We start from the raw sequence: 56648 nt of genomic DNA, 5'->3' as shown, positions 1-56648 counted from the left end.
TCCCTGCGCTTTCGAGCCGCGTCGAGCGGATCGCCGGCGGTTTGTTTTCCTGAAAGGCTTCCACCATGGACCTGACCGATTCCCAGCGCCTGCAGGCCGGCGCCATCCGCACCGATGCCGACTGGCTGGCCGCGCACTGGATGCCGTTCACCGGCAACCGCAACTTCAAGGCCGCGCCGCGCCTGATGACGGGCGCCCAGGGCGCCTACTACACCGACGCCGACGGCCGTCGCCTGTTCGACGGCCTCTCGGGCCTGTGGTGCACCGGCCTGGGCCACGGCCGGCGCGAAATCGCCGAGGCGGTGGGCCGCCAGGCGGCGCAGCTGGACTACTCGCCCGCCTTCCAGTTCGGCCACCCGCTGTCGTTCGAGCTGGCCAACCGCATCGTTGAACGCATGCCCGCCGGGCTGAACCGGGTGTTCTTCACCGGCTCGGGCTCCGAGTCGGCCGACACCGCGCTGAAGATGGCGCGTGCCTACTGGCGCACCAAGGGCCAGGCCAGCAAGACGCGCCTGATTGGCCGCGAAAAGGGCTACCACGGCGTGAACTTCGGCGGCATCTCGGTGGGCGGCATCGTCGGCAACCGCAAGACCTTCGGCCAGGGGGTCGAAGCCGATCACCTGCCCCACACCCAGCCGCCGGCAGGCAGCTTCTTCCGCGGCCAGCCGCCGGCCGAGGCTCAGGGCGCCTACCCCGGCGCCGCGCTGGCCGACCGCCTGCTGGACCTGATCACGCTGCACGATGCGTCAAACATCGCCGCCGTCATCGTCGAGCCGTTCTCCGGCTCGGCCGGGGTGGTGATTCCGCCGCTGGGCTACCTGCAGCGCCTGCGCGAGATCTGCACCCAGAACAACATCCTGCTGATTTTTGACGAGGTCATCACCGGCTTCGGCCGCGCCGGCGCCTGGACCGGCGCCGAGGCCTTCGGTGTCACGCCCGACATCCTGAACATCGCCAAGCAGGTGACCAACGGCGCCCAGCCGCTGGGCGCGGTGATTGCGAAGCAGGAGATCTACGACACCTTCATGGACGCGGGCGGGCCGGACTACATGCTGGAATTTGCCCACGGCTACACCTACTCGGCCCATCCGGTGGCCTGCGCCGCCGGCATTGCCGCGCTGGATCTGCTGGCCAGCGAAGACGCCATCGGCCGCGTGCGTGCGCTGGCGCCCCGCTTCGAAGCCGCCGTGCATGGCCTCAAGGGCGCGAAACACGTGCTGGACATCCGCAACTACGGCCTGGCGGCGGGTTTCACCATCGCACCGCTGCCCGGCGAGCCGGCCCGGCGCCCCTACGAGATCGCGATGGCCATGCTGGCCAAGGGCTTTTACGTGCGCTACGGCGGCGACACCATCCAGCTGGCGCCGCCCTTCATCAGCACCGAGGCGGAGATCGACCGGCTGCTCGACGCGCTGGGCGAAACCTTGAACGCCACGGTCTGACGCCCGCCCGATGTCCCAGTACCAGCCTGCCCACTTCGTCGAAGCCGACCCCGTCCGTCAGCATGCGTTGATCCGTGCCTGTCCGTTGGGCACGCTGATCACGCGCGGCGCCGACGGTGAGCCGGTGGCGGATCGGGCGCCCTTCTGGCTCGATACCCCCGAGGGCGCGCCCGTGCGCCTGCGCGCCCATGTGGCGCGGGCCAATCCGCTGTGGCGCGTCCACCCGGCCGAGCGCGACGTGCTGGTCGTGTTCCACGGGCCTGACGCCTACATCTCGCCCAACTGGTACCCCGGCAAGGCCGAGCACGGCAAGGCGGTGCCCACCTGGAACTATGCGATGGTGCAAGCCCGCGGCAGCTTGCGGGTGGTGGATGGCGATACCGACTGGCTGCGTGCGCTGCTGGAACCACTGACCGACCATCACGAAGCCGACCAGCCCCGCCCCTGGCGCATGGCCGACGCGCCACCGGACTACCTGGCGGCGATGTTGCGTGCCGTGGTGGGGCTGGAAATCAGCGTCACGCAGCTCAGCGGCAAATTCAAGCTCAGCCAGAACCAGCCGCCGGCCAACCGCGAGGGTGTGCGTGCCGGGCTGGCCGCCAGCGCAAAACCACTGGCCGCCAGCACCCTGCACTGGATGCCACCGGACTGACGCTGACGATTTGGCGCGGCCACCCCCTTTCTATTCCGATCGTTGACATTTTTCTGATTCCTCATGACCACCATCCTCCACCTCATCAACGGCCAGCTGGTGCCCGGCGGCAGCCGCAGCCAGCCGGTCTACAACCCCGCCACCGGCGCCGCCATCCACGAGGTGTCGCTGGCCGACACCGCCACGGTGCAGCGCGCCATTGCCAGCGCCGAAGCCGCGTTCCCGGCCTGGCGCAACACGCCGCCGCTCAAGCGCGCGCGGGTGATGAGCCAGCTGAAGGTGCTGCTGGAGCAGAACGCTGAACGCATCTGCGCGCTGATCACCGAAGAACACGGCAAGGTGCTGGCGGACGCGCTGGGTGAGCTGCAGCGCGGCATCGAAAACGTCGAATACGCCAGCTACGCCCCGGAGCTGCTCAAGGGCGAACACAGCCGCAACGTCGGCCCCGGCGTCGACTCCTGGAGCGAGCTGCAGGCGCTGGGCGTCACCGCCGGCATCACGCCGTTCAACTTCCCGGCCATGGTGCCGCTGTGGATGTGGCCCATGGCGGTGGCCTGCGGCAACACCTTTGTGCTCAAGCCCTCCGAGCGTGACCCGTCGTCCGCGCTGCTGATCGCCGAGCTGGCGCTGCAGGCCGGACTGCCGCCCGGGGTGCTGAACGTGGTCCACGGCGACAAGGAAGCGGTGGATGTGCTGCTGACCGACCCGCGTGTCAAGGCCGTCAGCTTTGTCGGCTCCACGCCGATCGCTGAAACCATCTATTCGGTGGGCTGCGCGCACGGCAAACGGGTGCAGGCGCTGGGCGGCGCCAAGAACCACGCGGTGGTCATGCCCGACGCCGACATCGGCAACGCGGTCAGCGCGCTCATGGGCGCGGCCTATGGTTCGTGTGGTGAGCGCTGCATGGCCATTCCGCTGGTGGTGGCGGTGGGCGATGCCACCGCTGACGCGGTCATCGCCGGCCTGAAGGCCGAGATCGCGAAGATGAAGGTCGGCCCCGGCACCGCGCCCGGCATGGACATGGGCCCGCTGGTCACGAAGCCGCATTTCGAGAAGGTGAAATCCTATGTGGACCAGGGCGTGGCCGAGGGCGCCACGCTGGTGGTGGACGGCCGCGGCCTGACGGTGCCCGGCCATGAAAACGGCTACTTCCTCGGCCCCTGCCTGTTCGACCAGGTCAAACCCGGCATGGTGATCTACCGCGAGGAAATCTTCGGCCCGGTGCTTGGGGTGGTGCGGGTGGCCAGCCTGCAGGACGCGATGGCGCTGATCGACGCCCACGAATACGGCAACGGCACCTGCATCTTCACCCGCGACGGCGAGGCTGCCCGCTTCTTCACCGACCACATCCAGGTCGGCATGGTGGGCGTGAACGTGCCGCTGCCGGTGCCGGTGGCGTACCACTCGTTCGGCGGCTGGAAACGCAGCCTGTTCGGCGACCTGCACGCCTACGGCCCCGACGCCGTGCGCTTCTACACCAAACGCAAGACCATCACCCAGCGCTGGCCCAGCGCCGGCGTGCGCGAGGGGACGGTGTTCAGCTTCCCGAGCAGCCGCTGAGCCCGGACGGCCCGCAGTCGGCGGCCGGACTGCCGTAGGGCCGGTTTTTCACCTTTTGTGCGGAAAAACCGCCAATACCCAGCGTAAAAAGGTCGTTTGTTGCTATAAAAACAGGATGATTCCGGCGCGCTTGGCGCCTCAGTCCGCCACCGGCGCCTGCCCCAGCACCTCCCGCGCATACGCAAACAGCGACGGCAGGCCGCCGGTGTGCAGGAACAGCACCTTCTCGCCCGGTTGGAAGTGCCCCTGGCGCGCCAGGCCGATCAGGCCGGCCATGATCTTGCCGGTGTAGACCGGGTCCAGCGGAATCGCCTCGGTGCGGGCCAGCAGTTGCACCGCCTCCACCATCTTCGCGTTCGGCACCGAGTATTTGGGCTGCCAGAAGCCGCCGACACAGGTCACGTCGTCCGGTGTGACGCTCAGGCCCAGCCCCAGCAGGTCGACCACCGCCTGGGCTTCCTTGATCACCAGCGGCTGCTGGTCGGCCGGGTCGCGGCTGACGCCGATGCCCACGATGGGCACGTCGATGTGGTTGCCCAGAAACCCCGCCACCAGCCCGCCGTGGGTGCCGGAGCTGCCGCTGCCCACCACCAGCCGGTCGAAGCGCAGGCCCTGGTCGAAAAACTGCTGCTGCATCTCCTGCGCACAGGCCACATAGCCCAGCCCGCCGACCGCGTTCGAGCCGCCGCCCGGAATGATGTAGCCCTTGCGGCCCTGCGCGGCCAGTTCGTCGGCCACCTGCTGCATCGCGGGCGCCATCGGGCTGCCGCCCGGCACCACGGTGATCGCCTCCACCCCCAGCAGTCGGAACATGAAGTGGTTGCCGCTGCCGTGTTCGTCGTAGCTGCCGGCCACGCGCTCTTCGATGACAAAGCGGCACTGCAGCCCTTCCTTCACGGCCGCCGCCAGTGTGATGCGGCAGTGGTTGGACTGCGGTGCGCCGCAGGTGATCAGCGTGTCCGCGCCCTGCGCCAGCGCGTCGGCCACCAGAAATTCAAGCTTGCGGGTCTTGTTGCCGCCGGGGAACAGCCCCAGCATGTCGTCACGCTTGATCCACACCTCCGGTCCGACGCCGCCGGGGCAGCTGGCCGCCAGCGCGGCGGAAAAACGCGGCATCGGCTCGATGGGCGTGGCAAACGGGGTGTAGTGGCGGCGGGGAAAACGGGAAAGGTCCATGGCGGCAAGGTCTCCAGAAAAAGGGTTGTGTAGCCTGACAGAAATCGGACCTGTTTGCAGACACGGCCATGTCAGGGCGTGGCGCCAGACCAGGTGGCGTCGGGGTCGACCGGGAACACCGGGCGCGGCAGGCGGGTCCACGGCAGGATGGCCAGGTTGGGAGTGGTCAGGCCGGGCGCGTCCACTTCCACGATGCGCCCGGGTGGTGCGAACTGGTCAAAGCCGGCGCGGAAATGGCCCCGGCTTTTGGCGACCAGGATCCGTGCCTGAGACAGGTCCTCGCCGAGGGTCTTGAGCTGGGCGGGATCGAGCAGCTGCTGGCGCAGGCTGACCACCGCGACACGCACCCCGCCCAGATCCAGCAAGGCAGAGGGGCCCATGCGCTGGGCGATGCCGCGCAGCATCCCGCGCTCGCCAGTGAAGCGGCCATCGCTCACGGCCAGCACCGTGGCCGGGTGGTCGAAGGGCTCTGCAAAGGCGCCATTCGCCCGTCGGTTGAAGCGGGCCGTGAAGCGGGCTCCGGGGGCCAGCGCGCACGCCTCGGCGGCCAGTGCCGCGTCGGTGAACACCCCCAGCACCACGCCCTGTGCGTTGGCCTGCAGCAGCGCGCGCAGAAGTGTCACGGTGTTGCCGCCGCCGCCGCCGCCGGGGTTGTCGCCCACATCGGCCAGGATCAGGGGTGGTCCGTCCCGTCCGGCGGCGACGGCCATCGCCACGGCCTCGGCCAGTGGCGTCAGGCGGGCAGTGAACTCGGCGCGGGCCGCCCACACGGCTTCCGCCAGTCGTCGGGCGGTCTGGCGTCCGGCACCGGACGCTCCCTGGCGTGTGGTGACGACCACCGCGAATCCGCACTTGGGGCAATCGGCCAGTGCAAAGCCACCGCACAGCGAGACATTGAGGATGTCGTCGTCAATCGCTTCCTGGCCCAGTGCAAGCAGCCGGTCGTAGACCGTGCCGGGTGCGATCAATTGCGCTGGTGCGGGCGCCACCAGCGGCAGGCGTTCCAGCACGACGGTGCCCGGACCATTTCGCCAGAACTGGTGCATCAGCCCTGCTGCTTCGGCGCCGCGCTCGCGCAGATCGACGTGCGGGTTGGTGCGGTAGGCCACGAAGCCGCTCAGCGCGTCAGTCATGCGGCGGGACACGTTGGTGTGCAGATCCAGCACCGCCACGACCGGCACCGCCGGGCCGACCAACGCCCGAATCTGCGCGAACAGAACACCATCGGGGTCGTCGTTTCCGGTGGTCAGGGCCGCGCCATGCGACGAGATGAACACGCCGTCCAGGGGGCCGGCCGCGCGCAGTCTGGTCGAGATGTCGTCCAGCAGCGCTTCGAACCAGCCCTGCTCGGCCGGTCCACCCGGACAGGCCGCAGCCAGACGCAGTGGAACCGGCTCCCAGGGCCCCAGCGCATCCATGGCGGCAACGAATCCCACCGTATCGCCCAGCAGCCGGGGGGGGTCCTGGCGCAGGGCGTCTCCCAGCGCAGTGCCGGCAAGGTCGCAGGTACCGTTGAAGTCTTCGCCGGTGGTCACCGGCGCCCAGCGGTTGCATTCCAGAAAAAAGCCACACAGGGCCACGCGAGGTGGGGCGGGATTCATGGCGCCAAGGCCTCCTGCTGCAGCCCGGCCAGGGTGGCGGCGTACAGATCCATTGCACGGTCGAAACAGCGCCGCCGCCAGGCTGGCGTGTCGACATAGAAGGCGTCGCGCACCAGAGCCCGGACGGCATCCCCCTGTGCCGAAAGCGGCTCGCCGCGCTGGTGCAACCAGTTGTCGGCCACCAGCGCCTGCAGCACCACGTCACCTGGTCGTGTACCCACCTCCAGCGCCGCCGCCACCACCAGGGCACGCGGGCACCAGCGCTGAAAGGCCATGCGCACGTTGCCGTCGATCACCTCGGATTCGGACTCGCCCAGAGCGGTGGCGGTCACGTCGGCACCCCACCAGGCGCGGGCGCGCGCCAATGCGGGTGTCGCCGGCTCATGGCGGCAGATGATTTCGGTGTGTCCCTGCGGGCCCAGGCCGGTGTGGTGGTCGAGCACCGCGATCACCCGCGCGAAGCCGAGATGGGCCTCGACCAGCGCCTGCAGGGTTTGGCAGGACCAGCTGGCCGCGGCACCTCCGTAGAAAACGCCATCCGGGTACTCATACTGGCCGCCGGTGATCGCGCGTGTGACCCGTCGTGGGCCCAGCTCGCCCATCAGGCGGGCGAGTTCACCCTTCAGGACGTCGGCCGTCCGGGCGTCCCAGACGGCCGGCAGCGACAGGTCGTGGACCCGCCGGTAGTCGTGGTTTTGCGGCGGGGGCGTGGTGTGGTCAATGGCGTTTCGGTTGATGTCGATGTTGTCGGCATCCACCCGCCGCACCCAGGAAAAGCCCCAGGGGTTGACCGCGTGGACCAGTGCGACGGCGGTGTCCGGCGGCAGGGGCTCAAGCCCTGGCCCTTTGAGCCAGCCGCTCTGGCAGCCACTGCCATACAGACCTTCGACACCGTGGGTGCCCGACAGGCTCAGCAGCACACGGCGGGCGTCCCGCGGGCCCAGCCAGGCCAAATCGGAGGCGAGTCTTTCGCCCAACAGGCCGGGCAGGGGGTGGGGGTAAGCGGTCAGCGTGGCACCGGCGCTTCGGGCCGCGTCCAGAAAACGCTGGCGCGCCAGTGGGTAGTCCGGCGCAAAATCCACAGCGCCTTCCTCGGCGGGAGCGACTGCTTGGGGCAGTGTCACGTCGCTGCCTATTCGGGCTTGATGCGGGCCGTGACGGGGCGGTAGCGGGCCTGTTCCGCCGCCAGGAACGCGCTGGCCTGGGCGGGGTTCATCAGGCCTGGCAGGTCGGAAGCCAGCCGGACTCGGGCGGCCTTCATCGCCGGCAACATCAGTGCAGTGTTGATGGCGCCAGACACTTGCTCCTGTACCGCCACCGGCGTGCCCTTGGGCGCCAGAACCAGCGCCCAGACGCTCATCTCCATGCCCTTGAGTGCGGCGGATTCGGAAAAAGTGGGCACCTCCTTCATGGCCTCGACGCGGGCCGGCGCCGAAATCCCCAGCGCCTTGACCCGCCGCGCCGCCACCATGCCCGCGACGTTGGCAGCCGTGGTGATGCCCATGTCGATCTGCCCGCCGATCACGTCACCCAAAATCTGCTGTCCGCCCCGATACGGGATGTGGACGATGAACAGTCCAGCCTTGTCCTTGATCGCCTCGCCCATGACGTGGGCAAACGAGCCGATGCCCGCCGAGCCGAAGCTGTACTTGCCCGGCTGGCGACGTATGAGTGCCACCAGCTCTTCCATGGTATTGGCCGGGAAATCCGGACGCACGACGACCACGATGGGCGAGCTGCCAGCCAGCGCGATGGGTTGCAAGTCCTCGGGCCGGTAGCCCACCGCCGGGTTGATCATGGGCACCAGCAGGGTCTCGCTCATGCCGCCGTAAAGCAGGGTGTGACCGTCGGCGGGTGAGCGGATCAACTTCTGCATCGCCAGTGCGCCCCCGGCGCCGGGCAGGTTTTCGACCACCACCGTTTGCCCGAGCAGCTTGCCGATTTCCGGCGCCAGCATGCGCGCCCCCACATCGGACGAGCCCCCGGCGGTGAAGGGCACGATCAAGGTCAGCGTGCGGCTTGGAAAAGCCGTTTGGGCCAGCGTCGGCGTGGCCATCAGGGCCGAGACTGCGCCGACCCATTGACGGCGCGTCAGCAAACGGGAGGGCGGGAGCAGCGGTTCGGTCATGGGGTCTCCTGAGGATGAGCGGTTTCAACGTGTCACGATGGCGCCAGCGTAGGCAATCCGGTCAGTTTTCGAAAGTGCAAATAATGTCAAGATGCGTGCGATGGATGCCAACACGACTCCGGTCCGGATTGAACTGCTGGGTGGCCCGGGCAGTGCGACCGGTGTACTCGCTACGGTGCTGGATCTTCTCAACACCGTCCAGGCGCTGGCATCGATGCGGCAGCCCGTCGCCGGCCCGGTGATGCGCTGGCGTTGTATCGGCCCGGATGGCGCACGCGCCGATCCGGGGCTGGCCGTTCGGTCCTGGCCCTTGTTGCCCCGGCCGGGGTTTTCCGGGCGGCCCGATCTGGTGGTGCTGCCCGGCTGGCATGTTTACAGCGGGCCGGCGCTTGACGAGCGTGTCGGTGCCTATGGTGCGGTCGGGCCGCGCCTGCGCGACGTCCATGCGCGCAGCGGGCAGCTGGTGGGCATCGGCAACGGTGTGGCACTGCTGGCCGCCGTGGGCTTGCTCGATGGCCGTGAAGCCGTGGCGCCGTGGGCGTTCGTGCCGCTGGCGGCCCGTCATGCGCCAGACGCGCGCTGGCAGCCCGACCGGCCATGGGTCGGCAGCGACCGGGTCTGGACCTGCGATTCCCCCGTTCTGGCGACCGAGCTGGTCCTGCAGGCCCTCGGTTGTACGCCTGTGGCTGACCTGGCCGCCACGGCGGCCGACGCGCTGCTGCACCGGCCGGACCGCCAGCAGGTGGCCGCTGGCCTGGTGTCCGAGCCCACGCCGCGGCGGGTGCCGGCTGGTGCGGTGGAGCGGGCGCGTCGCTGGCTGGAGGCCCATCCGGCCGCGCCGTATGACGTCACGGCCCTCGCGGCCGAGGCCGCCACCAGCCCGCGTACCCTGTTGCGCCATTTCGAGTTGGCCCATGGCCAGTCACCACACGCCTACCAGCGGGGCCTTCGGCTGGCGCGCGCCCGGGTGTTGCTGGAGACGACCTACCTCACGGTCGAGCAGGTGGCGCAGGCCTGCGGATATGGCGACGTGGGCACCTTTCGCCGCCTTTTTCGTGCCGAATCGGGGGTGTTGCCCGCGGACTGGCGCGAGCAGCATCGGCTGCGCACCAACCACCGGCGCTGGAGCGGGCCGTTGACACCGACCTGAGGAAACGAGCCTCACGCCCCCAGCGAAAAGAAATGCCGGATGCGTTGCAGCAGGTCGCTGGCGCCGGTGTGGCCGGCTTCGGGAGAGGGTGTGGCGGATTCGGCCTGGCGCCGGCGCATGATGTCCGACACCTCCTGCGCGATGTCCGGGCGGCTTTGCAGCACCATCGCAAAGCCCGCTTTGTCCAGCCGGTAGCAGTCCACCGCCGTGGTGGCCACCACCGTGGCCTGTCGGGGCTCGCCGGTCAGCATGCCCATTTCGCCGAAACAGTCGCCGGCGCGCAGCACCGCCAGCGGCTGGCGGCCGGCGGCGGATTCGTGCAGAACCTGCGCTTCACCTTTGACAATCAGGTACAGCCAGTGGGCCACCGCGCCCTGGCGCGTCATGGTGTCGCCGGCGGCAAACGGCGCGTGCACCAGATGGGCCGCCAGCGCCTGCTGCTCGGCGGTCGACAGGCCGGCAAACAGCGCGGTCTGGGCAATGGCGGCCAGGCGGCGCTGCAGCTCGCGCGCTTCCTGCGCGGCGTGCCAGCTTTCGTTCTCCTTGATCATGCGCTGCTCCTGCTGCGGCACGCCCAGGCGGATGCCCGCACGCGCCAGTGCCGCCAGCGCATGTTGGCGCACCGCCGAATCGGTGGGATCGTCCCGGGCCGGGTCGTCCAGCCAGTAGCGCAGGCTGTATCGGGCCCAGCCGTAGCCGAGCGCCAGCAGCACCACGGTGGGCGCCGGCTGCCGGCGCACATGGGCGATGTCGGCGTCCGCCAGCACCTGTTGCAGCACGGCGATTACCTCCGCCGGGTCGGCCTGCAATTCCAGATCGAACTCGACCGAGCGCCGCCAGGCCGGCTGGCCGTCTTCGGCCGGGCGCACGATGGCAAAGCGGTTCTTCATCAGCCAGGCGTTGGGTACCATGATTGACTCGCCGCGCGGCGTGGCCAGCTCGGTCACCCGCCAGCGCACGTCCACCACACGTCCGCTCACGCCATCGTCCACCCGCACCCAGTCGCCCACCCGCAGCGAGTTGTCCAGCTGCAGTGACACGCCGCCCAGCACATTGCCCAGCGTGTCCTGCATCGCAAAAGCCAGCACCGCGGTGATCAGCGCCGAGGTGGTGAACAGCTGCGAGGCCTCCAGCCCCGACGCGCGCAGCCACAGCAGCAGCACCAGCACGGACAGCCCGGCCACCGTGAGGTCCTGCGCAATGCGGGGCGCCGGCAAGCGCAGCAGCGGCAATATGCCGCCGAACAGCACCGTGCCGGCGATCTGCACCGCCGCCATGCCCAAGGCCAGCGTTGCAACCGTGCGCAGCGCCGGGGCCGTGGTGGTGGCCTCGCCCCACCAGGCGAGTGCGGCGAGCGCCAGCACCGCCAGTACCAGCAGGCCCCAGGCGACGCCCAGTACCCGCCGCGGGCCTCGGCGCGCCAGCCGGAAGCCCAGCGCGACCGCCGCCAGCGCCAGGGCGATGTGGGCCAGCGTCGCCAGCGGCAGCGTCAGCAGTGAGGCCGCCGGATTCACCGTTTGGCCTTGCGGGGCGGAGCAGCCACACCCTCCAGCGCGGCCTCCAGCCGCTCGCACAGGTGGGTCAGCACCTCGATGCGGGAGAACAGCTTGTCGTTGCTGGCCACAATGTGCCAGGGAGCGACGTCGGTGGAAGTGCGGTCCACCATGTCGCCCACGGCGCGTTCGTACTGCGGCCATTTTTCGCGGTTGCGCCAGTCTTCGTCGGTGATCTTGAAGTTCTTGTGGGGTGTGTCCTTGCGTTCCTGGAAGCGGCGCAATTGCTCTTCGGGTGATATGGCCATCCAGAACTTCACCACCACCGCGCCGGCCTGGGCGAGCTGTTCCTCGAAGGCGTTGATCTCGTCGTAGGCGCGCATCCAGTCGGCTTCACCGCAAAAGCCCTCGACCCGCTCGACCAGCACACGGCCGTACCAGGAGCGGTCGAAGATCACCGCGTGGCCGTGACGCGGAATGTGCCGCCAGAAGCGCCACAGGTAGGGTTGGGCGCGCTCTTCCTCGCTGGGCGCCGCCACCGGCACCACCCGATAAAAGCGCGAGTCGAGTGCATGGGTGATGCGGCGGATGGTGCTGCCCTTGCCGGCCGCGTCCATGCCTTCGAACACCAGCACCACCGAGCGGTCGCGCATGCGCGGGTCACGGGTCAGACCGTTCAGCCGCGCCTGCAGTGTCTCCAGCTGCCGGTCATAGGTCTTCTCCTTGAGCGCGCGGCTGTAGTCGAAGGACGACAGCAGCGAACGGTTGTCCAGTGGCGGTGGCGACAACGCAGCCACACCGGTACGCGCCGGGGCCAGTCCGCCCAGACGCTGCGTGATGCCGTCCAGAATGTATTGCCCCACCGTCAGCGACCGGTAGGCGGCGTCCGCACCTTCCACCACCAGCCAGGGCGCGTCGCCGGTGCTGGTTCGGCGCAACGCCTGCTCGCACACCTTGACGAAGCCGTCATAGTGCTTGAGGCGTTCCCAGTCGCCAGGGGTGACCCGCCAGGCGGTCTTGGGGTCGGACTCCAGCGTCTTGAAGCGTTGCTTCGCTGCCTTCTTGGACAGGTGAAACCACAGCTTGATGACCAGCGCCCCTTCGGCCACCAGCATGCGCTCGAACTGGCGGATGGCGCCGAGGCGGCGATCGAAGGTCGCCTTCTTTTCGGTCCCCATCACATGGGCCAGGATGGGGTCGGTATACCAGGACCCGAACAGGATGCCGATCTTGCCTTTGGGCGGCAACACTTGCCAGAAGCGCCACATGTCCGGGCGCTGGTGCTCTTCCGGCCCCATCGGGCCGAACGCTTCGGTGCGGATGTGGCGGGGGTCCATCCATTCATTGAGCAGGTTGACCGTCTCGCCCTTGCCGGCGCCATCCACGCCATTGACCAGGATGATCACCGGAAAGCTCGCGTTTTCCAGCAGCGCGTACTGCGCCTTGAGCAGGGCCTCGCGCAGCAGGGGTTCGCGGGCCTTGTATTCCTTGCGGGCGATGGTGTGACCGATTTCGGCGGATTCGAACATGACAGCAATCTCCTGACTCCGTGGGGATCAGTCCATCTTAGAACGGTGACACACCGCTGGCTAGACGCAGGTCAAGCCGTGTGCGCCCCATGGCCGGCCCCGTCCTGCCGCCCTCCGAGGGCCCGGCGACTGTGGCTTTCCTGCAACGGCTTGTCGACTTTCGCCCCACCCGGACGAACAGGGGATTGCGTATTGCGTAGCGATTGTGTTTGGGGTCACGCAACGAATCACAATCATCGGTCTATACTTCATTAAAGAAGTACAAAGTACTAAAAATAATTCATGGTGAAATTTCACGGTCGAAACTCGCTGCTGCGGTGGCTGGGCATGTTCACGGCCGCGCTGGTGCTGGGAGGCCTGGGCTGGACCATGATGGCCGGATCGGGCGCCATGGGTCAGCACGGCCGACTGGCTTTCATTGTGGACAGCCGTGGCGCCATGGACCGCCCCCCGGCGGTCGACTCGCCCCAATGGCAGACGGCCGGTGTCATGGTGCCGGTGCCCACGGCACCGGGGCAGCTGTGGCTGCGCTGGAGCCCTCCGCCCGCGCCGGACGCGGGCGTTGACTACGCCTTCAGTCTCGATTTCGCCGGGATTTCCCGCTTGCAGGTGTGGGAGGCGTCACCCCAGGGCCTGGTGCCCACCGAGCGGGCGGGCGCCAGCTATCCGCGTCGACCAACGGATTTGCCCGGGCGCATTCCCGTCGTGCGGATATCGGCCGAGGCCGCCCCGACCGTGGTGGTTCTCAGTGCCCAATCCAAACTGCCGCTGGAGCTGCGCTGGCGTGCCGAGCCGGTGGTGGACTACCAGCGCTGGCTGCAAAGTGATGCGTACGCCATGGGCCTGCTGGTCGGGCTCAGCCTGCTGTCCTTGTGGCTGGTGGCCTTGCTCGGCGATATCCGTTGGGATCGGGTGCTGGCGTCGGCCCTGGCGTTGACCTCGGCGGCGTTCTGTTTCCAGCTGGTCACCCTCGGCCTGGCCCAAGAACTTCTGTGGCCCCAACACCCGGGGCTGACCGACCTGGCGCAGACCGTGTCGGTCGCGGCGCTGTATCTGGCGCTGCTGTGGCTGCTGGTGACCGTGACGGATGAGCACCCCCGCAGCCGGGCCAATTCGCTGGCGCTGTGGGCGATGATGGTGGCGTCGGTGATCGGTCTGGGCGTCGCCCATCTGTTTGGCGCGGAAGCGGCCAGTCGCACCGGCGATGGCCTGTTTGCCGTGATTATGGCCCTGGCCATCTGGACGCTGGTGGCATCGGCCCGCCGCGGCAACCGCCACAGCGCGGCGGTGGGCTGGTCGCTGGTGCCCGCCTTGGTCGGCGGCACCATCCAGGTGCTACGGGAAAGTGGTGTGGTCGTCCACGCCCACTGGATCATGGCGTATGCCACCCAGATCGGCGCGATCGTTACCGTGCCGCTGATGTGGACCGTCATCGCCCGCCGCGCCCGCGACCTGCGCGATGTCGCCATGCAGGCTGCCGGGGGCCAGCAGACCGACCCGCTGACCGGCCTGGTCCATGAGCGGGTCGCCCGCCTGCGCCTGGATCGCCTGGTCAGCCGCTGCAAACGCTTCAATCACCAGGGTGGACTGCTGATGATCAGCCTGCACAACCTGGACGACATCCAGGCCGAGCGCGGCCGGCAGGTGGCCGAAACCGCGCTGCTGCTGGCGGCGTCGCGGGTGCGATCCATTGTCGATTCCTGCGACACGGCCGCGCGCTGGGCGGGCACCCGTTTTGTGGTGCTGATCGAAGGCCCGATCAACGAAGACAAGCTCATCGAGATCGCCACCCGGGTCATCGCCCACGGTCTGCGCCGCGGCAACGAAATGACCATCGGCTCGCTGCTGCGTTTTCAGGTGGCCGGCTCGCTGGTCACCGGCACGGAAACCGATACCGCCCTGTTGCTGCGCCGTGCCGGCGAGGCACTGGATTACATGCACGCCCACCCCGAGCGCAAGGCCATCCGCATCCTCAAGACCACAGCGGATCTCGCATCGCAGACCGGGCCTTTCGACCCGGTCGCCACCAACTACTGAACCGCTGGGGCACGCGCCCCGACACCGCGCGCGCGGCGCTCGGCACGGCCTCTTTTCGGCACCACAGCGGTGACAGCCGCCGGCGCCTGCCGCGGCGATACTTGCCCGCATGACTTCTGTTGCTCCCACCCCGCCGCTGCCGCCGGGCATGACGGTGTTCCAGCGCGGCTGGCTGTCGTCCAACAACATCCTGTTCCAGGGGCCGGAAGGCGCCGCGCTGGTCGACAGCGGCTACGCCAGCCATGCCGGCCAGACCGTGGCCCTGGTGGGCCAGGCGCTGGGCGCTCAGCCGCTGCGGCGCCTGATCAACACCCACCTGCACAGCGACCATGTCGGCGGAAACGCCGCGCTGCAGGCCGCCTGGCCGGGGCTGCACACCGCCATTCCGCCCGGGCTGGCGCCCCAGGTGCGCGCCTGGGATCCGGTGGCGCTGACCTACGAACCCACCGGCCAGGTCTGCCCGCGCTTTGCGATCGACGACGTGCTCACCCCGGGGCAGACGCTGCTGCTTGCCGGGCGCGACTGGCAGGTTCACGCCGCGCCAGGGCACGACCCGCACTCGGTGGTGCTGTTCGAGCCGCTCTCGCGCACGCTGATCTCCGCCGATGCGCTGTGGGAGCGCGGCTTTGGCGTGGTCTTTCCGGAACTGGAAGGCGAGCAGGCCTTCGACGAGGTCGGCCAGACCCTGGACCTGATCGAAACCCTGGCCCCCGCCGTCATCGTGCCCGGCCATGGCGCGGTTTTCACCGACCTGGCGGGTGCGCTGGCCATTGCCCGCGAGCGCCTGCGCGCTTACCGCGCCGACCCGCCCCGCCACAGCCGCCATGCCGCCAAGGTGCTGCTGAAATTCAAGCTGCTGGAGTGGCAGACCCGCCCCGAAGCCGAGGTGCTGGCCTGGGCCCTCGCCACGCCGTATTTCCGCCTGATCCACAGCCGCCTGCCCGACGCCCCCCCGCTGCCGGCCTGGACCACCGGCCTGCTCGACGACCTGGTCCGCGCCGGCGCCGCCGAACGCCAGGCCGACCTGCTGCACAACCGCGACTGAGCCGGCCCCAGAAAGCACCACGGCGCCCGCAGGCGCCGTTTTTCTCGAATTCTGGACTGTTTCTAGCCCCTACCCAGCGTCAAAAGGTCATATTTTGCTATCAGAAAAGGACTATCCGGTCGCCGGGGTCGCAACCGTTCAGGCGGCCCCGGCCTTCACCTTCAACCGCCACGCATGCTTTGTCGCAGTCCGAGCCTGGGCCCACAAAAGGTCATCCAAAGCGAGGGTACCCAAAAACCCGCAATAACGATGGCACCCGTAAAATGCGCTCCGAAAGGCAATCCATGACATACCAGGCATCGTCCAATATTCTGGAAGTTCTCCAGAAGATCGAGTACGAAGAGGCGTTGCCCCCCGGTGACCCCCGGTTTGTCGACACCACTTCGGCGCGCGGGAGCCAGCAGACCTTTTCCCGTCTGGCACGCAAGTTTGGCTGGGATCCCGCCAGCAAGGCTTTTTTTGCGCCCAACGAAAAGCACGTGCTTTTTTTCGGCCACATCGGCAGTGGCAAGACCACCGAACTGCGGCGCTACGCCCAGTGGTTGAACGAGTCCAACCGCTATTACGTGGTGGAAGTCGACGTTCTGGCCAAACTCGATCGCAACAATCTGCAGTACACCGAAGCCTTGATGGCCATGGCCGAGTCCTTGCTGGAACGCATGGTGGGCGATGGCTACGCGCTGAACGATGGCGACCTCCAGCCGATGCGGGACTGGTTTGCCAAAGTCACCCGCACTCGGACCGAATCCCGTGAGTCGAACGCTGAAGTCAAGACCGGCATGGAAGCTGGCGGTGGTCTTCCGGGGCTGGTCAGGCTGTTCGCGAAATTCACCGCTGCCTTCAAGACGGGCTCCAGCCAGAAAAACGAGTGGCGACAAGACATCCGCAACCACTTCACCACGCTTGCCGCAGCCTTCAATCAGTTCATTCGCTCGATCGAGGGGATGCTGAAAGAGCAAGGCCGGGCCGAGCGCGTTCTCTTCCTGGTGGATGGCACCGACAAGATGCGGGGAGAAGACACGCAGCAGTTCTTTGTGCAGGACGCCGAGCAACTGCTGGCGATCCAGACGCTGGCGATCTACACCGCCCCGCTGGAACTCAAATACGACGGGCGCATGGGGGGCAAACTCGACGCCGACATTGTGCTGCCGATGGTCAAACTCCATGAACGGGATGGGTCTCGGTGCGAGCCGGGCTGGACGGCGCTGACCCAATTGCTGCTGTTGCGTGCCGATCGCAGCCTGTTTTCCTCCGATGAGGTCGTCGCCAGTCTGGTCGAACACTCCGGCGGTCATCCGCGTGAGCTGCTGCGCCTGCTCAAGCTGTGCTGCGAGTTTGCCGACGCCCGCATTGATGAGGCCGTTGTGCGCCGATCCATTGCACAACTGGCGGCCGATTACCGCTATTTCCTCAAGCCGGCTGACTACGAGCTGCTGGCCGGTATCGACAGCACGCCCGAACAGGGTGGCAATGATGAAGCCGCGCAGCACCTGCTGCATCGGCTGGCGCTGTTGCAATACAACGATGGCGCCTGGCGACGCAGCCATCCCGTGATTCGCACGCTCGAAGGCTACGCGCTGGCGAAAGCGGCGCAGCCAGCGAAGACGGCACCACCCGCCACGGCCTGACGCATTGCCGGGCACGTGACGCGATGGCCCAAGCCGGTTTTGAACTTGAGCGTCTTCGGCTGGAGGAGGCGCATGCGTTGCCGGCCTCGTGTTTCGACGACTTTCAGCGACTCGTCCGTACGCTGGTTCACGGCCCGGCGTTCCAATGGTTGCTGGTCGACGCTGCCGACGAGCGGCTGCGCCAGCAGGTCCTGGCGGCGCTCGACAAGGTCTTGATCGGGGCAGGGCTGCGGACCAGCCGATTGCCGTTGGGGCGAAAGATTGTGGACATCGCGACGCTGGAGCAGCGGCTGATCCGGCAGGCCACTACGGCTGACGTGGTGCATGTCTTCGGTCCGCACGGCTGGTTTGATGCGAAGCGCTGGGATGAATTCAACGTGCGCCGAGAGCGTCTGGCCTCCCGCGCGCCGGCACGTCTGGTGTTCTGGCTCGATGCCGAAGCCATCGCGCTGGCGTCCCGAGGGGCGCCCGACCTCTGGGCCTGGCGCAGCGGGGTCTATGTTTTTTCCCAAGGCGGCGCGGCGGGTTCCATGGAGCCGGTTCTGACCCTGCAAAGCGGCCCACACACGCACCCGCCCTCCGGCGTGGACGGACGCAGCATGGCGGAACGCCATCGGCGCATCGCCGAAATCCGGGGGTGGTTGGCGGCACACCCGCATGCCCCGGCCGATCTGATGGTGGCGCCGCTGGATGAACTGGGCCGCCTGTTGTTTGACCTCGGGGACTATGACGGTGCCCTGTTGCATTGGCAGCAGCTGGAGTTGCCTTTCCACCGGCGGCGTGGCGCCGAACGAGAGGTCGCCATCACCATGGGCAAGATCGCCGACATCCTGCAGGCGCGCGGACAACTCGATGAGGCCCTGCGCATCCGCAAGGAAGAGGAACTTCCCGTCTATGAGCGCCTGGGCGACGTGCGCTCCAAGGCCATCACCATGGGCCAGATCGCCGACATCCTGCAGGCGCGCGGCCAACTCGAAGAGGCCCTGCGCATCCGCAAGGAAGAACAACTTCCCGTCTACGAGCGCCTGGGCGACGTGCGCTCCAAGGCCGTCACCATGGGCAAGATCGCCGACATCCTGCAGGCGCGCGGCCAACTCGAAGAGGCCCTGCGCATCCGCAAGGAAGATGAACTGCCCGTCTACGAGCGCCTGGGCGACGTGCGCTCCAAGGCCGTCACCATGGGCAAGATCGCCGACATCCTGCAGGCGCGCGGCCAACTCGATGAGGCCCTGCGCATTCTTCAGCGAGAAGTTCAGCCTGCCTTCCAGCGCCTGGGCGACGTGCGCTCCAAGGCCGTCACCATGGGCAAGATCGCCGACATCCTGCAGGCGCGCGGCCAACTCGATGAGGCCCTGCGCATCCACAAGGAAGATGAACTTCCCGTCTACGAGCGGCTGGGCGACGTGCGCGAGAAGGCCGTCACCATGGGCCAGATCGCCGACATCCTGCAGGCGCGCGGCCAACTCGATGAGGCCCTGCGCATCCGCAAGGAAGAGGAACTTCCCGTCTACGAGCGCCTGGGCGACGTGCGCTCCAAGGCCGTCACCATGGGCAAGATCGCCGACATCCTGCAGGCGCGCGGACAACTCGATGAGGCCCTGCGCATCCGCAAGGAAGAGGAACTTCCCGTCTATGAGCGCCTGGGCGACGTGCGCTCCAAGGCCATCACCATGGGCCAGATCGCCGACATCCTGCAGGCGCGCGGCCAACTCGATGAGGCCCTGCGCATCCGCAAGGAAGAGGAACTTCCCGTCTACGAGCGCCAGGGCGACGTGCGCTCCAAGGCCGTCACCATGGGCCAGATCGCCGACATCCTGCAGGCGCGCGGCCAACTCGATGAGGCCCTGCGCATCCGCAAGGAAGATGAACTGCCCGTCTACGAGCGCCTGGGCGACGTGCGCGGGCGGGCCATCACACAAGTCAAAATTGCCATGCTGCTGTTCCGAATGGCCTTGCGGCGGCACGAGGCTGAAAGCCTGTTGCGGGAGGCGCACAGTGTCTTGGCGGGCATGGGTTTGCCCGAGGCGAAACAGGTGGCTGAGCTGATGCGCCAGCACGGCGTGTGGCCCTGAGCGCTCGCATTTCGCCGCCTGTCAGGTCAAACGGCGCCCGCAGGCGCCGTGGTGGCCAGATTTCAGACCTTTTTGGCCGATACCCAGCGTCAAACGGTCATGGTCTGCTATCATATCAGGACCGGCCGGCCGCCGGGGTCGCAACCGTTCAGGCGGCGCCCGCCTTCACCTTCAGCCGCCACGCGTGCAGCAGGGGTTCGGTGTAGCCGCTGGGTTGTTCCTTGCCTTTGAAGACCAGGTCGCAGGCGGCCTGGAAGGCGGCGCCGGATTCGTTGCCGACCATGGGGGTGTAGGCCGGGTCGCCGGCGTTCTGGGCGTCCACCTTGGCGGCCATGCGGGCGAAGGTTTCGCGCACCTGCGCTTCGGTGACGACACCGTGGTGCAGCCAGTTGGCCATGTGCTGGCTGCTGATGCGCAGCGTGGCGCGGTCTTCCATCAGGCCCACGTCGTTGATGTCGGGCACCTTGGAGCAGCCCACGCCCTGGTCCACCCAGCGCACCACGTAGCCCAGAATGCCCTGGGCGTTGTTGTCCAGCTCCTGCTGCTTCTCGGCGTCGCTCCAGTTCGCGCTGGCGGCCACGGGAATGGTCAGCAGGCCGGTGAGCAGTTCGTCACGGGCGGCGTCGGCGTCGGTTTTTTCCAGTTCGGCCTGGATGTCGGCCACCTTGACCTGGTGGTAGTGCAGCGCGTGCAGCGTGGCGCCGGTGGGGCTGGGCACCCAGGCGGTGTTGGCGCCGGCCTTGGGGTGGGCGATCTTCTGCTGCAGCATCGCGGCCATCAGGTCGGGCATGGCCCACATGCCCTTGCCGATCTGGGCGCGCCCGCGCAGGCCGCAGGACAGGCCCACCAGCACGTTGCTCTTTTCATAGGCGGTGATCCAGGCGCTGGTCTTCATGTCGCCCTTGCGGATCATCGGGCCGGCCAGCATGGCGGTGTGCATTTCGTCGCCGGTGCGGTCCAGGAAGCCGGTGTTGATGAAGGCGACACGGCTGGCGGCGGCGGCGATGCAGGCCTTGAGGTTGACGCTGGTGCGGCGCTCTTCGTCCATGATGCCCAGCTTGACGGTGCTGTCGGCCAGGCCCAGAACGCGCTCCACGCGCGAGAACAGCTCGGCGGCAAAGCCCACCTCGGCCGGGCCGTGCATCTTGGGCTTGACGATGTAGACGCTGCCGGTGCGGCTGTTGCGGATGCCGTCCTTGCCGTGGCCCTGCAGGTCGTGCAGGGCGATGGTGGTGGTGACCATCGCGTCCATGATGCCCTCGGGGATCTCGCGCACCGCGCCCTGGGCGTCGGTCCACAGGATGGCGGGGTTGGTCATCAGGTGGCCGACGTTGCGCACGAACATCAGGCTGCGGCCGTGCAGGCGCACCTGGCCGCTGCCGTTGGGGGCGGTGTAGAGGCGGTCGGGGTTGAGGCCGCGCTTGAACGTCTTGCCGCCCTTGGCGACGTCTTCGGTCAGCGTGCCCTTGAGGATGCCCAGCCAGTTGCGGTAGCCCAGCACTTTGTCGGCGGCGTCCACGGCGGCCACCGAGTCTTCCAGGTCGAGGATGGTGGACAGCGCCGCTTCCAGCACCACGTCGGCCACGCCGGCTTTGTCGGTCTGGCCGATGGCGGTGGCGCGGTTGATGATGATGTCCAGGTGCAGGCCGTTGTGCTGCAGCAGCACCGACGACGGGCCCGCGGCCTCGCCCTGGTAGCCGATGAACTGGGCCGGGTCTTTCAGCGCCACACGGCGGCCGCCGGTCAGCGACACCAGCAACTGGCCGTTCACCACGTGGTAGACGGTGGCGTCGGCATGGCTGCCTTCGGCCAGCGGGGCGGCGTCGTCCAGGAACTGGCGGGCGAAGGCAATGACTTTGGCGCCGCGCTTGTCGTTGTAGCCCGGGCCTTTTTCGCAGCCGTCGGCCTCGGGGATGGCGTCGGTGCCGTACAGCGCGTCGTACAGGCTGCCCCAGCGGGCGTTGGCGGCGTTGAGTGCGTAGCGGGCGTTCAGGATCGGCACCACCAGCTGCGGGCCGGCCTGGGTGGCGAGCTCGGCGTCCACGTTGGTGGTGGTGGCCTTGGCGCCGGCGGGCTGGGGCACCAGGTAGCCGATGGTTTCGAGAAACTTTCGGTAGCCGGCCATGTCGCGGATCGGGCCGGGGTTGGCGCGGTGCCAGGTGTCCAGCTCGGTCTGCAGGCGGTCGCGTTCGGCCAGCAGGGCGATGTTTTTGGGCGCCAGGTCGGCCACCAGGGCGTCAAAGCCGCTCCAGAACTGGTCGGCGCTGACGCCGGTGCCGGGCAGCACCTGGTCGTTGACAAAGGTGAACAGCTCGTTGGCCACTTGCAGGCGGTGGACGGTGGTGCGTGCGGTCATGGGAAGGTCCTCGGTTGGAACGATAAAAAAGAAAAAAGCGGTGATCAGTCAGGGAAAAACGCCAGCACGTCGCGCAGGCCGGTGCCGGTGCGGGTGGGGGGCGTGCCCAGTTCTTCGAAGGGCTGGCCGTTGCGGTTGACCCACAGCGTGCGGTAGCCATACCAGGTGGCGGCCAGCGCGTCCCAGGCGTTGGCGCTGACAAACACGGTCTGCGCCGCCTTGAAACCGGTGGCTTTGGGCCCCAGGGCGTAGGCGTCGGGGTGGGTCTTGTAGCGGCGCACCGGGTCCACGCTGATGACATGGTCCAGCAGGCCGTCCAGTCCGCTGGAGCGCAAGGCGATGCCCAGCATTGCCGGGTCGCCGTTGGACAGGATGCCGGTGACCACGCCCCGGGCTTTGAGGGCCATCAGCACGTCGCGGTTTTCCGGAAAGGCGCTCAGATGCCGGTACTGGTTCATCAGCTGGTCCACCTGGGCCTCCAATTGGCCGTTACCCAGCGTGGAAAGGTCTTTGTTTGCTATTGATTTGATGGCGAACACCAGCGCGGCGCGGGTCAGTTCCCAGAACGGGCGGTAGTGGGCGCCGTCGTTGCAGGTGGTCACCAGCCGGGTGTATTCGATCTGTTTGTCGCGCCACAGCACCGCCAGGCGCTGGCCCTGGCCGGGAAACAGCTGCTCGGCCAGCAACGCCACGCTGTAGACATCAAACAGCGTGCCGTAGGCGTCGAACAGCACCGCGCGCGGCGCGGACGGGGGCAGGGCGGACGGCTGGGATTCCATGCCGACACTGTATTACGAACTGAACCGGTCATTAATGAACTGCATGGCCGGTTATCCATGACAAAAACCCACCTAATAAGCGCTGGCACCGCAGGGCGTGGCGGTGGTGCTCCGGGTTGTTGCGACTTGCCCGCCGGCGCCCGCCGGCCTACGCTGGGCGCTCACCGCCACCCCTGCCACGACCCCGACCGCCGGAACCCCTGCCCATGCCCGCCCCGATCGACGCCCACCACGCCAGCCCCAGCCCCTACCGCCACAAGATCGTCAGCGCCGCCGAGGCGGTGTTGCTGATCCACGATGGCGACACCGTGGCCACCGGCGGCTTTGTCGGCATCGGTTTTGCCGAAGCGATTGCCGTGGCGCTGGAGGCGCGTTTCGCCGCCACGCAGGCGCCGCGTGACCTGACGCTGGTCTACGCCGCCGGCCAGGGCGACGGCAAACACCGCGGCCTGAACCACCTGGGCCATGCCGGCCTGCTCAGGCGGGTGATCGGCGGCCACTGGGGCCTGGTGCCCGCGGTGCAAAAACTTGCGGTCGAAGGCCAGATCGAGGCCTGGAACCTGCCCCAGGGTGTCATCACCCACCTGTTCCGCGACATCGCCGCCGGCAAGCCCGGCACGCTCACCCGCGTGGGGCTGGACACCTTTGTCGACCCGAAACACGGCGGCGGCAAGCTCAACGCCCGCACCACCGAAGACCTGGTGCGGCGCCTGAACATCGACGGGCAGGACTACCTGTTCTACAAGGCCTTTCCGATCCAGGTCGGCATCATCCGCGCCACCACGGCCGACCCCGACGGCAACCTGACCATGGAGCGCGAGGCGCTCACCCTCGAAGCGCTGGCCATTGCGATGGCCGCGCGCAACAGCGGCGGGGTGGTGATTGCGCAGGTGGAGCGCGTCGCCGAACGCGGCAGCCTGCACCCGCGCCAGGTCAAGGTGCCGGGCGTGCTGGTGGACGCGGTGGTGGTGGCGCAGGACCCGGCGCACCACCAGCAGACCTTTGCCGAACCCTACAACCCGGCCTTTGCCGGCGAAATCCGGGTGCCGATGGACAGCGTGGCGCCCATGGGCCTGACCGAGCGCAAGATCATTGCCCGCCGCGCCGCGCTGGAACTGCGCCCGCACCAGGTGGTGAACCTGGGCATCGGCATGCCCGAAGGCGTGGCCGCGGTGGCGGCGGAGGAGCGCATCATCGACCTGGTCACCCTGACGGCCGAGCCGGGCGTGATCGGCGGCATCCCGGCCGGCGGGCTGAACTTTGGCGCCGCTGTCAACCCGCAGGCCATCCTGGACCAGCCCAACCAGTTCGACTTCTACGACGGCGGCGGGCTGGACATCGCCTTTCTGGGCCTGGCCCAGGCCGACCGCCATGGCAACCTGAACGTCAGCAAGTTCGGCCCCCGGCTGGCCGGCGCGGGCGGCTTCATCAACATCAGCCAGAACGCCAAGACCGTGGTGTTCGTCGGCACCTTCACCGCCGGGCAGCTGGAGCTGGCGGTGGCCGACGGCGCCCTGCGCATCACCCGCGAGGGCGGCGCGCGCAAGTTCGTGCGGGCGGTGGAGCACCGCACCTTCAGCGGTGCCGAAGCGCTGCGCCGCGGCCAGCGGGTGCTCTACATCACCGAGCGGGCCGTGTTCCGCCTGGTGGCGGACCCGACGGCCGAAGACAGCGAGGGCGGCGCGCTGGAACTGATCGAGATCGCGCCCGGCGTTGACCTGCAGCGCGACGTGCTGGCGCACATGGGGTTTGCGCCGCGGATCAGCCCGGCGCTGGCGCCGATGGACGCGCGGCTGTTTGACCCGCAGCCGCTGGGCCTGCGCGAGCAACTGCTGGACCGCCCGCTGGCCGAGCGCCTGGTGCTGGACACCGAACGCGCCGTGCTCTACATCGACTTTGCCGGGCTGCAGGTGAACGCCCCGTCGCTGATCGCCCAGATCGACACCGCCGTGCGCGAGCGCCTGGCGCCGTTTGCCACCGCCACCGGCCGGCGGGTGGACGTGGTGGTCAATTACGACCATTTCGGCATCGCTCCCGAACTGCTGGACGCCTACACCGCGGTGGTGCGCGGCCTGGCGGCCGACTTTTACGGCGCCGTCACCCGCTACGGCACCACCGGCTTCCTGAAGGCGCGGCTGTAACGGGTGTCATGGCCGAATTTCAGGCGAAAACAGCCGATACCCATCGTTTTATCGTCATCTTTTGCTATAAAAGAAGGACTATTTTGCGGGTCGTCAGAAGCTTCGGGGCGCGGCCATGACGGCGCTGGACGCCCTGACCGCGGCGTTCGCGCCGCTGCGCACCCACACCTGGGCCTACCCGGCGCTGGAGGTGGTGCACATCGTCGGCATCGCCCTGCTGCTGGGCAACCTGGTGCTGCTGGAGTTGCGGGTCTGGGGCCGGGGGCGGGCCCTGCCGGTGGCCGATCTCGCGCGGCTGACGCTGGCGCTGGCGCTGGGCGGCTTTGCGCTGGCGGCTGCGTCCGGGCTGCTGATGTTTGCCTCGCAGGCGGGCGAGCTGATGGCCAACCGGGCCTTTGTGATCAAGATGGGCCTTTTGATGGCGGCAGGCGCCAATGCGGCCGTGTTCCATGCCCGTGGTTCGCTGACGAAACTCGACGCCATGGCGCGACTCCAAACTGCGCTGTCGCTGCTGGTCTGGCTGGCCGTGATTACTTGCGGCCGCTGGATCGCCTATCTGTAAGTGCTTGTTTTGAAACCGTTTACTTGTTTTCAACCGACTTTTCCGGAGACCGTCATGCCCGCTTTGACCCGCCGCCGCGCCCTGCAGGGCCTTGCCGCCGCAGCCCTGCCCACCGCCTTCGCCGCCCGCGCCCACCACGGCTGGAGCAGCTTCGACCTCGACCGCCCGATCTACCTGGAGGGCAAGGCGGTCTCGGTGAAATGGCAGAACCCGCATGTGGAGCTGCGGCTGGAGCGCCCCGCCGCGCTGGCCCTGCCGGCGGATCTGGCCAGCCGCCCCGTGCCGGCGCAGACCGCCAGCGTCGACGCGCCGGCCCTGCTGAAAAAGGCCGCGCTGCCGCGCCGCACCGACAAGGTCTGGGAGATCGAATGCGCGCCGCTCTCGCGCATGGAGGCGTGGAAAGTGCCCGAAATCAAGGCCGGCCAGGCCCTGGCGGTGCTGGGTTTCACCTTCAAGGACGAAAAAGGCGGCGCCATCCTGCGGGCCGAATTCCTGTGGCTGGACGGCAAGACCTACGCGCTGCGCTCGGCTCCGGCCTGAAACGGACCCTTGGCCGCCCGACCGGGACTTTTTTGGGTGAAACAGGGCGATGCCCAGCGTAAAAAGGTCATTTTTTGCTATCAATTTTGACATCATCGCGCGTCTTTCCTGTCGACTGCAGGTAGCCAATGGCGGGTAAGTCCGCTTGATCGGTGACTTTTGCTGCACTAATCTGGGGCCATGGACAAGCTCAAGCAGATTGAATCCTTCGCGTCGGTGGCCACCCGGGGCAGCCTCACGGCGGCGGCCCGTGCCGAAGGGGTGGCGCCGGCCATCATGGGCCGGCGGCTGGACGCGCTGGAAGAGCGCCTGGGGGTGAAGCTGCTGGTGCGCACCACCCGGCGCATCTCGCTCACCCACGAAGGCAGCGCCTTTCTGGAAGACTGCCAGCGGGTGCTGGCCGATCTGGCCAACGCCGAAGCCAGCGTGTCGGCGGGCGGCGTCAAGGCCAGCGGCCACCTGCGCATCACCGCGCCGGCCGGTTTCGGCCGCCGCCATGTCGCGCCGCTGGTGCCGCGTTTTCGCGAGCGCCATGCCGAGGTGACCATTTCGCTGAATCTGTCCGACCGGGTGGTCGATCTGGCGGGCGAAGGCTACGACTGCGCGGTGCGGGTGGGCGATCTGCCCGATTCGTCGCTGGTCAGCGTGCGCCTGGCGGACAACCGGCGCCTGTGTGTGGCCACGCCGCGCTACCTGCAGCAGCACGGCACGCCCCGGCACCCGAACGAGCTGGCGCGCTTTGACTGCCTGACGCTGTCCAGCGACGCATCCCAGACCCGCGGCTGGGCGTTTTCGCTTCCGCGCGAAGGCGGTGGCCGTGAGGTGGTGCATTTCCGCCCCGGCGGGCCGCTGGATTGTTCGGACGGGCAGGTGCTGCACGACTGGTGCCTGGCCGGCTACGGCATTGCCTGGCGCAGCACCTGGGAAGTCGAGGCCGAAATCGCCGCCGGCCGCCTGGTGGCGGTGCTGGAAGAGTTTGCCGCGCCGCCCAACGGCATCTATGTGGTGTTTCCGCAGCGCAAGCATTTGCCGCTTCGCCTGCGGCTGTGGATCGACTGGCTGAAACACCACTACAGCCAGAGCGCGTTCTGGCAGACCGGCGCCGTGTCATGAAGGCGGTGGCGGTCTTCCTCGCGCACCGGCTCGCGCGCTGAACCCGGCCCGTAGAATCCACCGATGCTCTCTGCCAAACAGGAATTGCTCGCCGCGCTCGCGGACGAGCTGGAAAAACTCTCCCCCGGTGCCGGCAACAAGGCCGCGTTCGAATCGCCCAAGGTGGCGGCGCACGGCGATTTCGCCTGCACCGCCGCGATGCAGCTGGCCAAGCCGCTCAGACTCAACCCGCGCCAGGTGGGCGAAAACCTGCGCACCGCGCTGCTGGCCACCCCGGCGTTCCAGCGCTGGGTGTCCGACATCGAACTGGCCGGCCCCGGTTTCATCAACATCCGCCTGAAGCCGGCGGCCAAACAGGCCATCGTGGCCGAGGTGCTGGCCGCCGGCGCCGCGTTCGGTGCCCGGCCGGCGCGCGGCCAGCGGGTGCTGGTGGAATTTGTCTCGGCCAACCCCACCGGCCCGCTGCACGTCGGCCACGGCCGCCAGGCCGCGCTGGGCGACGCGATCTGCCACCTGTTCGCCACCCAGGGCTGGGACGTCTGGCGCGAGTTCTATTACAACGACGCCGGCGTGCAGATCGCCACGCTGGCCAACAGCACCCAGCTGCGCGCCCAAGGCCTGCGGCCCGGAGACGCCGGCTGGCCCGAGGCCGCCTACAACGGCGACTACATCGCCGACATCGCTGCCGACTTCCTGGCAAAGAAAGCCGTCACCGCCGACGACCGCGCCTTCACCGCCAGCGGCGACGTGGCCGATCTGGACGGCATCCGCCAGTTTGCCGTGGCCTATCTCCGCCACGAGCAGGACAAGGACCTGCAGGCCTTCCGCCTCAAGTTCGACCACTACTACCTGGAGTCCAGCCTCTACACCAGCGGCCGGGTGGAGGCCACGGTGGGCAAGCTGGTCGCCAACGGCCAGACCTACGAGCAGGACGGCGCGCTGTGGCTCAAGTCCACCGACTACGGTGACGACAAGGACCGCGTCATGCGCAAGCAGGACGGCACCTACACCTACTTCGTGCCCGACGTGGCCTACCACATCGCCAAGTGGGAACGCGGCTTCACCAAGGTCGTCAACATTCAGGGCACCGACCACCACGGCACCATCGCGCGGGTGCGCGCCGGCCTGCAGGCCGCCGGTGTCGGCATCCCCGAGGGCTACCCCGACTACGTGCTGCACACCATGGTGCGGGTGATGAAGGGCGGCGAAGAGGTCAAGATCAGCAAACGCGCCGGCAGCTACGTCACGCTGCGCGACCTGATCGAGTGGACCAGCGCCGACGCGGTGCGGTTCTTCCTGCTCAGCCGCAAACCCGACACCGAATACACCTTCGATGTGGACCTGGCGGTGCAGAAGAACAACGACAACCCGGTGTATTACGTGCAGTACGCCCATGCCCGCATCTGCTCGGTGCTGGCCGCCTGGGGGGGCGACGTGGCTGCGCTCCGGGACGTCGACCTGTCTGCGCTGGAGGGCCCGCAGGCGCAGGCGCTGATGCTGCAGCTGGCCCGGTACCCCGACATGCTCACCGCCGCCGCGCAGGACTTCGCCCCGCACGACGTCACTTTCTACCTGCGCGAGCTGGCCTCAGCCTACCACAGCTACTACGACGCTGAACGTATCCTGGTCGACGACGAAGCCGTGAAACGCGCCCGCCTGGCCCTGGTGGCTGCCACCGCCCAGGTGTTGCACAATGGTCTGGCGGTGCTGGGTGTCACGGCACCGGTGCGGATGTGAGGAACAGCATGAAGCAGCAGCGTGGGGGGACTTTCCTCGGAATCATCATCGGCGTGGTGATCGGATTGGCCGCGGCGCTGGCCGTCGCGGTCTACGTGACCAAGGTGCCGGTGCCCTTCAGCAACAAGGTGCCCGTGCGCACACCCGCGCAAGATGCCGCCGAAGCGGCCCGCAACAAGGACTGGGACCCGAACGCGCCACTGGCTGGCAAGAATCCGGTCCGCCCGGCGTCGGCCGCCTCCGCACCGGCCGGGCCGGCATCGTCGGCCCCGACCCTTGTGCCGCCGCCCCCGCCGGCGGCCACGCCGGCCTCGGCATCCCCGGCCGCCAAAGCTGCCCCGTCAGCCCCTGCCGCCTCGGCCCCCGTACCCAAGGCCGCACCGGCCAGTGCACCGGCCGCGACGGAACCGGCCAGGCCGGCCGCGAGCAAGCCCGCCGCATCGGCCGACCCGCTGGGTGACCTGGCCAAGGCGAAAGCCGGCACCCCGCCCGCCACCTCGGCCCCGGCCGCAGCCGCCGCGCCCGCCGCGACCGCTGACCCGTTCGCGTATTTTGTCCAGGCGGGCGCGTTCCGCTCGCTCGACGAGGCGGAAGCGCAACGCGCCAAACTCAGTCTGCAGGGGATCGAAACCAAGGTCACCGAGCGCGAACAGTCCGGCCGGACGGTCTATCGGGTGCGTGCCGGTCCCTATGACATCAAGGACGCGGCAGACCGGATGAAAGAAAAGCTGGAAGGCCTGGGGGTCGAAGCGGCCCTGGTGCGCGTGCAACGCTGAATTCGGCTGCCGGTGGCAAGGGCAAGGCGGGAACTTCGCCGCGCCTGCGTTATCCAGCCAAGCGAAGGAGAAAGACCATGTTACGTCGTCAGTTCACATCCGCAATCGGTGCCGGCGCGCTGCTGGCCGGCGCAAGCGCCGTGTCCCTGGGCGCCGCGGCCCAGACGCCCGCGTTCAGACTCCGGCCCGGCAAGGATTTCATCGAACTGGAAAAGCGCGCCCCCGTGGAGGCGGCCGCCGGCCGCATCGAGGTGGTGGAGTTTTTCTGGTACAGCTGTCCGCATTGCAACGCCTTCGAGCCGGCCTTTGAAGCCTGGGTCAAGGCGGCGCCCAAGGACCTGGTCGTCCAGCGTGTGCCGGTCGGTTTTCGCGATGACTTCGCGCCTCAGCAGCGCCTTTTTTATGCGCTGGAGGCGCTGGGGCGGGTGGAATCGATGCACCGCAAAGTGTTCCACGCGATTCACAACGAGCGGCAGACGCTCAATCGCGACGATCTGGTCCTTGCCTGGGCTGAGCGCCAGGGGCTGGACAAAGCCCGCTTCACGGAGGCCTACCAATCGTTTGCTGTCGGCACCAAAGTCCGCAAGGCCAACCAGTTGCAGGACGCCTACCGGGTCGAAGGTGTGCCCGCGCTGGGAATCGCCGGCCGCTACTACACCGACGGCAACCTGGCCGGGACGATGGACCGTGCCTTGCTGGTCGCCGACGCGCTGATCGCCGAAGTGCGCAAGAGCCGCTGAGGCCCGGGCCGGTCGTCGGCCCCCGGCGCCCCCGGGGTCGTGAGGGCGGGGCAGGTGCGATATTTCGCCCCCTGCGGCCCGGTCTTTGACCGGGCGACCGTACAATGGGGCAGCAAGAATCATGCCCTTATGAAACCCTCCTTTTCTGTCCTTGCGGTCCTGTGCGGGCTGGCCCTGCTGGCGATGCCGGCGGCAGCCGAACGGGCCGACCGCAACAAGCCGATGAATGTCGAGGCGGACAACCTGCGCCACGACGAAAAAAGCCAGATCAGTGTGTTTACCGGCAACGTGGTGGTCAGCAAGGGCACGCTGGTTTTGCGGGGCGCACGCCTGGAAGTGCGCCAGGACCCTCAGGGCAACCAGTTCGGTGTGATGACCGCGGCGCCGGGGCAGCGGGCGTTCTTCCGGCAGAAGCGCGAAGGACTGGACGAATTCATCGAAGGTGAGGCCGAGCTGGTCGAATATGACGGTCGCCAGGACACGGTGCGCTTCCAGCGCCGGGCGGAAATGCGGCGCCTGCGGGGTGCGACCCTGGCCGATGAAATCAGCGGGGCGGTCATCCTTTACGAAAACCAGACCGACCGCTTCACGGTCGACGGGCAACTCGCCGCCGTGGCCGGTGTTGGCGAGAGCAAAGGCCGGGTCCGGGCGGTACTGGCGCCGCGCACCAGCGCGTCGGCGCCGGCTGCGGCACCGGCCACGCTGCGCCCGACCGGTTCCATGGGCGGGGACCGGCAGTGACCGGGCGCGTCCCGGAGGCGGCGCCAGCGGCCGCCTCGGTCCATGACGCGGGCAGTCGCCTGCAGGCGCGGCATCTGCGCAAGGCCTACGGCAGTCGCAAGGTGGTGAAGGATGTCTCGCTGACGGTCGAGAAAGGCGAGGTGGTCGGCCTGCTCGGCCCCAACGGCGCCGGGAAAACCACCTCGTTTTACCTGATTGTGGGGTTGCTGCGCGCCGATGGCGGCGAAATCCTGATCGACGGCCAGCGGGTGGAGCACATGCCCATCCATCGCCGCTCGCGGCTGGGGCTGTCCTATCTGCCGCAGGAGGCGTCGATTTTTCGCAAATTGACGGTCGCCGAGAACGTCCGGGCGGTGCTGGAACTGCAGCATGACGCCGCCGGCCGGCCCCTGGCGGAATCGGCCATCCGCGATCGCCTGGGCGCACTGCTGGAAGACCTGCGGGTGCAGCACCTGTGGGATTCGCCGGCGGTGGCCCTGTCGGGTGGGGAGCGCCGCCGCGTCGAGATCGCCCGGGCGCTCGCGACCTCGCCACGTTTCATCCTGCTGGACGAGCCTTTTGCCGGCATCGACCCGATTGCGGTGATCGAAATCCAGCGCATCATCTCTTTCCTGAAGGCACGTGGCATCGGCGTGCTGATCACCGACCACAACGTGCGCGAGACGCTGGGTATCTGTGACCATGCGTTCATCATCAGCGACGGTTCGGTGCTTGCAGAAGGCACACCGGACGAGATTGTTGCCAACAGCGAAGTCCGCCGGGTGTACCTGGGCGAGCACTTCCGCATGTAGCGGGCCGCGGATTCGGACACCGACCCATGAAACAAGGCTTGTCCCTGCGGGTATCGCAGCATCTGGCGCTGACGCCCCAGCTGCAGCAGTCCATCCGGCTGTTGCAGCTGTCGACCCTGGAGCTGGGCCAGGAAGTCGACCAGATGCTCGACGACAACCCCTTTCTGGAGCGGGCGGACGACGAAATCGAGCGCGAACAACATGGCGTGCAGATGGCCGATCAGCCGGTCAGCGCGTCGGATCGCAGTGCCGAAAGCGATTCAGAATCCATAGCGGAAAGTGACCATTTTGCGCTGGGTAGTGACCAAAATGGCTTGGAAAATGGCCTGGAGACCTCCTGGGAGGGCGATGGCAGCGTCGACCTGTCGCCCGATGACTCCGAATGGGGTGGTGATGCGCCTGCACGCCTCAGTGGCGCCGGCGACGAGGATGACACCGACTCCACCCAGCGGCTGGGCCGGCACGAATCGCTGACCGATTCTCTGCACCGGCAGGCGCTGGGACTGCGGCTCTCGGAGCTGGATCGGGAGGTGCTGCGTTTTCTCATCGAATCGCTCAATGACGACGGCTGGCTCGAAGATTCGCTGGAGTCGCTGGCCGAGGGATTGGCCGGCCGTGACGACCTGGAGCGCCTGGACGAACTGGTCCACCATTTCACGGTGGCGCTGCGTCTGTTGCAGTCACTGGAGCCGGTCGGTGTCGGTGCACGTTCGCTGCAGGAGTGTCTGCTGCTGCAGTTGCGTGCCTTGCGCCAGGAGCGGCCGGACGACGAAACCGCCGAGCTGGCCGAGCGTGTGTGCCGGCAACCGATGGACCTGCTGGCGCGGCGCGACACGCGCCGGCTGGCGCAGCTCACGGGGGCGGATGATGCCGCGATTCGGGCGGCAATGACGCTGATCGCGCGTCTGGACCCGAAACCGGGCCGGCGCTTCGCGGATCTGGAGCGTCAGGTGGTGGTTCCCGACGTTATTGTCTCGACCAGCGGGCGTGGCTCTGCAACACGGCTGCGGGTACAGCTCAATCCGGATGTCATGCCCCGGTTGCGGGTGCAGGACATCTATGCCAATGCCTTGCGCGGTGGCGGCAAAGGCGAAGCCCATGGCGCGCTGCAGCAACGCCTGCAGGAGGCGCGCTGGTTCATCAAGAACATCCAGCAGCGTTTCGACACCATCTTGCGGGTATCCAAGGCGATCGTCGAACGGCAGAAGAACTTTTTCGTCCATGGCGAACTGGCAATGCGCCCCCTGGTATTGCGCGAGATTGCCGACGAGCTGGGCCTGCACGAGTCAACGATCTCGCGGGTGACGACCGCCAAGTACATGGCCACACCGTTCGGGACCTTCGAGCTGAAGTATTTTTTCGGTTCTGCGCTGGGCACGGAAACCGGCGGCAACGCCTCCAGTACCGCCGTGCGGGCCCTGATCAAACAGTTTGTCGCCGCCGAAGATCCCAAAAAACCCTTGTCGGACAACCAGATCGCTGATCTGCTCAAGGAGCAAGGCATCGAATGCGCCCGCCGTACGGTCGCCAAGTATCGCGAGGCCCTGAGAATCGCCCCCACCAATCTGCGCAAGGCACTCTGAACCCGGGCCCCGCGACACCGCCCCCGCGCGATCTTGCTGCTTCGTGACAGGTGCCAGGTCCGCCGCGGCCGCCGACAATGCGCCTGCCCCCTCTTGGAAGATGACCATGAACCAGCTCCAGCTTTTTCTCCCCTGTGCCGCCGGCGTGGAGGAATTTCTGGCCGACGAGGTGCATCGCCTCACCGGCCTGCAGGGGCGCGATCTCCTCACCCTGCGCGGTGGCGTGGTGGCGCTGGCCAGCTGGCGCGATGCGCTGCGCCTGAATTTGCACAGCCGCCTGGCCCAGCGGGTGCTGGTGCAGCTGTCCAACACCCTCTATCGCAATGAAAAAGACCTGTACGAAGCCGCCAGTGCCGTCGCCTGGGAGATCTGGTTCACGACGAAGCAGAGCTTCAAGGTGGAAATCACTGCCCAGCACAGCCCGCTGACCAGCCTGAACTTTGCGGCGCTGAAGGTCAAGGACGCCATCGCCGACCGTTTTCGTGCCAAAGGCGGCGCGCGCCCCGATGTCAACACCCAGTGGCCGGACGTTCGGGTCTATGTGCATCTGACCACCGACCGCGCCACGCTCTACATCGACACCTCCGGCGAGCCGCTGTTCAAGCGCGGCTGGCGCGAGGACAAGGGGGATGCACCGCTGAAGGAAACGCTGGCCGCCGCGATGATCGCCGCCAGCGGCTGGGACACGGCGGCGGCCGACGGTGTGCCGCTGTACGACCCATGCTGTGGCAGCGGCACCATCGCCATCGAGGCGGCGCAGATCGCCTGCGGTATCGCGCCGGGCATCCAGCGGCGATTTGCCTTCGAGAAGCTGCTGCCTTTCCAGGCCCATGTCTGGCAGGCATTGAAGTCCGAAGCCCGAGCCGCCGAGCATCCGCCCGTGGCGCCGGTCGCGGGCAGTGATGTGGCGCACCGCATGGTCGACTTCGCCCGGCGCAACGCCGAACGCGCCGGTGTCGCCCATGCCGTAGAGCTGCGCGGCGGCGACGCCTTGCAGCGGATGCCCCCTTGCGACCGGCCCGGTGTGATGCTGCTCAACCCGCCGTACGGCGAGCGCATCGCCGCCGCCGGTGTGGCCGGGACCGTGCGTCGCGGCGGGCGTGAAGCCTTTCAGCCCGGGGCGCTGGCACTGCAGCGGCGCGAGCCGGCCGCCCACGTGCCCACCGCCCCCGGCGGCCAGGTCCCCGGGCCGGACGACGGCGCTGACTTTTTCCTGCAACTGGCGGCACACTGGAAGAAGCACTACAACGGCTGGACTGCGTGGATGCTCACCCCCGACCTGAAGCTGCCCGGCAAGATGCGGCTGAAGGAGAGCCGCCGCGTACCGATGTGGAACGGCCCGATCGAATGCCGGCTGTTTCGCTTCGACCTGGTGGCCGGTCCGGCCAAACCCCGCGCCTCGCCCGGCCGTGAGCACGCCTGACGCGGCGCGGCCCCCGGTGGTGGTCGACACCAACGTGGTGCTCGACCTGCTGGTGTTTCCCGACCCTGCCGCAGCGCCGCTGCGTGCGGCGGTGGCCGATGGCGCCTTGTGCTGGTTGGCCACCGTGCCGATGCGGGAAGAGCTGGCGCGGGTGCTGCACTACCCGAAGCTGGCACCGCGACTGGCCTTCTACGGCCGGTCGGCGTTCGAGGTGCTGGCCGCGTTTGATACCCGTGCCAGGCTGGTCCCCATCGCGCCGAAGGCGGGCGTGACCTGCCGCGACCCCGACGACCAGAAATTCGTCGATCTGGCGGTGGCCCACCGCGCGATGCTGCTCAGCAAAGACCATGCGGTGCTGTGCCTGAAAAAGCGCCTGCTGGCGCTGGGGGTGGCGACCGCGCCTTCGCTGGCGTCGCTGCCCCGGCTCACACCGCCCGGTTGAGCAGTGCGGCGGCGGCCTGCAGGCGTTGCAGGTCCCGGCCCCAGCGCCGGTCTTCCGGCAGACGCTGCAGCCAGGCCATGCGGCGCGCGCTGTGCCGCACCACGGTTTGAACGGGTTCGGACTGGGCGGCAATGCAGGCGCGCCAGTGTGCCGCCGCGTCATCAAAGGCTCCGGCGGAGCGCAGGGTCAGCGCCGTGGAATGCAGATAGCCCAGCCAGTCGCGGGCCTGGCAGTGCGGCAGATCCAGACTCTGGCCGGGATCGTCCTCGAAATCGATGAAACCGACACGACCATCCGCCTGCAGCACCAGGTTGCGCGCGAACGCCTGACTCAGGTAAGTTCCCTGGGCGTGAACGGCGGAAATGGCCTCCAGCCCTCTGCGCCACAGGACCAGCGCCGCATCGGCGCAATTGGCGCTCGCCAGCGCGTCACCGAGCGAACGCGCTGTGGCCGCTCCGCCGGACAGGTCGGACATCATCAACCCGTCGGCCCGCACGGCCAGCAGGTGCGGAACACCCAGTCCCGCACCATGGAGGGCCCGTAGCCGGCGGGCCTCGGTGGCAATGGCGGCCTGGCCTCCGAGGTTGGGGATCGGTGCCAGGACATCCAGACGCAGGAGGTCCGATACCACGCCCATCAGCCAGTACCGCCAGCGCCCATGGCGCGGTCCGGCCTTGCGTACCCAGACCGTCCGGCCATCGGCCAAGGTGTGGCGGGCTACGCCAGGCGCCTGGACGGCGAGCAGGCGGTCGAGTTCTTCTTCCGGGCTCGGAGGCGGGGCGGAGAGGGCTGCGGCGGACATGGGCAGAGCTACACTGGACCGGTATCGCCGGCGGGCGCCCATCATAAAGGTGTTGCATCCGCCGCCAGCCCGAACACAGCCCCGAACGACCATGACCACTCTCCCCGACCGCCTTGTGCCCGCCGCGCTTTCCGCGGACGATTTCGACACCCTGGACGCCATACTGGACGACCTGCGCACCCGCAGCGACGAAACCCCGCAGTGGGAGTTCTGCGAAGGGTTCATCGCCGCGCTGGCCTGCTGCCGCCGCACCATTGCGGTGGACGAGTACCTGCCGGTGCTTCTGGACCTGGAAGGGGCCGACATCACCGCCGCCTTTGCGGACGCCGGGCAGCACGCCCGTTTCATGGCGCTGTGGCACCGCCGCGTAGCCGAAGTCACTGCGGCGCTCGATGCGGAGGTGGAATCGCTGGACGATGCACGTGCCTATGCCCCTGAGGTGATGGACGTGCGCGGCGCCGTTGCCAGCCTGCCGCAGGCCGAGCGGGCCGAGTTGGAGGACGAATTGCTGCCGGCCTTTGCCCAGGTCTGGGCGCTGGGGTTCATGTATGCCGTCGAAGCCTGGCCGGAGGAGTGGGCGCCGCCACGCGACCGCGACACCGCGAAGCTGCTTGACGCCTGCATGCAGGCCATCGTGGCGCTGACCGAAGACGACGAGGACGAGCCGACCCTGTCCGCCCTCAGCGAAGACGGCCCGGCGAGTGTGAGCGAGAACCGCCTGAATGCCTATGGCGAGGCGTTGTGGGCGGTGTATGACCTGCGGGAGGTCTGGCGCAGTATCGGTCCACGGGTCGAATCGATTCGCCGGGCCGTGACGCCAGGCCGCAACGACCCATGTTCCTGCGGCAGCGGCAAGAAATTCAAAAAGTGCTGCGGCGCCGCTGCGGCGCCGGCCTGATCCGCGTCCCGAGGCAGACCGTTGTCAGTGGCTGCCCGCTTTGGGCAGTCGGTCCAGCGCCGCTTCACAGGCCTGCAGGAACAGGCCGCTTGCCGCCTGCAAGGTGGCTGTGTCGCCGGGGTCACAGGCCATGCGCAAATACAGCTTTCCCCGCAATAGCATCATCAGAAACGGCGGCGCGTCTTCCGGGCGGGGTGGCATGGCGGCCACCAGGGCGCGGGCGAGGGCGGGATCGACCCACTGCGCCGGAGTGGCTTCGTCGCTGCCGTGCACGCTGAAAAGCGCAGGGAAATGTTCGGGCAGACCGTCGAGCGGGACCTCGTCGTACATCATCAGCCAGCGCATTTCCTCCGGCATGTTCGAATCCATGGAAGTCTGGAGTGTGTCGGTGTAGGCCGCGAAGGCCTTTTCTTCGAGCGCATTTTTCAGGGTGTTGGAGACCACGATGACCCGCAAGTCCTCTTGCAGGCCCAGCTCGGCCCGGGCGCGCAGTTCCTGGCCCTGAATGTAACGACGGGTGCTGGTGCCCACCTCCAGCAGCCATTTGTGGTCGCGGACCAGTCCATCGACCGCTGTCGCGGATCCGTCAGCCGACGCTGCGCAGCGCCAGCCCCGTGAACGCGCCCAGGCCGCCACCGCTGCTGGTGCGGCCGGCGCGGCGGCTTCGGCCGCTCGCGCAACGTCTGTCCCGGCTTCGGGACGCGAAAAAACCTTCTTGAGGCGGTCAAACATGGTGTTGTCCCTGATTGCGCAAAAGGACGTTCATTATTAATCGACGCTGCCGATGCGGCAAACGGCCCCTAACGCGGCGTACGCGAACCGGGCGGGTGGGTTGCCGCGCCGACCTGTGCCAGCTGCATCGCCAGGCGATGCAGCGCCGGCCAGGGCTGAATCGGCCAGTCCGGTGCTTTCAGTCCCTTGACGATGCCGTCGACAATCTGCGCCGACTGGACCAGCTGGTGCAGGCACTCGCGGGTCAGCCGGGGTATCAGACGCTCGAAAGCCCGCTCGCGCGGTCCCCAGATCCGCTGCTCGCGCAACGCCAACGGCAAGGGTTTGCCACTGCGGATCGCGTCATGCACCCGCTGCAACGCACGGATTTCTTCGGCCAGGCTGTAATGCACCCGCACGGCGGCCTCGCCTTCGGCCTCCAGTCCGTCGAGCATGCGCTGCACCCGTGTCATCCGGCCGGCCAGGACGGCCTCCGCCAGCTGGGGCACACCGTAGCGGGCGACATCCAGGACCGCTTGCTGCACGGCATCGAAGGCCAATTCGCCCGGCGGGTGCAACAGCGCGAGCTTCTGGATTTCCTGGTGCGCCGCCAGCAGGTTGCCTTCGACCCGGTCCGCGAAGAACTGCAGCGTCCGCTGGCCCTCCTCACCGGCGACAACCCGTTGCCCCTGGCGGGCCAGGCGCTGGGCGATCCAGGTCGGCAGCGCGGGCCGTTCGACCGGCTCGATCGGGACCACCACCCCGGCCTGCTCCAGTGCCGCGCACCAGGCGCTGGACCGGCTCAGCTTGTCCAGTCGCGGCAGCAGGACCAAGGTGATGGTGCCGGTGTTGTCATGCGCCTGGCGGGCAATCTCCTGCAAGGCAGCGCCGCCGTCTTTGCCGGGTTTGCCGGTCGGGATGCGGATCTCGACCAGTTGACGCTCGGAAAACAGGCTCAGGGAACTGCCCGACTCCAGCACGGCGCCCCAGTCGAAGCGCAGCCCGGAGGCGGTGTGCACAACACGTTCAACGGCGCCGTCCTGGCGCGCAGCCCGGCGGATGGCATCGGCGGCTTCCTGGGCGAGCAGGGGTTCGTCGCCCAGAAGGACATACAGCGACCGGCAGCCCCTGGCCAGATGGGCATCAAGTTGGGCGATGGCGACCTGCATGGCGGTGGCGACGCGGCCCGTGGTTCAGCCGGGACGCACGGCGGCCAGGCGCCGCATGACCTGTTGGACCAGGTCGGTCTGCATGCTGCGGTAGAGCAGGATTTCTTCGGCCTCTTTGGCCAATGCCGCGGTTTCGCTGAAGCTGATGTCGCGTTGTTGCAGCAGTTCGGTCTCGTCAATCAGGTCCTGGCCCTGGGTCGAGCGCAGCCGAAATTTCAGGCGTACCCGCAACTGGAACTCCCGCACCTGGCCCGCCGTGCTCAGCCCGACCACCACCTTCTCCCGCTGATCGACCAGGATTTCCAGGACGCCGTCCACCGTGGCGGAGTCGGTGGGGTCAGTGACCACCCGGATTCCGGCGCCGGCCAGGTTCAGACGGAGCTCCTGCATCAGTGGTGTGTTGGACACCGGAAGGCGAAGACTGCGCAACGCAAAATCCGGTGCCTGACGGAGCCGAAAACCGCAACCACCGCCGACGGCGGCGGCAGCGGCCAGTACAAGCAGGTTCCGGCGGGCGCTGCCCATCACGCCACCACAACATTGACCAGCCGGCCCGGCACCACCACGACCTTGCGGACCGCGCCACCGGGGCTGTGCCGCGCGAAATCGGCACTCGCCAGGGTCAGCCGTTCGATCGTCTCCTTGTCGGCGGTGGCCGGTACCCGCACGGCGCCGCGCAGCTTGCCGTTGATCTGCAACACCAGTTCGATCTCGTCGCGCTGCAAGGCGGATTCGTCGACCGCCGGCCAGGGCGCATCCAGAAGCTCACCAACCGCAGCGGCGTAACCCAGCTCACTCCAGAGCACATGGGTGATGTGCGGGCAGGCCGGGTACAACATGCGCAGCAGCAGCGAGAAACCCTCGCACAGCACGGCCCGGTCGCCGTCGGAGTCTTCGGGGCGGAAGTCCTCCAGCGCATTGAGCGCCTTCATGCATCCGGAGACCACCGTGTTGTATTGCATGCGCTCATAGTCGTAGCTGACCTGCCGCAGTACTGTATGCAGTTCCCGGCGCAAGGTGCGCGCGGTTTCGCCGGTTTGGGCCGCGCTGAGGTCAGTCGCGGTGGCGCGGCGCAACGCGCCGGCGTGGCGGTGCGCAAAATTCCATACCCGGCGCAGGAAGCGGTAGCTGCCCTCCACCGCGGCGTCGTTCCACTCCAGCGTGGCTTCGGGCGGGGCGGTGAACATGGTGTACAGGCGCGCGGTGTCGGCGCCGTATTTTTCGATCAGGTCCTGCGGGTCGACGCCGTTGTTCTTGGACTTGGACATGGTGCCCACGCCCTCGTAGTCGATCGGCGTGCCGGCCGGCAGGTCGCCCACGGCGTTCTTCAGGCGGGCGCCGGTGATCTTGCCGCCCTCGTCCAGCACATGCTCCACGTCGTGCGGCCAGAAATACTCCTTGCCGCCCTTGTCGCCCTTGCGCGAATAGATGTGGTTCAGCACCATGCCCTGGGTGAGCAGCCGGGTGAAGGGTTCGTCCACCTTCACCAGCCCGAGATCGCGCATGACCTTGGTCCAGAAGCGTGCGTACAGCAGGTGCAGGATGGCATGCTCGATGCCGCCGATGTATTGGTCCATCGGCATCCAGTAGTCCGCGCCGTCGGCGACCATCTGGTCGGCATTGGTCGGGTCGCAATAGCGCATGAAGTACCAGGACGAATCGACGAAGGTGTCCATGGTGTCGGTTTCGCGCCGGGCGGGTTTGCCGCAGACCGGGCAGGTGACGCCGGCGTGAAAACCTTCGTGTTTGTGCAGCGGATTGCCGGAGCCGTCGGGAATGCAGTCCTGCGGCAGCACCACCGGCAGGTCTTTTTCGGGCACCGGCACCGCACCGTGCTCGTCGCAATGGATGATCGGGATCGGGGTGCCCCAGTAGCGCTGGCGCGAGACGCCCCAGTCGCGCAGGCGCCAGGTGGTCTTTTTCTCGCCCAGGCCGAGGCGGCCGAGTTCGCGCGCCACGGCATCAACCGCGTCCTTGTACGACAGGCCGCTGAAGGCGTCGGAGTTGATGGTCACGCCGCGGCTCTTGTCGGCATACCACTCCTGCCAGCAGTCGTAGTCGTATTCTTCGCCATCGACCTGCACCACCTGAAGGATGTCGATGCCGTACTTCTTGGCAAACGCGAAGTCGCGCTCGTCGTGCGCGGGCACACCCATCACGGCGCCGTCGCCGTAGCTCATCAGCACGTAGTTGCCCACCCAGACCGCCACCGGCTCGCCGGTCAGCGGGTGGGTGACGGACAGGCCGGTGGGCATGCCCTTCTTTTCTTGGGTGGCGAGTTCCGCCTCGGTGGTGCCGCCGTGGCGGCACTCGTCGATGAAGGCGGCCAGCGCCGGGTCGGTCGCCGCGGCATGGGCCGCCAGCGGATGCTCGGGGGCCACGGCGCAGAACGTCACGCCCATGATGGTGTCGGCGCGGGTGGTGAAGACGTACATCCTGCCGTCACCGATCAGCTGGCCATCGGCGCCGCGGACGGTGTGGGGGAAGGCAAAACGCACGCCTTCGCTGCGGCCGATCCAGTTTTCCTGCATCAGGCGCACCCGCTCGGGCCAGCCGTTGAGCGTGGCCCTGGGGTTGCCGATCTGCACATGGTCGAGCAATTCCTGGGCGTAGTCGGTGATCTTGAGGTAATAGCCGGGGATTTCGCGCTTTTCCACCACGGCACCGGTGCGCCAGCCCTTGCCGTCGATCACCTGCTCGTTGGCCAGCACCGTCTGGTCCACCGGGTCCCAGTTGACGACCTGGGTCTTGCGGTAGGCGATGCCTTTTTCCAGCATCTTCAGGAACAGCCACTGGTTCCATTTGTAGTAGGTCGGGTCACAGGTGGCCACCTCGCGGCTCCAGTCGATGGCCAGCCCCATCGCCTGCATCTGCTTTTTCATGTAGGCGATGTTTTCGTAGGTCCACTTCGCCGGCGGCACCCCGTTTTTCAGCGCCGCGTTTTCGGCCGGCAGGCCGAAGGCGTCCCAGCCCATGGGCATCAGCACGTTGTGGCCGTTCATGCGCAGGTAGCGCGTGAGCATGTCGTTGATGGTGTAGTTGCGCACGTGGCCCATGTGCAGCTTGCCGCTGGGGTAGGGCAGCATGGAGCAGGCGTAGAACTTCTTCTTGCCCGCGTCTTCGCTCACGCGGTAGGCATCACGCGCCGTCCAGTGGCTGTGGGCGGCTTTTTCAACGTCGAGGTGGCTGTACTTGTCTTGCATGGGGCAAATTGTAGGCGTTGGGCTGCGCGGCACCGGACGGCGCCAGTTGCTGCATTGACTTCAAATTTGATAGCTGAAAGTGACCTTTTTGCGCTGGGTATTGCCTGATTTCAGCGTGAAACGGGCTTTTCGACGGCCTGGCGCGCGCCATCAGACTGCGCTACGAAGGCAATCCGGCCCAGACCGGCCAACTGGGCTGCGCCGATGACTTCGACGACCCGGCCGTAAGGCACATCACGATCGGCGCGCAACTGCACCTCGGTGTCGGGATGGGTCACGGCAATCCGGCGCAGGCGGCCTTCGAGGTCATTCCTGGCCACCGCCTCGGTACCGATGAATACCTGTCCCTGCGGGGCAATGACCACTTCGACCGCCCGGGGGGGAGCGCCCGGTACGGCCGCTTCGCTGCGGGGCAGATCGAGCCGTACCGAGCTGACCATGAGCGGCGCCGTGATGATGAAAATCACCACCAGCACCAGCATCACGTCGACCAGCGGGGTGACGTTGATGTCGGCGAACGGTCGTGCGGAATCGTCCGCCCCGAAGCGACCCAGGCTCATGGCGCCGCCGGCTCCGGCAACAACAGCTCTCGCAGATCGTGGGCGAAGCCGTCGAGCTGGACTTCGATCTGCGCGATCCAGCGACCAAACACGTTGTAGGCCACCACCGCCGGTATCGCAACGGCGAGGCCTGCGGCCGTCATGACGAGCGCCTCGCCCACCGGCCCGGCTACCTGATCGATCGAAACCTGACCGCTGCCGACCAGGGATCCCAGCGCATGGTGAATGCCCCACACCGTGCCCAGCAAACCGACGAAGGGTGCGGTGGAGCCAATGGTGGCCAGCAGCACTTGCCCGAACTGAAGGCGCAGGATGTTGGCTTGCAGGGCGTGCCTCAAGCTTCTGGTGAGTTGCCCCAGTCGGGGCCCTGCGGCTGCCAGGGAGGTGGCCGGAACGGTGGTCGCTGCAGCGACCAGGGCCCGCACCAGGCCCAGTCCGTCGAAGCCGGCCAGGCGCTCGCCCGCAGTTTGGAGTGTGGGTGCCTGCCAGAACACCGCGATGCCCCGCGCAACATCGCGTGAGGCCCGTCGCAGCAACCAGGTTTTCCACAGGATGATGACCCAGCTTGCCACCGACGAGGCCAGCAGAATGGCCGCCACGATACGGCTGACGGCATCTCCCTGGGTCAGGAGATCCCAGGCGCTCATGGCAAAGCGTTCAGGCCCAGGACATCCGCCATGTCGTACAGGCCGTGCAGGCGGCTGCGCAGAAAGCGGGCCGCGCGCAGGCTGCCTTGGGCATAGGTGTCACGGCTGGACGATTTGTGGGTGATTTCGATACGTTCGCCCGTGCCGGCAAACAGCACGGTATGGTCGCCGACGATGTCGCCGCCCCGGATGGTGGCAAAACCAATGGTTGACGGATCACGTTCGCCGGTGACACCTTCGCGCCCGTAGACTGCACAGGCCTGGAGATCACGCCCGAGTGCGTCGGCAATCACTTCACCCATGCGCAGGGCGGTACCGGACGGCGCATCCACCTTGTGGCGGTGGTGCGCTTCAATGATTTCGATGTCGTAGCCGGTCGAAAGGGCCCGCGCGGCAATCTGCAAAAGCTTGAGTGTGACGTTGACACCGACACTCATATTGGGCGCCATCACCAAGGCCATTCGAGCGGCGAGCGTGGAAATTTCTGCTTTCTGCTCGGTCGTGAAGCCGGTCGTTCCGACGACGGCCTTCACGCCCAGTTCGGCGCACAGGCGCAAATGCTCCAGTGTGCCCTCGGGGCGGGTGAAATCAATCAGGCAATCGGCGACGGCCAAAGCCGCGCGGCGATCGGCGGTGATCACGATGCCAGTCGTGCGGCCGAGCGCGGCGCCAGCGTCCTGCCCGATGGCTGGACTGCCGGTGACATCGAGTGCGCTGGCCAGGACGCAGTCTGCCGACGCCAGAACCTGCTCGACAAGCATCCGCCCCATGCGCCCGGAAGCTCCGGCAACGCAAACGCGCAGTGGACTGGTTTCGGTCATGGCGAGTGGCAGGGGCGGATCAACGGGCCGGAGTTTCCAGCGGAGGGTAGCTGGCCGCCGGTCGGGTCGCAGGCGGTGCCGGTTGTACGGGTTGGGACGGGCCTCGCGCCCGTTCCAGTTGTTCAGCCGTGGCTTCCAGAGTCGGCACCTTGGCCGGCTTCTGGCCCGACCCCAATTGCGCGACCAGCTCCGCTTCGGTGGGCAAGGTGTCTCCCTCCCACCGGACAAAAGCATCGCCGGTGAAATGGACCGCGATACGATAGCGAACGGGCTCCGTCCCCTGGCGCTTGAGGAGGAACACATACTCCCACCGGCTGTCATGGAAAAGGCTGGTGACGGACGGGCTGCCCAGGATATCCCGCACCTGCTGGCGGGGCATACCGGGCTGCAGGGCCTGGACCTGCTCGCGCGCCACCACCGTGCCCTGCACGATTTCGGCTTTGTAGGGCGTCACGATCTGACCGACGTTCGGAACCGAGGAACAGGCCACCAGGCCGGCGCAGACCAGAAGGGCGGCGGTGGCGGTCAGCAGTCGGGGGAAAACAGTGTCGGTAACGGCAACCATGACGGAGGGGCAAACGCTATGATCGGACGATTGTAGCGGTAGGGTCGGTGCGAAGCTGGCCTACCCTGCTGCAGGCCGAGGGACCGCCAGCATGACGAACATCGACGAACTCAAAAGCACCGGACTGAAGGCTACACTGCCGCGACTGAAGATTCTGGAAATCTTTCAGCGGGGTCAGCAGCGGCACATGACGGCGGAAGACGTCTTCCGGGTCTTGCTGGATGATCGCTCGGATATCGGATTGGCAACGGTTTACCGGGTGCTCATGCAGTTTGAGCAGGCCGGCATTCTCAGTCGCAGTCACTTTGAGAGCGGCAAGGCGGTATACGAACTCAACGAAGGGCAGCACCACGACCACTTGGTGTGCCTGGACTGCGGTCGTGTGGAGGAGTTCTTCGACGCTGAAATTGAAAAGCGTCAGAACTCCGTGGCACAGGCGAAAGGTTTCGCCATCGCCGACCATGCCCTGAGCCTGTACGCCCATTGCACGAAGAAAGCCTGCCCCCACCGGCCTGCCGGATCCAAGGGCTAGACCGCGGCGACGAAAGCGCCCGATCAGGCGTCTCCGCCGTCAGCCATGGCGCGGCGATGGCGTTCAACGAATTCCTGGAAGGTATCGATGCCTCGCAACTGCAAGATGGTGTTGCGCACGGCGGCCTCGACCAGCACGGCGATGTTGCGGCCTGCCACCACCTGAATTACCACTTTCTTGACCGGAACACCCAGGACCTCCTGGGTCAGAGGTTCGTAGGGGATTCGCTCGTACTCCCGCTCCATGGTCTCTTTGCGGACCAAATGGACAATCAGCTTCAGGCGCATTTTGCGCCGTACGGCGGTTTCGCCGAAGATCGCCCGGATGTCCAGCAGGCCGATCCCGCGCACCTCCAGCAGGTTCTGCAGCAATTCGGGGCATCGGCCTTCGATGGCGGTCTGGTTGATCCGGAACAGGTCGACCGCGTCGTCGGCCACGAGTCCGTTGCCGCGCGAAATCAACTCCAGGCCCAATTCACTCTTGCCGAGACCGGATTCGCCGGTGATCAGGACTCCCAAGCCAAGAATATCCATGAAAACGCCATGCATGGTCGTGCGGTCGGCGAAATGCTTGGACAGGTAGGCCCGAAGCACATCGATGACGAACGCGGACGACTCATGGGTCGCAAACAAGGGGATCTGTGCCCGTTCACACATGGAAACCAGCGCATCCGGCGCTGCCTGGCCGTCGCACAGGACCAGCACCGGAGGTTCCAGCGTGACAATTCGTGCGATGCGGCGGGCGCCGTCCTCACGCGATGCGGTCGCAAGGTAGTTGACCTCGCGGGCACCCAGAATCTGAACCCGGTAGGGGTGAATATAGTTGAGATACCCGACCAGATCGGCTCCCGAGCGCGCCTCACGAACCGCGACCTCGTCAAAACGCCGCTCCGATGCGCCGAGCCCCGCGATCCATTGCCATTTGAGCGTAGTCCGGTGCTCCTCGAAGAGAACATCGGCACTGACAACGGTCGGTTTCATGGTGGGGGGTCCTCGGCCAAGGAAGACAGCGGGGTAGTAAAGTTCCCCGGGAAATCGGGATTCAGGCGGGCAGTGATGACCGCCAGCCCTGGATCAGGCCATGGAGTTCGTCGGACGACTGGCAGTTTTTGAGCTGGTCGCGCAGTTGGGCATCGCTGAGCAATTCGGCGATCTCCGACAGGATCTCCAGATGTTTTTGGGTCGCTGCCTCCGGAACCAGAAGGAAAATCAGCAGACTGACCGGTTGCTCGTCGGGCGCATCAAAACCGATCGGCTGGGCCAGGCGGAAAACGGCGGCCATGGGCGCCTTCAGCCCCTTGATCCGTCCGTGTGGAATGGCCACGCCATGCCCCAAGCCGGTCGACCCGAGGCGTTCCCGGGCAAAAAGGCTGTCAGCGATCATCGCGCGCGAGAAGCCATGCAGACCCTCGAACAGGAGCCCGGCCTCCTCGAAAGCTCGCTTTTTGCTGGTGGCCTCAACAGGGACCAGCACCTGGGTGGCAGGAAGGATTGAGGCAAGGCGGTTGGTGTTCACGACAAGAATTATGCACCTGCACAGCAGAGGAGAAAAAAGGCCGCATGTCAGACATGCGGCCGGTTGGCGATCAACAGAGCGGCTTACATCATGCGCTTGACCGGATCATGGTGGTGTGCCTGCAATTTGTCTTTGTAGCGGACGACCTGGCGGTCGAGTTTGTCGACCAACTCGTCCACCGCGGCGTAAAGGTCCTCGTGGGCGCTTTCGGCAAAGAGGTCGCTGCCCTTCACATGGATATTGCACTCGGCACGTTGGCGCTTTTCCTTTTCCTTCTGTTTTTCCACCGTCAGCAGCACCTTGACGTCCACCACCTGATCGAAATGCCGCGTTATCCGGTCAAGTTTTCCGGTGACGTAGGTTCGCAGGGCGGGGGTGACTTCGAGGTGGTGACCGCTGATCGTCAGGTTCATGAGTAGCCTCCTGTTGCTCTCTCGGGACAGTTTGGACAGGCAGGCACCGATCGGATGACAGGACGCACTGCCCGCTTGTGGCAGGTGCTGGTTACTGGCAACACCCACAACTTCACTATGCCCCTGCCCCGAACAAAAGGCAAGCGGGCGGCAATTGACCGTGTTCAGAACGGCATTAATTGCGGCGTCGAACGAGGCCCGGGCGGCCCGCCTGGCGCGGGAATTCACCCGGTCCCGTCCGTGCCCGCAAATGCTTACGGCTGCAAAGCTGCCTGTGCCGCTGCCAGGCGGGCAATCGGAACCCGATAGGGCGAACAGCTGACGTAGTCCAGTCCGACCCGATGGAAAAAGCCGATCGATTCCGGGTCACCGCCGTGTTCGCCGCAGACGCCCATTTCCAGCGACGGATTGGCAGCCTTGCCCTTTCGAACCGCCATTTCGACCAGTTGCCCGACGCCTTTCTGGTCGATCGAGCGAAACGGATCGTGTTCGTAGATGCCCTGGTGAAGGTAGTCGGGCAGAAACTTGCCAGCGTCGTCGCGGGAAAATCCCATGGTCATCTGGGTCAGATCGTTGGTACCGAACGAGAAAAATGCCGCCTGGGTCCCGATGCTGTCGGCAACTAGTGCACCTCGGGGGGTTTCGATCATGGTTCCCAGCGCGAAGCCGATCTCGCTACCGCGTTCGCTGAAAACCTGACGGGCGACACGCCTGACAACGGTGGCTTGGGCTTGAAACTCACGAACACTGCCCACCAGGGGGATCATGATTTCTGCCTTGACCTCATGACCCCGGCTACGCGCATCAAGCGCTGCTTCGAGGATGGCCCGGATCTGCATCTCGGTAATTTCGGGATAAGTGATTCCCAAACGGCAGCCTCGATGGCCCATCATCGGGTTGACTTCGTGCAGTTCTTCAACTCGCATCCGGATGCGACCGGCTGAAACACGCATCTGGCTGGCCATTGCACGTTGCCCGGCCTCATCCTGAGGAAGAAACTCGTGCAGCGGCGGATCCAGCAGGCGGATGATCACGGGGAGCCCGTCCATCGCCTGGAACAGCCCAAGAAAATCCCCGCGCTGCATCGGCAATAGCCGGGCCAGTGCCTTGCGTCGGCCTGTTTCGTCCTCCGCCAGGATCATTTCGCGTACCGCAGCGATCCGGTCGCCTTCGAAGAACATATGTTCCGTGCGGCACAGTCCGATCCCTGTGGCACCAAAACGCCGTGCAACAGCGGCGTCAGCCGGAGTGTCAGCGTTTGCGCGCACTTCCAGGCGGCGATAGCGGTCGGACAAAGCCATCAGCCGCCCGAAATCGCCGGTGAGCTCGGCGGCCCGGGTTGCAATCGGGCCGGCCATGACCTCTCCGGTCGAGCCGTTGATCGAAATCCAGTCGCCTTCGGCGAATTGCTCGCCATCGACTGTCATCGTGCGTGCGTGGTAGTCCACGTGGATACTGCCCGCTCCCGAGACGCAACACTTGCCCATGCCGCGCGCCACGACCGCCGCGTGAGACGTCATGCCTCCACGCGCTGTCAGGATGCCGCGTGCTGCGTTCATGCCGCGCAGGTCCTCCGGCGACGTTTCCTGTCGCACCAGGATCACGTCTTTGCCCTCGGAAGCCCAGGCGTCGGCCTCATCGGCAAAAAACACGATCTGGCCACTGGCAGCCCCAGGTGACGCGGGCAGTCCGCGCGCAATGACCCGCGCGGCGCGTATTGCCTCCGGGTCAAACACGGGATGCAACAAGTCATTCAGCCGGTCGGGCACCACCCTGAGCAAGGCCGTTCGCTCATCAATCATGCCTTGCTGGAGCATCTCCATCGCAATACGTACCATGGCCGTTCCGGTTCGTTTGCCGTTTCGTGTCTGCAGCATCCACAAACGGCCCTCCTGAATGGTGAACTCCAGGTCCTGCATGTCCGTGAAGTGATTCTCCAGTTTGGTTTCCGCATCCAGCAACTGGGCGTAGATGGCTGGCATCAGCTCTTCCAGCGAAGGGTAGAGCGCCAGTCTTTCGGGCTCGTCAACCCGGGCGAGTTCCGCCCATCGGCGCGAGCCCAGCAAAGTGACCTGTTGGGGTGTTCGTATGCCGGCAACAACATCCTCGCCCTGTGCGTTGACGAGGAATTCGCCATTGAAAACATCCTCGCCAGTGCCGGCATCGCGGGTGAACGCTACGCCCGTTGCGCTGGTCTCGCCGAGATTTCCAAATACCATGGCCTGTACGTTGACCGCCGTGCCCCAGGATTCCGGAATGTCGTTGAGCTCCCGGTAGACACGGGCACGGTCGTTATTCCAGCTTTCGAATACCGCCAGCACCGAGCCCCACAACTGTTGCCATGGGTCCGACGGGAACTCCTGCCCGGTCCTTGCCCGAATCAGGGCTTTGAACCGGGCGACCAGCTCCCTGAGGTCACTGGCATCCAGATCGGTGTCGAGCTTGACGCCCCGCTGTTCCTTGATGTTGTCGATGATCACTTCAAACGGATCATGGTCCTCTTTGGAAGCAGGCTTCAGGCCCATCACCACGTCGCCGTACATCTGCACGAAGCGTCGGTACGAGTCCCAGGCAAAACGTTCGTTGCCGGAGCGTTGGGCAAGTCCCAGAACCGCTTCATCGTTCAGTCCCAGATTGAGAATGGTATCCATCATGCCGGGCATCGATGCACGTGCACCGGAACGTACCGAGAGCAGTAGCGGGTCAGTGCTGTCGGCAAAGCGTTTTCCCATTTCTGCTTCAATGGCTCGAACCCCGTCGCGGACACCGGTTTCAATCAGGGCGCGAACAGCGTCCGCCCCTTCCCTGGTATAGACCGTGCAGGCTTCGGTGGTGATGGTGAACCCCGGTGGAACGGGGATGCCCAGGCGACACATTTCCGCCAGGTTGGCGCCCTTGCCCCCCAGCAGGTTCTTCAGGGCGGCAGCACCATCGGTTCGCGAGGCACTGAACAAATAGACAAAAGGGTTCGAAGCGGTCATGGTCTTTGGGGTTGGGTTTACAGGTCTTCGGGGATCATGTCGATCGCACCGCAAGGGCATTCGGAAACACAGACGCCGCAGCCCTTGCAGTAGTCGTAGTTGAACTGAAAGCGCTTGCCGGGACCCAGTTTGATGACCGCGTTGTCCGGACAGACGCCGTAGCAGTTGTCGCACTCGAAGCAGTTGCCACAACTGAGGCAGCGGCGGGCTTCAAACAGCGCGTTGCCTTCGTCGAGTCCGCCCTGCACTTCTTCGAAAGAGGACTGGCGGCGAATGATGTCAAGCACGGGGCGCACCGTCTTGGGCGCGTCCAGGTAGTACCAAGGGTTAAGTTTTTCGAACTCGGCAATCGCGTGTTTTATTGGCGCGGTAACCGCCTCGCCACGCAGCCAGGCGTCAATATGGCGCGCTGCTTTCTTTCCGTGACCTACCGCGACCGTGACATTGCGCTCGGCAGGGACCATGTCGCCACCAGCAAACAAACCGGGGTGGCCGGTCATCAGGTCCGGCCCCACCCGGACTACGCCGTCGGTGACTTCAAGGCCCGGGACGCCGTCAAGCAGCCCCAGGTCAACCTCCTGTCCGAGTGCCAGTACCACGGAGTCCGCTTCAAGTGTTTCCAATTCGCCGGTGGGCTGCGGGAAGCCTTTGTCATCAAGCGCCATCTTTTCGATCGTGATTGACGTCTCGCCAGCCTGCTTGATGGTCGAGAGCCATTTCACCATCACCCCTTCTTGCAGGGCCTCTTCTATTTCGAAATCGTGTGCCGGTGCCTTGTCGCGCGTGCGGCGGTAGACGATGATCGGCTCGGCTCCCATGCGCTTGACCGACCGCGCCACATCAATCGCGGTGTTGCCCCCGCCGTATACCACCACGCGGCGGCCAAGCAGTGGCTTTTCCGCGCCTTCCATCGATCGCAACACGGATACCGCGTCGACGATTCGCGCGGCATCACCCGAGGGGATCATCGCACGCTTGCCGATGTGCGCACCGACGGCAAGAAATGCGGCATCGTATCCACCCGATCTCATGGTGGCGAGAATGTTGTCGACCTTCGTGTTGAGCTTTACGGTTACGCCCATTTCGACGATGCGCTGCATTTCGGCGTCCAGTGCCGCACGCGGTAGCCGGTACTTGGGAATGCCGAAACGCATCATGCCGCCCATCAACGGGCCGGCCTCTGTGACCGTGACGGTATGCCCGAGGCGGCGCAGATGGTAGGCCGCCGACATGCCGGAAGGACCGGCACCGACAACCAGCACGTGCCGGCCAGTCTCGATGGCAGGCGAAGCGAATTTCCAGTCCCGCCGGATCGCTTCATCGCCGAGGAAACGCTCGACGGCGTTGATTCCCACCGCTTCGTCGAGCTTGCTCCGGTTGCAGGCCGTTTCGCAGGTGTGATAGCAGACCCGACCCATGATCGCGGGGAACGGGTTGTCTCGGGTCAGGTGCCGCCACGCCGCTTCGTAGTCTCCGGATTCGGCGTGATACAGCCAGCCCTGAATGTCTTCGCCGGCGGGGCATTGGTTATTGCAAGGTGGCAGGCGGTCGAAGTAGACGGGACGGCTGGTCCGCCATGAACCTGTATGGTTCGCCAGGGAGGAGCCCGGGTCGAGCGTGATGGCAAAGGGCTTGTCCATGATTCACATCCCTTCGAGAAGGCGGTAGCGGCGGATGTTCTTGTCGGCCTGCGCCTGAATGCGCGCAATGGTTTCTGCCGCCGGGGTCTGTCCGAACAGGTGGGCAAACCGCTTTTGCGGGCGCAGGTATTCCTCCACAGGAGTCCGGTGTCGTATGGCCAGCGCGGAGGTTTGCTCGCCGAACTCGGCCTCGAAGACGGGGAACAGCCCGGTTTCTCTGGCCAGGCGCGCGAGTCGAATGGTGTCGTGCGATGCGCTGCCCCAGCCAAGTGGGCACGGAACCAGGATATGGATGTATCGGGCGCCGCGAATTGACATGGCCTTCCTGACCTTGGACTCCAGGTCGCGCAGGTCCGCGACCGTTGCCGTGGCGACGTAAGGAACTTCGTGGGCCATGGCAATCGCAGGTACGAACTTGCCTTGGCCAAAGGCGTTTCCCGGCTCGGGACCCAAGGGCATGGTGGTGGCGGTGCGAGCTCCTCCCGGTGTGGCCGAACTGCGCTGCACGCCGGTGTTCATGTAGGCTTCGTTGTCGTAGCAAATGTAGAGCACGTCATCGTTGCGCTCGAACATTCCGGACAGGCAACCGAACCCGATGTCGGTGGTGCCGCCGTCCCCGCCTTGCGCAACGACGCGCACGTCGTCCTTGAGTTCGCCCTTGCGCCGTTTCACCTTCACGGCGGCTGCCAGGCCGGTGGCAACGGCCGCCGCATTGCCGAACAGTGAATGGATCCAGGGAATCTGCCAGGAGGTTTCCGGGTAGGGTGTCGAGAATACCTCCAGGCAGCCCGTGGCATTGGCCGCGATCAACTGGCGGTTGGTTGCGTTCATCGCCGCATCAATGGCGTATCGCGCGCCCAGCGCTTCGCCGCAACCCTGGCAGGCGCGGTGGCCGGAGTTGAGTGAATTGGTGCGTTGCATGTTCGCTTGCACGCTGCGCTCATGCGGAGCGAGCAAACGGTTGCCAACGGTGAAGGTACCGGTCTGATAAAACTTGACGGTCTGGATCGCAGTCATGGTGGTCCCCAGATCAGTAATTGCGGGCGGCCACGGCGCCCAAGTCACGGAGCATGGCCTCGGCGACGGGGCCGGAGCGGCGAACCTGCTTTTCGCGTTCGAGTTGCTTGTTGACCGCCTTCCAGTCGAGGTCCAGGAAAGACAGCAGCTCCAGTTCGTCGCGTCCGGCTTTGTCGAACAGGGCGGTGAGTGATTTCATGGTGATGGCGCGACCGCCGAGCCCGGCAACCACGGTGTATCCCCTCAGGCCCATCCCGGTTGCTGCCATGCGCACGTTGGTTGCGACAATGCCACCGATTCCGACAGCGAGGCTCTTCTCCAGCACCACAAATCGCTTGCACTGCTTCAGGGCGGCCGCAACGGCCTCGATCGGAAACGGGCGGAAGCAGGTGATGCCGAGCACACCAATCTTGTGCCCGCCGTTTTCCGGTTTGCGCATTTCGTCGACAGTGTCCTTGATAGTGCCCAGAACCGACCCCATGGCAATCACGATCGTTTCTGCACCATCGGCGCAGTAGGTGTGGATCAGTCCACCTGAGTCACGGCCGAACACGCGCTGGAATTCCGCCGCGTGTGCGGGAATGCGCTCCAGTGCCTGCATCTGTTTGGCGTGCGCGAGATAGCGCACCTCCATGAAGGCTTCGGGCCCGACCATGGCGCCGATCGAGACAGGCTCGTTCGGGTCAAGGACCTGTCGTGGCTCATAAGCCGGCAGGAACGCGTCGACCTGATTCTGGCTGGGGATGTCGACACGTTCGTAGGCATGTGTGAGGATGAAGCCATCCATGCACACCATCACGGGCAGCGACAACTCTTCGGCCAGCTTGAAGGCCTGGATGTGCAGGTCCAGCGCCTCCTGGTTGGTCTCGGCAAACAGTTGAATCCAGCCGCAGTCGCGCTGGGACAGCGAGTCGGAATGGTCGTTCCAGATGTTGATCGGCGCACCGATAGCGCGGTTGGCGACCGTCATCACAATGGGCAGACCGAGGCCGGAGGCGTTGTAGACGGCTTCGGCCATGAACAGCAACCCCTGTGAAGCGGTTGCCGTGTAGGCACGGGCGCCGCCTGCCGACGCACCGATTGCCACACTCATGGCGGCAAACTCGGATTCGACGTTGATGAACTCGCAGTCGGTGAGTTCGCCCGATTTCACCATCTCGCCCAGACCTTCGACGATGTGCGTCTGAGGCGAAATCGGGTAGGCGCAAATCACCTCCGGCCGGCACAGTGCGACTGCCTCGGCTACGGCGTGGGAACCTTCGCATTGTTTAAGCATGGTGCAGAGCCTCCATCATTTCCGCGCGAACGATGGCGTAGGCTTGCGCAGCGGCGGCGATGTTGCCTTCGGCGACCTTGCCCGAAAATTTGGCGCGAATGGCTTTTTCGACCGATTCAAGTCGAATGTGCCCGGACACCGCAGCGAACCCGCCCAGAAGTGGCACGTTGGGCACCGGACGACCGACGTGTTTGATGGCCAATTCGGTGGCCGCGACCGTACACAGACGTTCCGGATGCCAACCTTTGACGAACCCGCCCAATCCGAGTGCTTCGAAGGATCGGGAGGTGTTGATCAGGATGTAGCCGTCGGGTTTGAGGCCGGCGAAGCAGTCGACCTGATGCAGCAGTGTCGGATCCTGAATGATCAAGGCATCAGGCTCCATGATGGGTTCGCGCAGGCGGATTTCCTTGTCGTCAATGCGGCAGAAGGCGACCACCGGCGCGCCCGTCCGCTCGGAGCCGAAGCTCGGGAAGGCTTGGGCATGGCGGCCCTCTTCAAAGGCTGCGATGGACAGCATCTCGGCGGCCGACACCACACCCTGACCGCCCCGGCCATGGATTCGCACCTGCAACATGCACAGTCTCCTCGGTTGCTGTTTGCGGTTCATTCTTCACCGATTCCGTGACTTGGCTTTGACTAACGTCAAGCAATTCATCGGGGCGCGGCCGGCGTTTCCGGGCGTTTTTGCCAGTCTGTTCTGTCGGACCCGGTGCGATAATCACCGGTTGTTCGAGGAGACTTTCTGATGGAGCCCAGTCCGAGTCGGCTGCTTCCAACTCCCTAGCTGGCGCCGGGGTTGGGAGCCAGAGCCCCAGCTGCCAGCGCGGTCCAACCCACGGGAGCGAGCCATGCTCAACATCTTTACCCTCGCCAACGGGCGGCTTGTCCAGGAAGAGATCGAGTCTCTGGAGGAGCTGTCACGATTTCAGCCCATCTGGGTTGACCTCGAGTCGCCATCATTGGAAGAAAAGCGCTGGATCAAGCAGTATTACGGGCTGTCCATCCCGGAAGACGCGATGGACGAGGACATCGAGGAATCGGCCCGGTTCTACGAAGAAGACAACGGCGAGCTGCACATTCGCAGCGACTTTCTGATCGCCGACGAAGACGATCCCCGCACCGTGCGGGTCGCATTTATCCTGAACCAGCACAACAACCATCTGAAAAGCCGCGGTGTGCTGTTTTCCATCCATGACGAAGACGTGCCGGTCTTTCGGCTGCTGCGCATGCGGGCCCGTCGCGCGCCCGGCCTGATCGAAGATGCCAAGGAAGTGCTGCTCAAGCTGTTCGATGCCGATGCGGAATACTCGGCGGACACGCTGGAAGAAATCTACGACCAGCTGGAAAAGGCGGGCAAACAGGTGTTGTCGGGCGACGTGACCGACGCAATGGCGGGCGAAGTGCTGGGCGCCATCGCCCGACAGGAAGACTTGAACGGCCGCATCCGGCGTAACGTCATGGACACCCGCCGTGCCGTCAGCTTCATGATGCGCAGCAAGATGCTCAACGCCGAGCAGTTTGAAGAGGCACGCCAGATTCTGCGAGACATCGATTCCCTCGACAGCCACACAGCGTTCCTGTTCGACAAAATCAACTTCCTGATGGATGCGACGGTCGGCTTCATCAACATCAACCAGAACAAGATCATCAAGATCTTCTCGGTCGCCAGTGTGGCCTTGCTGCCGCCTACGCTGATTGCCAGCTTGTATGGCATGAACTTTCAGTACATGCCCGAATTGAGCCAGAAATGGGGTTATCCCTATGCGCTGTCACTCATGGTGGCCAGCGCTCTGGTGCCGATGTGGTATTTCCGTCGCCGGGGCTGGCTCAAATAGGGCGAAAACCACAGAAGTTCAACGAAAACTGCCGATACCCATCGCAAAAAGGTGATCTTTAGCTACGTTATTCATAGTGCTTCTAGCGCTGTCGCGACCATTCTTGCGCTGTAACGACAGGCGACCTGGCGCAGGAAAGCCAGAAAATCGACATGGGCGCTGTCATCGGCCCGGTCGGAAACAGTCCGCACCGCCGCGAAGGGTACTGCGAAATCGTGGCATACCTGCGCGAACGCGGCTCCCTCCATCTCCACCGCCAGGGCCCCGGGCAAAGCGGCTCGTAGTGCCTGGCTTTCCGCTGATGTCGCGACAAACCGGTCGCCGCTGACCAGCAGTCCCGTGTGCAGGCGCGGTTTCTGCAGCCCGAAAGCAGCGATGGTTTCTGCCGCCAGCCATTGCGGTATGGTGGCCAGTGTGGTGGCCGCGGCAGCTCGCAGAACAGCGGTCAGCTCGGTATCTGCGGGCAGTGCCGCGAGGCCGTAGCCCGGTATTTCATAGCGCGGAAACAGGGGTGAAACGTCCAGATCATGCTGGACGAACTGGTCGGCAACCACCACATCCCCCACGGCGACCCCCGGCGCCAACCCGCCAGCAACTCCGGTGAACAGGATGCGCTCGACGCCAAAGCGGGTGATCAGGGTTGCGGCGGTGGTGGCAGCAGCCACCTTGCCGATTCGCGACAGCACGGCCACCACGGGGTGTCCGTGCAGATGGCCGCACCAGAAGTCCCGGCCGGCGACGCGGGTCGGTTCTTCATCAGGCATCAGGTCAAGAACTGCCGACAACTCGTCGTGCAGGGCGGCCACAATGGCGATCCGGGACA

49 protein-coding genes (1 of these 49 running past the window's edge) are annotated in these 56648 nt (G+C 66.3%); 23 read left to right on the top strand and 26 right to left on the bottom strand.

The features are described from left to right. Positions 1–65: 65 nt before the first annotated feature. From aptA to AC2EBU_RS15205, 3 genes are all read left to right on the top strand, one after another. Positions 66–1442 carry an omega-aminotransferase AptA gene (gene aptA, locus AC2EBU_RS15215; RefSeq protein WP_484611293.1) on the top strand — a complete coding sequence of 459 codons (1377 nt, stop codon included), beginning with the start codon at positions 66–68 and terminating at the stop codon, positions 1440–1442. A gap of 10 nt (positions 1443–1452) precedes the next feature. Continuing rightward, positions 1453–2094, top strand: coding sequence for an FMN-binding negative transcriptional regulator (locus tag AC2EBU_RS15210; protein WP_484611292.1), 642 nt, complete (start codon positions 1453–1455; stop codon positions 2092–2094). A 63-nt stretch (positions 2095–2157) separates the two neighbouring features. Further along, positions 2158–3654: a CoA-acylating methylmalonate-semialdehyde dehydrogenase gene (locus AC2EBU_RS15205; protein WP_484611291.1), complete on the top strand. Its 1497-nt coding sequence runs from the start codon at positions 2158–2160 to the stop codon at positions 3652–3654. A gap of 138 nt (positions 3655–3792) precedes the next feature. Here AC2EBU_RS15205 and cuyA read toward each other — a convergent pair whose 3' ends face one another. The 4 genes from cuyA to AC2EBU_RS15185 form a co-directional block, all read right to left on the bottom strand. Continuing rightward, complete coding sequence (cuyA, locus tag AC2EBU_RS15200; protein WP_484611290.1) at positions 3793–4830, bottom strand: D-cysteate sulfo-lyase; 1038 nt, start codon at positions 4828–4830, stop codon at positions 3793–3795. Between the two features lie 71 nt (positions 4831–4901). Beyond that, entirely contained in the window at positions 4902–6431 is a 1530-nt protein-coding gene (locus AC2EBU_RS15195) for a M81 family metallopeptidase (protein WP_484611289.1), read from the bottom strand. Further along, positions 6428–7555: a M14 family metallopeptidase gene (locus AC2EBU_RS15190; RefSeq protein WP_484611288.1), complete on the bottom strand. Its 1128-nt coding sequence runs from the start codon at positions 7553–7555 to the stop codon at positions 6428–6430. Before AC2EBU_RS15190 ends, AC2EBU_RS15195 begins: the two co-directional genes overlap by 4 nt. Positions 7556–7563: 8 nt before the next feature. Continuing rightward, a complete protein-coding gene (locus AC2EBU_RS15185) occupies positions 7564–8559 on the bottom strand; it encodes a Bug family tripartite tricarboxylate transporter substrate binding protein (RefSeq protein WP_484611287.1) in 996 nt (331 codons plus the stop codon). A gap of 91 nt (positions 8560–8650) precedes the next feature. On the opposite strand from AC2EBU_RS15185, the gene AC2EBU_RS15180 reads away from it, so the two are divergent. Next, a complete protein-coding gene (locus AC2EBU_RS15180; RefSeq protein WP_484611286.1) occupies positions 8651–9709 on the top strand; it encodes a GlxA family transcriptional regulator in 1059 nt (352 codons plus the stop codon). Between the two features lie 11 nt (positions 9710–9720). Here AC2EBU_RS15180 and AC2EBU_RS15175 read toward each other — a convergent pair whose 3' ends face one another. Then, on the bottom strand, positions 9721–11223 hold the full coding sequence (locus AC2EBU_RS15175; protein ID WP_484611285.1) for a cyclic nucleotide-binding domain-containing protein: 1503 nt from the start codon (positions 11221–11223) through the stop codon (positions 9721–9723). Beyond that, positions 11220–12731 (bottom strand): polyphosphate:AMP phosphotransferase, encoded by a 1512-nt coding sequence (pap, locus tag AC2EBU_RS15170; RefSeq protein ID WP_484611284.1) that lies wholly within the window; start codon positions 12729–12731, stop codon positions 11220–11222. The genes AC2EBU_RS15175 and pap overlap by 4 nt, the downstream gene beginning before the upstream one ends. A gap of 282 nt (positions 12732–13013) precedes the next feature. Between pap and AC2EBU_RS15165 the strand changes: the two genes are divergently transcribed. The 4 genes from AC2EBU_RS15165 to AC2EBU_RS15150 all read left to right on the top strand — a co-directional run bounded on the left by AC2EBU_RS15165 (position 13014) and on the right by AC2EBU_RS15150 (position 19513). Continuing rightward, entirely contained in the window at positions 13014–14768 is a 1755-nt protein-coding gene (locus AC2EBU_RS15165; protein ID WP_484611283.1) for a GGDEF domain-containing protein, read from the top strand. 109 nt (positions 14769–14877) lie between these two features. Next, entirely contained in the window at positions 14878–15813 is a 936-nt protein-coding gene (locus AC2EBU_RS15160; RefSeq protein ID WP_484611282.1) for an MBL fold metallo-hydrolase, read from the top strand. 284 nt (positions 15814–16097) lie between these two features. After that, entirely contained in the window at positions 16098–17441 is a 1344-nt protein-coding gene (locus tag AC2EBU_RS15155; protein ID WP_484611281.1) for an ATP-binding protein, read from the top strand. Positions 17442–17464: 23 nt separating this feature from the next. Then, positions 17465–19513 carry a tetratricopeptide repeat protein gene (locus AC2EBU_RS15150; protein WP_484611280.1) on the top strand — a complete coding sequence of 683 codons (2049 nt, stop codon included), beginning with the start codon at positions 17465–17467 and terminating at the stop codon, positions 19511–19513. Between the two features lie 148 nt (positions 19514–19661). Here the strand turns inward: AC2EBU_RS15150 and AC2EBU_RS15145 are convergent, their stop codons facing one another. Beyond that, positions 19662–21869 (bottom strand): malate synthase G, encoded by a 2208-nt coding sequence (locus tag AC2EBU_RS15145; protein ID WP_484611279.1) that lies wholly within the window; start codon positions 21867–21869, stop codon positions 19662–19664. Between the two features lie 44 nt (positions 21870–21913). Then, positions 21914–22648 carry a haloacid dehalogenase type II gene (locus AC2EBU_RS15140; protein WP_484611278.1) on the bottom strand — a complete coding sequence of 245 codons (735 nt, stop codon included), beginning with the start codon at positions 22646–22648 and terminating at the stop codon, positions 21914–21916. Positions 22649–22854: 206 nt separating this feature from the next. On the opposite strand from AC2EBU_RS15140, the gene AC2EBU_RS15135 reads away from it, so the two are divergent. From AC2EBU_RS15135 to AC2EBU_RS15080, 12 genes are all read left to right on the top strand, one after another. Further along, entirely contained in the window at positions 22855–24789 is a 1935-nt protein-coding gene (locus AC2EBU_RS15135; RefSeq protein ID WP_484611277.1) for an acyl CoA:acetate/3-ketoacid CoA transferase, read from the top strand. A gap of 115 nt (positions 24790–24904) precedes the next feature. After that, positions 24905–25351, top strand: a complete 447-nt coding sequence (locus tag AC2EBU_RS15130) for a hypothetical protein (RefSeq protein WP_484611276.1) — start codon at positions 24905–24907, stop codon at positions 25349–25351. Between the two features lie 54 nt (positions 25352–25405). Continuing rightward, entirely contained in the window at positions 25406–25891 is a 486-nt protein-coding gene (locus AC2EBU_RS15125) for a DUF6152 family protein (RefSeq protein ID WP_484611275.1), read from the top strand. A gap of 180 nt (positions 25892–26071) precedes the next feature. Then, complete coding sequence (locus tag AC2EBU_RS15120; RefSeq protein ID WP_484611274.1) at positions 26072–27004, top strand: LysR family transcriptional regulator; 933 nt, start codon at positions 26072–26074, stop codon at positions 27002–27004. A 63-nt stretch (positions 27005–27067) separates the two neighbouring features. Beyond that, positions 27068–28741 (top strand): arginine--tRNA ligase, encoded by a 1674-nt coding sequence (gene argS, locus AC2EBU_RS15115; RefSeq protein ID WP_484611273.1) that lies wholly within the window; start codon positions 27068–27070, stop codon positions 28739–28741. Between the two features lie 8 nt (positions 28742–28749). Further along, positions 28750–29517, top strand: coding sequence for an SPOR domain-containing protein (locus AC2EBU_RS15110; RefSeq protein WP_484611272.1), 768 nt, complete (start codon positions 28750–28752; stop codon positions 29515–29517). Positions 29518–29594: 77 nt separating this feature from the next. Then, the gene (locus AC2EBU_RS15105; RefSeq protein WP_484611271.1) at positions 29595–30257 is read left to right on the top strand and encodes a thiol:disulfide interchange protein DsbA/DsbL; all 663 of its coding nucleotides are present in this window, start codon (positions 29595–29597) and stop codon (positions 30255–30257) included. Between the two features lie 129 nt (positions 30258–30386). After that, positions 30387–30998, top strand: coding sequence for a lipopolysaccharide transport periplasmic protein LptA (lptA, locus tag AC2EBU_RS15100; RefSeq protein ID WP_484611270.1), 612 nt, complete (start codon positions 30387–30389; stop codon positions 30996–30998). Then, positions 30995–31789: an LPS export ABC transporter ATP-binding protein gene (lptB, locus tag AC2EBU_RS15095; protein ID WP_484611269.1), complete on the top strand. Its 795-nt coding sequence runs from the start codon at positions 30995–30997 to the stop codon at positions 31787–31789. The genes lptA and lptB overlap by 4 nt, the downstream gene beginning before the upstream one ends. A 26-nt stretch (positions 31790–31815) precedes the next feature. Continuing rightward, positions 31816–33372 (top strand): RNA polymerase factor sigma-54, encoded by a 1557-nt coding sequence (locus AC2EBU_RS15090; protein ID WP_484611268.1) that lies wholly within the window; start codon positions 31816–31818, stop codon positions 33370–33372. Between the two features lie 106 nt (positions 33373–33478). Then, complete coding sequence (locus AC2EBU_RS15085) at positions 33479–34795, top strand: THUMP domain-containing class I SAM-dependent RNA methyltransferase (protein WP_484611267.1); 1317 nt, start codon at positions 33479–33481, stop codon at positions 34793–34795. Beyond that, positions 34782–35237 (top strand): putative toxin-antitoxin system toxin component, PIN family, encoded by a 456-nt coding sequence (locus AC2EBU_RS15080; protein WP_484611266.1) that lies wholly within the window; start codon positions 34782–34784, stop codon positions 35235–35237. The genes AC2EBU_RS15085 and AC2EBU_RS15080 overlap by 14 nt, the downstream gene beginning before the upstream one ends. Here the strand turns inward: AC2EBU_RS15080 and AC2EBU_RS15075 are convergent. Then, the gene (locus AC2EBU_RS15075) at positions 35221–36039 is read right to left on the bottom strand and encodes a BUD32 family EKC/KEOPS complex subunit (protein ID WP_484611265.1); all 819 of its coding nucleotides are present in this window, start codon (positions 36037–36039) and stop codon (positions 35221–35223) included. The two genes, AC2EBU_RS15080 and AC2EBU_RS15075, sit on opposite strands and share 17 nt — an antisense overlap. A gap of 91 nt (positions 36040–36130) precedes the next feature. On the opposite strand from AC2EBU_RS15075, the gene AC2EBU_RS15070 reads away from it, so the two are divergent. Then, positions 36131–36937, top strand: coding sequence for a YecA/YgfB family protein (locus AC2EBU_RS15070; RefSeq protein ID WP_484611264.1), 807 nt, complete (start codon positions 36131–36133; stop codon positions 36935–36937). Positions 36938–36961: 24 nt separating this feature from the next. Here the strand turns inward: AC2EBU_RS15070 and AC2EBU_RS15065 are convergent, their stop codons facing one another. The 8 genes from AC2EBU_RS15065 to AC2EBU_RS15030 all read right to left on the bottom strand — a co-directional run bounded on the left by AC2EBU_RS15065 (position 36962) and on the right by AC2EBU_RS15030 (position 44613). After that, entirely contained in the window at positions 36962–37669 is a 708-nt protein-coding gene (locus tag AC2EBU_RS15065) for a hypothetical protein (RefSeq protein WP_484611263.1), read from the bottom strand. A gap of 68 nt (positions 37670–37737) precedes the next feature. After that, entirely contained in the window at positions 37738–38817 is a 1080-nt protein-coding gene (holA, locus tag AC2EBU_RS15060) for a DNA polymerase III subunit delta (RefSeq protein WP_484611262.1), read from the bottom strand. A gap of 24 nt (positions 38818–38841) precedes the next feature. Then, on the bottom strand, positions 38842–39342 hold the full coding sequence (locus tag AC2EBU_RS15055) for an LPS-assembly lipoprotein LptE (RefSeq protein WP_484611261.1): 501 nt from the start codon (positions 39340–39342) through the stop codon (positions 38842–38844). Further along, on the bottom strand, positions 39342–42020 hold the full coding sequence (gene leuS / locus AC2EBU_RS15050) for a leucine--tRNA ligase (protein WP_484611260.1): 2679 nt from the start codon (positions 42018–42020) through the stop codon (positions 39342–39344). Before leuS ends, AC2EBU_RS15055 begins: the two co-directional genes overlap by 1 nt. 110 nt (positions 42021–42130) lie before the next feature. Further along, entirely contained in the window at positions 42131–42580 is a 450-nt protein-coding gene (locus AC2EBU_RS15045; protein ID WP_484611259.1) for an ExbD/TolR family protein, read from the bottom strand. Then, positions 42577–43227 (bottom strand): MotA/TolQ/ExbB proton channel family protein, encoded by a 651-nt coding sequence (locus tag AC2EBU_RS15040; protein WP_484611258.1) that lies wholly within the window; start codon positions 43225–43227, stop codon positions 42577–42579. The genes AC2EBU_RS15045 and AC2EBU_RS15040 overlap by 4 nt, the downstream gene beginning before the upstream one ends. Beyond that, positions 43224–44048 (bottom strand): 4-hydroxy-tetrahydrodipicolinate reductase, encoded by an 825-nt coding sequence (gene dapB / locus AC2EBU_RS15035; protein ID WP_484611257.1) that lies wholly within the window; start codon positions 44046–44048, stop codon positions 43224–43226. The genes AC2EBU_RS15040 and dapB overlap by 4 nt, the downstream gene beginning before the upstream one ends. Before the next feature lie 19 nt (positions 44049–44067). Further along, entirely contained in the window at positions 44068–44613 is a 546-nt protein-coding gene (locus AC2EBU_RS15030; RefSeq protein ID WP_484611256.1) for an outer membrane protein assembly factor BamE, read from the bottom strand. Between the two features lie 91 nt (positions 44614–44704). Between AC2EBU_RS15030 and fur the strand changes: the two genes are divergently transcribed. Beyond that, positions 44705–45145, top strand: coding sequence for a ferric iron uptake transcriptional regulator (gene fur, locus AC2EBU_RS15025; protein WP_484611255.1), 441 nt, complete (start codon positions 44705–44707; stop codon positions 45143–45145). 23 nt (positions 45146–45168) lie between these two features. On the opposite strand, the gene hprK is transcribed toward fur, so the two are convergent. From hprK to AC2EBU_RS14985, 8 genes are all read right to left on the bottom strand, one after another. Then, positions 45169–46125, bottom strand: coding sequence for an HPr(Ser) kinase/phosphatase (hprK, locus tag AC2EBU_RS15020; RefSeq protein WP_484611254.1), 957 nt, complete (start codon positions 46123–46125; stop codon positions 45169–45171). A gap of 61 nt (positions 46126–46186) precedes the next feature. Further along, positions 46187–46660, bottom strand: a complete 474-nt coding sequence (locus AC2EBU_RS15015) for a PTS sugar transporter subunit IIA (RefSeq protein WP_484611253.1) — start codon at positions 46658–46660, stop codon at positions 46187–46189. 83 nt (positions 46661–46743) lie between these two features. Next, positions 46744–47073 (bottom strand): ribosome hibernation-promoting factor, HPF/YfiA family, encoded by a 330-nt coding sequence (gene hpf / locus AC2EBU_RS15010; protein WP_484611377.1) that lies wholly within the window; start codon positions 47071–47073, stop codon positions 46744–46746. Positions 47074–47327: 254 nt separating this feature from the next. Beyond that, positions 47328–50054, bottom strand: a complete 2727-nt coding sequence (gene ppdK / locus AC2EBU_RS15005) for a pyruvate, phosphate dikinase (RefSeq protein ID WP_484611252.1) — start codon at positions 50052–50054, stop codon at positions 47328–47330. Between the two features lie 17 nt (positions 50055–50071). Next, complete coding sequence (locus tag AC2EBU_RS15000; protein WP_484611251.1) at positions 50072–51694, bottom strand: NAD(P)-binding protein; 1623 nt, start codon at positions 51692–51694, stop codon at positions 50072–50074. Between the two features lie 3 nt (positions 51695–51697). Continuing rightward, positions 51698–52711, bottom strand: coding sequence for a thiamine pyrophosphate-dependent enzyme (locus AC2EBU_RS14995; RefSeq protein ID WP_484611250.1), 1014 nt, complete (start codon positions 52709–52711; stop codon positions 51698–51700). A gap of 13 nt (positions 52712–52724) precedes the next feature. Beyond that, positions 52725–53987, bottom strand: coding sequence for a pyruvate ferredoxin oxidoreductase (gene porA / locus AC2EBU_RS14990; protein WP_484611249.1), 1263 nt, complete (start codon positions 53985–53987; stop codon positions 52725–52727). Then, positions 53980–54564 (bottom strand): 2-oxoacid:acceptor oxidoreductase family protein, encoded by a 585-nt coding sequence (locus AC2EBU_RS14985; RefSeq protein WP_484611248.1) that lies wholly within the window; start codon positions 54562–54564, stop codon positions 53980–53982. Before AC2EBU_RS14985 ends, porA begins: the two co-directional genes overlap by 8 nt. Positions 54565–54838: 274 nt before the next feature. On the opposite strand from AC2EBU_RS14985, the gene corA reads away from it, so the two are divergent. After that, the gene (gene corA, locus AC2EBU_RS14980) at positions 54839–55825 is read left to right on the top strand and encodes a magnesium/cobalt transporter CorA (protein ID WP_484611247.1); all 987 of its coding nucleotides are present in this window, start codon (positions 54839–54841) and stop codon (positions 55823–55825) included. A 71-nt stretch (positions 55826–55896) separates the two neighbouring features. Here the strand turns inward: corA and AC2EBU_RS14975 are convergent, their stop codons facing one another. Next, positions 55897–56648, bottom strand: the 3' portion of a protein-coding gene (locus AC2EBU_RS14975) for a 5'-methylthioadenosine/adenosylhomocysteine nucleosidase (protein WP_484611246.1). It continues 1 nt past the right edge of the window; the window shows 752 of its 753 coding nt (coding positions 2–753); the start codon is cut by the window's right edge — 2 of its three bases fall inside, at positions 56647–56648; the stop codon is at positions 55897–55899.

Source organism: Curvibacter sp. T50, from assembly GCF_057219955.1.
Note: the sequence above shows the minus strand (reverse complement) of the source record. Positions and strands in the feature narration are given on the sequence as shown.

What these genes read in the sequence shown, in the direction of transcription:
- argS (WP_484611273.1), top strand. Translation starts at nt 27,068, where the DNA reads ATGCTCTCTGCCAAACAGGAATTGCTCGCCGCGCTCGCGGACGAGCTG.
- AC2EBU_RS15130 (WP_484611276.1), top strand. Translation starts at nt 24,905, where the DNA reads ATGACGGCGCTGGACGCCCTGACCGCGGCGTTCGCGCCGCTGCGCACC.
- AC2EBU_RS15210 (WP_484611292.1), top strand. Translation starts at nt 1,453, where the DNA reads ATGTCCCAGTACCAGCCTGCCCACTTCGTCGAAGCCGACCCCGTCCGT.
- AC2EBU_RS15155 (WP_484611281.1), top strand. Translation starts at nt 16,098, where the DNA reads ATGACATACCAGGCATCGTCCAATATTCTGGAAGTTCTCCAGAAGATC.
- AC2EBU_RS15180 (WP_484611286.1), top strand. Translation starts at nt 8,651, where the DNA reads ATGCGTGCGATGGATGCCAACACGACTCCGGTCCGGATTGAACTGCTG.
- AC2EBU_RS15070 (WP_484611264.1), top strand. Translation starts at nt 36,131, where the DNA reads ATGACCACTCTCCCCGACCGCCTTGTGCCCGCCGCGCTTTCCGCGGAC.
- holA (WP_484611262.1), bottom strand. Translation starts at nt 38,817, where the DNA reads ATGCAGGTCGCCATCGCCCAACTTGATGCCCATCTGGCCAGGGGCTGC.
- AC2EBU_RS15150 (WP_484611280.1), top strand. Translation starts at nt 17,465, where the DNA reads ATGGCCCAAGCCGGTTTTGAACTTGAGCGTCTTCGGCTGGAGGAGGCG.
- AC2EBU_RS15135 (WP_484611277.1), top strand. Translation starts at nt 22,855, where the DNA reads ATGCCCGCCCCGATCGACGCCCACCACGCCAGCCCCAGCCCCTACCGC.
- AC2EBU_RS15085 (WP_484611267.1), top strand. Translation starts at nt 33,479, where the DNA reads ATGAACCAGCTCCAGCTTTTTCTCCCCTGTGCCGCCGGCGTGGAGGAA.
- AC2EBU_RS14995 (WP_484611250.1), bottom strand. Translation starts at nt 52,711, where the DNA reads ATGACTGCGATCCAGACCGTCAAGTTTTATCAGACCGGTACCTTCACC.
- AC2EBU_RS15165 (WP_484611283.1), top strand. Translation starts at nt 13,014, where the DNA reads ATGGTGAAATTTCACGGTCGAAACTCGCTGCTGCGGTGGCTGGGCATG.
- lptA (WP_484611270.1), top strand. Translation starts at nt 30,387, where the DNA reads ATGAAACCCTCCTTTTCTGTCCTTGCGGTCCTGTGCGGGCTGGCCCTG.
- AC2EBU_RS15045 (WP_484611259.1), bottom strand. Translation starts at nt 42,580, where the DNA reads ATGAGCCTGGGTCGCTTCGGGGCGGACGATTCCGCACGACCGTTCGCC.
- pap (WP_484611284.1), bottom strand. Translation starts at nt 12,731, where the DNA reads ATGTTCGAATCCGCCGAAATCGGTCACACCATCGCCCGCAAGGAATAC.
- ppdK (WP_484611252.1), bottom strand. Translation starts at nt 50,054, where the DNA reads ATGACCGCTTCGAACCCTTTTGTCTATTTGTTCAGTGCCTCGCGAACC.
- AC2EBU_RS15090 (WP_484611268.1), top strand. Translation starts at nt 31,816, where the DNA reads ATGAAACAAGGCTTGTCCCTGCGGGTATCGCAGCATCTGGCGCTGACG.
- fur (WP_484611255.1), top strand. Translation starts at nt 44,705, where the DNA reads ATGACGAACATCGACGAACTCAAAAGCACCGGACTGAAGGCTACACTG.
- AC2EBU_RS15185 (WP_484611287.1), bottom strand. Translation starts at nt 8,559, where the DNA reads ATGACCGAACCGCTGCTCCCGCCCTCCCGTTTGCTGACGCGCCGTCAA.
- AC2EBU_RS15075 (WP_484611265.1), bottom strand. Translation starts at nt 36,039, where the DNA reads ATGTCCGCCGCAGCCCTCTCCGCCCCGCCTCCGAGCCCGGAAGAAGAA.
- AC2EBU_RS15160 (WP_484611282.1), top strand. Translation starts at nt 14,878, where the DNA reads ATGACTTCTGTTGCTCCCACCCCGCCGCTGCCGCCGGGCATGACGGTG.
- AC2EBU_RS15125 (WP_484611275.1), top strand. Translation starts at nt 25,406, where the DNA reads ATGCCCGCTTTGACCCGCCGCCGCGCCCTGCAGGGCCTTGCCGCCGCA.
- AC2EBU_RS15110 (WP_484611272.1), top strand. Translation starts at nt 28,750, where the DNA reads ATGAAGCAGCAGCGTGGGGGGACTTTCCTCGGAATCATCATCGGCGTG.
- AC2EBU_RS15145 (WP_484611279.1), bottom strand. Translation starts at nt 21,869, where the DNA reads ATGACCGCACGCACCACCGTCCACCGCCTGCAAGTGGCCAACGAGCTG.
- AC2EBU_RS14985 (WP_484611248.1), bottom strand. Translation starts at nt 54,564, where the DNA reads ATGTTGCAGGTGCGAATCCATGGCCGGGGCGGTCAGGGTGTGGTGTCG.
- corA (WP_484611247.1), top strand. Translation starts at nt 54,839, where the DNA reads ATGCTCAACATCTTTACCCTCGCCAACGGGCGGCTTGTCCAGGAAGAG.
- AC2EBU_RS15030 (WP_484611256.1), bottom strand. Translation starts at nt 44,613, where the DNA reads ATGGTTGCCGTTACCGACACTGTTTTCCCCCGACTGCTGACCGCCACC.
- hpf (WP_484611377.1), bottom strand. Translation starts at nt 47,073, where the DNA reads ATGAACCTGACGATCAGCGGTCACCACCTCGAAGTCACCCCCGCCCTG.
- porA (WP_484611249.1), bottom strand. Translation starts at nt 53,987, where the DNA reads ATGCTTAAACAATGCGAAGGTTCCCACGCCGTAGCCGAGGCAGTCGCA.
- AC2EBU_RS15205 (WP_484611291.1), top strand. Translation starts at nt 2,158, where the DNA reads ATGACCACCATCCTCCACCTCATCAACGGCCAGCTGGTGCCCGGCGGC.
- AC2EBU_RS15065 (WP_484611263.1), bottom strand. Translation starts at nt 37,669, where the DNA reads ATGTTTGACCGCCTCAAGAAGGTTTTTTCGCGTCCCGAAGCCGGGACA.
- AC2EBU_RS15000 (WP_484611251.1), bottom strand. Translation starts at nt 51,694, where the DNA reads ATGGACAAGCCCTTTGCCATCACGCTCGACCCGGGCTCCTCCCTGGCG.
- AC2EBU_RS15140 (WP_484611278.1), bottom strand. Translation starts at nt 22,648, where the DNA reads ATGGAATCCCAGCCGTCCGCCCTGCCCCCGTCCGCGCCGCGCGCGGTG.
- hprK (WP_484611254.1), bottom strand. Translation starts at nt 46,125, where the DNA reads ATGAAACCGACCGTTGTCAGTGCCGATGTTCTCTTCGAGGAGCACCGG.
- cuyA (WP_484611290.1), bottom strand. Translation starts at nt 4,830, where the DNA reads ATGGACCTTTCCCGTTTTCCCCGCCGCCACTACACCCCGTTTGCCACG.
- dapB (WP_484611257.1), bottom strand. Translation starts at nt 44,048, where the DNA reads ATGACCGAAACCAGTCCACTGCGCGTTTGCGTTGCCGGAGCTTCCGGG.
- AC2EBU_RS15120 (WP_484611274.1), top strand. Translation starts at nt 26,072, where the DNA reads ATGGACAAGCTCAAGCAGATTGAATCCTTCGCGTCGGTGGCCACCCGG.
- aptA (WP_484611293.1), top strand. Translation starts at nt 66, where the DNA reads ATGGACCTGACCGATTCCCAGCGCCTGCAGGCCGGCGCCATCCGCACC.
- AC2EBU_RS15040 (WP_484611258.1), bottom strand. Translation starts at nt 43,227, where the DNA reads ATGAGCGCCTGGGATCTCCTGACCCAGGGAGATGCCGTCAGCCGTATC.
- AC2EBU_RS15105 (WP_484611271.1), top strand. Translation starts at nt 29,595, where the DNA reads ATGTTACGTCGTCAGTTCACATCCGCAATCGGTGCCGGCGCGCTGCTG.
- leuS (WP_484611260.1), bottom strand. Translation starts at nt 42,020, where the DNA reads ATGCAAGACAAGTACAGCCACCTCGACGTTGAAAAAGCCGCCCACAGC.
- AC2EBU_RS15055 (WP_484611261.1), bottom strand. Translation starts at nt 39,342, where the DNA reads ATGGGCAGCGCCCGCCGGAACCTGCTTGTACTGGCCGCTGCCGCCGCC.
- AC2EBU_RS15195 (WP_484611289.1), bottom strand. Translation starts at nt 6,431, where the DNA reads ATGAATCCCGCCCCACCTCGCGTGGCCCTGTGTGGCTTTTTTCTGGAA.